Raw genomic sequence first — 57,671 nt, forward strand, 5'->3', positions numbered from 1 at the left:
GGACCACCTAATATGCCAGAGGAAGCAAGAGCTTGGTATGAGGAGAAAATGAAAGAGCTAAGTGAAAACGAAAAATGGCAAAGTGAATACCTTGATAAATATTCAATTAAACAGGGTTTTATGAACGGTTCTGAGTTTGAGAGTTACTTAACAGAATTAAATAGTACCTACGAAGAACACTTACGTACCTTAGGTATTATCGAATAGCGTTTTGGAAGGTTTTCTTGTCTTATCAAGAAAGCCTTCTCATTTTAAAAAACTTCCATTAAAAAAGGTGGAATACTTATGAGGAATGCCGAAATTATCTTTAGTTTGTTTTTACTTGCTGTTTCCACGGTTATGTTCATAATAGGTTTAACTTATCCTTATGATACTGATTTTGGTCCAGGCCCTGGTTTTGCCCCTGTTTGGGTTTCTGGTTTAATGATTATTTGTACAAGTGCATTGTGTATATCAACGTTTATTAAATATAGAAAAGAAAATAAAAAAGAAGACTTCTTCAGTTCAAAGATAGGTGTTAAAAATTTATTATTCTTTTTGGGATTATTAATACTTACGATTCTTTTAATTGACCTCATTGGAATGTTAGTAGCTCTAGGTATTTTTTGTATGGTTGTTTTTAGATTTATCGACAAATACTCTTGGAAGCAAAGTATTCTTGTCTCATTAGGAACTACCATTGTTATATTTCTTTTATTTAAATATTGGCTAAAGATTCCAATCCCATCCTCGGGAATTATTTTCTAATGGAGGTGAAACGATAGTGGATTTATTTAGTAATATAGGCCTAGGTCTCGATTTAGTTTTAAATTGGCAAGTATTATTATTAATTTTTGGAGGTAGTATTATTGGAACACTTGCTGGAACTTTACCAGGTATAGGTCCATCAGCAGGGATAGCATTATTACTACCAGTAGCTTTAGGTTTACCAGCGGGGCCAGCGTTAGTCTTTTTAAGTAGTATATATTTAGGGACTATGTATGGAGGAAGAATTACATCTATTTTAATTAATGTACCAGGGGATTCACCGGCTATTGTAACAGCATGGGATGGTTATCCTATGATGAAGAAAGGCCAAGGTGGGATTGCCATGGGGATATCAGCTATTAGTTCATTTATTGGTGGTCTAATAGCATTAATAGTTTTAGCCGTGGCAGCTCCTTTAGTTTCTCAATGGGCATTAAGCTTTTCATCTCCTGAGTACTTTACGATGATGTTATTTGGATTTGCAACCATTGCTAGTTTATCAGATAAAAACTATATAAAATCAATCATTATGGTTTTATTTGGTTTATTAGTTGGTATGGTTGGAATGGATTTTATATCCGGCTTCGGTAGATATGATTTTGTTCCAGAATTATATGATGGGTTTGACTTTGTAGCCATTATTATTGGTCTGTATGGTATTGGAGAAGTTCTATTTAATGTAGAAACTTCATTTAAATTAAACATAAAAAAAGAAAATGTGAAATTAAATAGTATATTTCCTAAATGGAAAGATATTAAAAAAGTCACTGCATCAACGTTAAGAGGTACTGGGATTGGATCATTTATTGGAATGTTACCAGGTGCCGGTGGAACGATGGCAACTTTTTTATCCTATTCAACAGAAAAAAGTGTATCAAAGGAACCTGAAAAATTCGGTAAAGGTAAGATGGAAGGATTAGCGGGACCTGAAGCAGCGAATAACGCATCTGTTGGTGGTGCCTTAATGCCTATGTTAGCACTGGGTATACCAGGCGGAGGAGGTACCGCTGTACTATTAGGAGCTTTAATAGTTTTTGGTCTTCAGCCGGGGCCAAGAATATTTGAAACTTCTGCGGATGTCGTATGGATTATTATTGTCGGTTTATTTGTTGCTAATATTTTACTTTTATTTGCGAATGTTTTCTTAATTCCATTCTTTGTAAAAATAATGTACTATGGCCAAAATTATTTAGGTCCAATTATTGCATTTATATGCTTAGTAGGAGCTTTTAGCTTATCCTACCTTGTGTTTGATGTATGGGTTGCGATTGCATTTGGTATTTTGGGCTACATCTTAAAAAAATTGGATTATCCAACAGCTCCATTTATACTAGCTATAATACTTGGTCCAATGGCAGAGGACTCCTTTAGGCAGTCCATGATTATGTCTAGAGGGGATTATTCCATTTTCTTTACAAGACCTCTAGCATTAACGTTTTTTATTTTAGCAATTCTATTTTTGGTTTACCCAGTTATTAAAAGAAAATTTAAATCAAATAAATAAAATGTTAGTGGAGATAGGTGATTTAGGTGAGCGAACTGAAAATTACTCATAAAAGACTTTATGAGCAGGTTATTCAGAAAATAGAAAGTTTATTTGAATCAGGTGAAATAGTATTAGGTGAGAGAATACCATCAGAACGGGAACTTGTAGAGATGCTTGGCGTAAGTAGAGGTACACTGAGAGATGCGTTTAGAATACTAGAATCGCATGGTGTTATTGAAACGAAAGCTGGTGGAGGTAGGTACTTACGTAAAAATATTAGTAATTTGAGAAGAAGCGAATCTCTAATGGATGATTTAGAAAAGGCTGCAGTAATTGATTTATTAGAAGCCAGAGAAATCTTAGAATTAGGGATGATCGAACTAATATGTGAAAGAGCAGATGATGACGATATAGCAAAGTTAGAAGAAGTTATTTATAAAGCGAGTAATGAGCATAAAGAACAAGTAGAGGAATTCTCATTTAATTTAGCTTTAGCAGAATGTAGTAAAAATATTGTTATGATTAATTTCATGAAGTTAAATATGGACATTTTAAAACAAACTAAAGAAAGAAGCTTTGTAAGTGAAGAATCAATTATAGAAGCACAAAAGGAACACTTGTCTATATTAAAAGCTATTAAAGAGCGAGACGTAAAAAGAGCAAAAAAGGAAGTTATTAACCACTTAGAAAATGTTAAGAGACGTACTGGAGCTATAAAAGGCGGTGTTTAAGTTGACAAGTGAATTAGTCTACCCCGAAAAAATATCAGGTGAATTAATTGAAAAATTATCATCGTTAAATACGACACTTTTATGTGATGCCATGGATGGACATGGAGGAATGGATTACCTAATTAACCCCGTAACTCCTGAAATGAAGATTGTTGGAACAGCTGTTACTGTTAATATGAGGCCAACTGATAATTTGTTTTTGCATAAGGCTATTTATTCAGGTCGTCCTGGATATGTATTAGTGGCTGACGGGAAAGGTGATACGTCACATGCCTATATGGGTGAATTAATGGCAAGAGCGGCTAAAGCAGTTGGACTTGAAGGTGTTGTAATTGACGGGACAATAAGAGATCAACAAGGCTTAACTGAACTTAACTATCCAATATTTTCAAAAGGATTCGTTCCAAATGGTCCCTATAAAAACGGTCCGGGAAATTTAAATACTCCAATTACATGTGGAGGAGTAAATGTAAATCCGGGAGATTTAATTTTTGGAGATAGTGATGGAGTTGTAGTTGTTCCAAGGGACAAAATAGAAAGTGTTATTGAAAAGGCTGAAAAGAAATTATCATATGAAGATGAAAGAATACAAGTTATTTCAGAGTATGAAGAAAAAAGAATTAAGGGTGAAGAGCCTGGTAGTATTGAACCTAATTGGTTGGAAACTAGACTAAAGGAATATAGATGAAGGTGACAAAGATGGACACCAATATTAGAGTTAATCATGAAGATCTTAAGCAATATGTTACAGAGATATTTATTGGAGCAGGATTAAATTCTAGAAAAAGCCAAATGGTTGCAGAACATCTAACAAAAGCAAATCTAAGAGGAATAGATTCGCACGGCGTTACAAGGGTTAGAAATTATACTGACCGTTTACGGAGTGGAGTAGTTAATCATGATCAGGATGTAAAGATAGTCAAAGACTCCCCAGCAGCTGCATTAATTGATGGATGTAATCAATTAGGCATTCTAACGGCAACAGATGCCATGAATATAGCTATAAAGAAAGCAAAGGATAATGGGATTGCCATTGTCGGAGTAAAAAACTCAAACCATTGTGGGATGCTAGCAGATTATACCCAACGCGCAGCAGAAGAGGATTGTGTGTCGCTAGTTACAACTAATGCACCACCGAACATGGCTCCATGGGGTGGTAGAGAAAGATATTTTGGAACTAATCCAATTTCTTATGGTATACCTGGTTATCAAGGGAAAAATATTATTTTTGATATGGCCACAAGTGTAGTCGCTAGAGGGAAAATAAAGTTAGCTCTTAAAAATAATGAAGAAATTCCACTTGGATGGGCCATAACCAAGGAAGGTAAACCAACAACTAATCCTGAGGAGGCAATGGGAGGTGTAGTATTACCAGTAGGTGGGCCTAAAGGCTATGGACTTGCTTTTTATGTTGAAGTCCTTTCTGGCCTTTTAACAGGAGCTAGTTTTGGACCATATCTAGGTCGGCCAGAAGACTTATCAACAACACAAGACATCGGGCATTTTTTCTTTGTTATGCGTGCAGATGTATTTGAAGATATAGAAGTATTTAAAGAAAGAATGAGTCAATTATCCGAAGACATTAAAAAGGTACCACTTGCACAAGGTTTTGAAAAAATTTACTTGCCAGGAGAGATTGAAGCCAATCATTTAATAGAGAGAAAAGAAAATGGCATTCCGTTAAGTAAAGGGGTTTTAGAGGAATTACAATCTTTAGGGCAAGTTTATAATACTAAATGTAAATTAAGTAGGGTGTGATCATTTGAGTATAGATTATACAAAAAATTTAATTAGAAGATCAAGATTAATTATGCCCGCAAATAATGATAGATTTATAGAAAAAGCATTTTTAAGAAATGCAGATTGTATTGTTTTAGATTTGGAAGATAGCGTTCCTATAGATGAAAAACTGAATGCCCAGGGAAAAATAAAAGAAGCAATTCAGACAGTGAAACTGGGAGCTAGTGACGTCATTGTAAGAGTTAATAACGTCAGCTCAATGATTTTAGAAGATATTGATTCTGCCATTTGGCCAGGCTTAAACGGTATATACACTCCAAAAGTTGAAACGGGAGAGCAAGTACAAAATATATCAGCTTTCATTTCTAAATTGGAAGAAAAGCGTGATTTAGAAATGGGTAGTATTAAGATTGGTATTTCAATTGAAACAGCTAAAGGATTAAATAATTTAAATGGAATATTAGGATCTAGTGATCGAATTGATTCTTTAACTCTAGGTGTCGAAGATTTCTCATTAGATACTGGTATAGAAATTTCCGAAGACACTTACAATGCTATGTTAATTCCAAGAATGGAAATTTTGCTTGCAGCAAGAGATAAAAAAATTCTACCAATGGGATTAATGGGTAGCATTGCAAACTTCAGTGATAACCAAGGCATAGAGAAAAGTGCTCGTTTAGCATATAAACATGGTTTCTTGGGTGCAAGTTGTATACACCCAGCCAATGTAGAGGCTTTGAATAAAGGCTTTTCTCCGTCTGAAGCGGAAGTTAAGGAATCGAAAAATATAGTTAACGCTTTTGAGGAAGGTTTAAAAGATGGGAAAGCCTCAATCAATTATAATGGAAGGATGATAGATACTCCTCATTATGAAAAAGCTAAGTTAATATTAGATCGACATGAGAAAATAGAGGAGTATGAAAGAAAAAAGAAAGAAGCACGGGAATTGAATACACAAATGGGGTGAAAATATGACAAATAATAAACAACCTTTAGAAGGACTTAAAATATTAGACGCCTCTACAATGATTGCAGCTCCATGGGCATCAACTTATCTAGCTGATTTCGGGGCAACTGTCATAAAAGTTGAACATCCAACAAAAGGTGATCATGCAAGGAATTTTGGCTCAAAGAAAGAAGGAACTCCATTACTTTGGAAATCATTAAATAGAAACAAAAAAGGAGTAACACTTGATTTAGGCAAAAAAGAGGGACAAGACCTCTTTAAAAAATTAGTTAAAGAGGTAGATGTTGTAGTTGAAAATTTCAAACCAGGTGTGTTTAAAAAGTGGAATTTAGATTGGGAAATTCTATCAGAAATAAATCCATCTCTAATAATGCTAAGTACAACTGGCTACGGACAGACCGGACCTTACTCTGATAGAGGAGGCTTTGGGACTGTTGCAGAGGCTATGAGTGGTTTTGCATCAGTTAATGGTCCTAAAGATGGACCTCCAACTTTACCAGGTATACCGCTTGCTGATGGTGTTACCAGTGTTTTTAGTGCACTTGCTATTATGATTGCCATCTACGAACGAAATCAAAATCCTGAAAGTAAAGGTCAGTATATCGATATTTCCATTTATGAACCGTTAATGAGATTTTTAGAGCCACATATTTTAAAATATGATCAATTAGGTGAAATTGCTGAAAGAATGGGAAACGGAAGTTCAACAAGTGCTCCAAGAAACGCATATCAAACAAAAGAAGGTCACTGGGTGGCATTGTCTGGCGCAGCACAGGTCGTAGCGGAAAGAGTGTTTAAAGCAATTGGAAGAGAAGATTTAATAAATGATGATCGATTTAAAGATAATGAAAGTCGTTTAAGAAACTCGGAAGAATTAGATAACATTATAGGCGATTGGATTAAACAACGAGAATTAGAAGAAGTTGTTGATACCTTTAATGAATGTGGCGCTGTTATTGGACCTATGTATAATATTGAACAATTATTTCAAGATAAACACTTTAAACACCGGGAAACTTTTGTCAATGTTGAGGATGATGATTTAGGTGATATCAATATTCCGAACGTGTTTGCAAAATTTTCTAGAACGCCTGGTGAAATTAAAAGTACTGGTCCTCATAAGGGTGAACATAATGAAGAAATTTTTAAAGGCATGCTCCACTTATCAGATGCAGAATTTAATAGTTTGCTCAATAAAAAAATAATATAAGAGATGTTAACTATTTTCGAAAGGGAATCCTATGATTATTAAAAAACTGTTTTTTTATTTAATAGCATTTTCTACCGGATTTTTCTTAACTTATTTAGGAGTTCCTGCTGGTTGGCTTGTTGGAGCATTAGTAGTTGGAGTTATTTATAGCTTATTTATTGAGCGTTTAACTTTTAGTTCAGCCTATTTTAAATTTATTCTTGGTTTTATTGGTGTTAATATTGGTTTATTAATGAGCGAAGATTTATTACTCATTTTAAGCAAATATTTTTTACCTTTAACTATGAGCATTATTTTAATATTACTAGGTAGCTTAATCTTTAGTAAAATTCTTAGTCATTATACCTTTATTGACAAAAATACCGCTATTTTTTGCTGTATGCCCGGTGGAGCATCCGTGATGATGGCACTAAGTGAAGAATATGGGGCCGATCAAAGGATTGTTTCAGCATTTCATACAACAAGAATTATTTTATTTGTGCTATTAATCCCATTTTTGGCAGGTTTATTTGTAGACGGTAGTAAGTTAATAGCAGAATCCAATATTTTTGAAGGCTTAAATTTTGAGTATTTGTTTTTGGTTAAACTATGCGCATTGATTGGGATTGTATTGTTGTCTTTAGTATTAGCAAAATTACTACCAATTCCTGCTGCACCCTTTATTTTATCTATGATACTTGGTTTCTTGTTTAATCAATTTATTTGGGAAATTAACTCTATGCCATCATTTGTGTTAAGTTTTGGTCAAGTTTTACTAGGTGGCGTAATAGGGTTACGTTTTAACAAGAGTGTTTTATATAAACTAAAAGACATAGGTTTAGTTAGTTTGTTAATCATGTGTTTATATGTTTGTCTTGGACTAACAACCTCTGTGTTAATTTACATGACAACATCTTTAGATTTTGTAACAAGTATGTTAAGTACTGTACCAGCTGGTGCAGCCGAAATGGCATCAACTGCTGCGCTGTTAAGTTTACCTTCTTCAATTGTTGCATCATTTCAGTTAATACGCTTATTAATTCTTTGTATTGCTATACCTTTATTTGCTCCATTAATTTTTAAACATAAAGGGGAGGCTTAGAAGAGTCTTCTCTATTTGTCTATTTGATTAGAGTGCTTTATACTAATTATTAAGCATATTAAAGGAGGGCAACAGGATGCAACGCTTAATGTGTAAAGGTAAGATACATAGGGCAACCGTGACTGAAGCGGACTTAGATTATGTCGGCAGTATCACGATTGATTATAAGTTAATGAAGGAAGCGAATATTAAGCCACATGAGATGCTTCAGATTACGAACATAAGAAATGCGACGCTTTGGAAGACGTATGCGATTCCAGCGCCTGAGGGTTCAGGTAAAATTTGTTTGAATGGACCGCCGGCGCATTTATTCTCACCTGGGGATCTTGTTATTATTTTAAGTATGGGGCAATATACAGATGAAGAAATTGAAGACCTCAAGCCAAGAGTTGTTTTTGTTGATGAAAACAATGAGATTACGAGTGTAGAAGAACATAGCCTCCATTGGCCAGATGGGGTAGAAGTAGAGTAATAAGAAGCCTTGCACAACGGTATGTGCAAGGCTTTCATTATATTTTCTTTAATATAGTAAATAATCTTCGCGGACCTGTCTAAATTCATCTAGTTCATCCTGCCATGCGTCTTGAATGTCACCAACGGATTCGCCGTTTTCAATGGCTTCACGGACCCAACCGTTACCGATCAGGTTGTCAAAGAAGGAAATGCCAGCGCTGTTTTCTGCGCGGAACTGGAAGTCTTCAGGGTATAGATCATGAATCGCTTTTACGATGTGTAATCCTGTTTTCACAGGATTGAATGATTGTCTGTGTTCAACATGGATTTGAATGCCATGTGATAGATCTCCGGCGTGTTTTGAGAATGTTGGTGTAAAGGATGCGGCACGGAAATTGACGCCAGGTATGTTTTGGTCGTTTAAATGTGTCGCTAATTCATCGGCATTGATAAACGGTGCGCCGATCAATTCGAATGGTTTGGTTGTGCCTCGCCCTTCAGAGACGTTCGTTCCTTCGATTAAGGCTGCGCCTGGGTAAACGATTGCTGTATCTAAAGTTGGCATGTTTGGTGAAGGAAGAACGAATTCTAATCCGGTATCATCGTAATACATATTACGTTTCCAGCCGTTCATTTCTACAACGGTTAAGTCTGCGCCAATTTCAAATTCCTCATTAAACAGTTTGGCTAATTCCCCGACGGTCATCCCGTGGCGAAGCGGGATTTCATAGTTTCCGACAAATGATTTGTACTCTTCTTCTAATACTGGTCCTTGTACCTTTGTTCCGCTTTGTGGGTTCGGGCGGTCAAGTACAACAAATTCAATGTCGTTTTCGGCTGCTGCTTCCATCGCATAAGCCATCGTGTAAATGTACGTGTAGAAGCGTGTCCCAACATCTTGAATATCAAATAAAAGAATGTCTACGCCTTCTAACATATCGGGAGTTGGTTTACGTGTTTCGCCGTATAGGCTGTAAACAGGGAGTCCGGTTTTTTCATCGATGTAAAACTCGACGTACTCACCGGCTTGAGCACTTCCGCGTACGCCGTGCTCTGGGCCATATAACGCGGTCAAGTTGACATCTGGGTCGTTGTGAAGCGTATCGACAACGCTGTTAAGTTCATTGTCAACGCCAGTTGGGTTAGTGATTAAGCCAACATTTTTGCCTTCAATTAAATCCTTTTGATCGTTTAAAAGGACTTCCACACCAAGCTCGAATTTTTTCTGTTTTCCTTTTGCTTTGCCGTTTCCATTATCGGCCATCACGACCGATAGTGATGTTAAAACGAGCATGAGTGAGATAAGGGATATCACCCATTTTTTCATTTTAAATTCCTCCTCAACCTTTATATTAATGAGAGCCAGATTGTCCAAGTTACGCTCGTGAGTGTCCAAGTTACGCTTGCGATTGTCCGAGTTTCACTTGTGATTGTCCAAGTTATGCGTGTGATTGTCCGAGTTTCATCCATGATTGTCCGAGTTTCACACGCATGCTCAAGTTTCGCTCGGAAGACCTGGCTCATCATTATAGAAAATCGCCATTTGAATTTAAAAGAAGCTTTTATTAATAACTCAATCCATGTCCAAATTCGTATAAAATGTCATCATCAACAGTTGGTATCGTAACTGGTAGCTTACCAGTTGGATTGTTTTCGCCAAAAATCGTATTAGCGGTTGCCACAAAGCTTGCTTCTCTAAAGCCGTATTGCGCGATAAAGGCATCAATTTCTGGGTAGGCACTGATATCGTAAGGGTTGCGGATGCCTACACCGATGACAGGGCTGTCGGTTTCCTCCATAATCGTGTTAATCATCTGCATTTGCGGATTATCTGGAGAGCGACCGGAAACGTTATACGTGTAAGTTCCTGCAATGACTGCATCGGCGTTACTGATTTGTTCGAGCTGTTCATCTGTTAAGTTACCTGCTGATTGGATCACAGTTGTGTTATCGTGATGCGTCTTTATCGCATCTCCCAGACTTGAGATATAAGTGTTTCCGATAACGACAATGTCTTGGTTAGAGTCTAGATCTAGCGGTAGAGCATTCTCATTTTTCACTAACGTAATGGAAGCTTCAGCTGCTTCAGTTTCAACTTGTTTATGTGCTTCAGAGCCAACAACTTCTAAGGCACGATCGATTTTATCTTCAACTGGTTCAGGATTTTCATCCTTAATAATGCCGCGATTCAGTTTTAAGGTTAAAATTCGCTCCACAGATGCGTTGATGCGTTCTTCAGAAATGTCACCTTCACTAATAGCAGTTAGCAACCCGTCTCTAACCTCTTCTAAACCAACAGGCATTAGAACAATATCAGAGCCAGCTTTAACCGCGCGAATGACCGCATCTACTGGTCCGAAATGGTCGGTAATCGCGTTCATGTTTAACGCATCAGTCGTAATGACACCGTCGTAACCCATTTCTTCGCGCATCAGTTCCGTTAAAACTTTATGGGATAGTGTAGCGGGTAACGCAATTTCTTCACCGGTTTTCTTTGAGATGACTTTGGTGTCATCAATTTTTGGGAACGTCACGTGCGCGGTCATCACCATATCCAGTCCAGCATCCATGGCTTGTTGGAATGGATAAAGCTCAACTTCTTTTAAACGTTCTTTTTCATGGGGCACTTCTGGTAACCCAAGGTGTGAATCAACTGCCGTGTCTCCATGACCTGGAAAGTGTTTCGCGGTTGCGGCTACACCTGTTGATTGTAGGCCTTTAATATAGGAAATCCCCATATTGGCGACAAGTTCTGGATCTTCACCAAATGAACGAACACCAATGACCGGGTTGTCTGGATTATTGTTGACATCTACGACTGGTGCAAAGTTAGTGTTGATACCAAGCGCGGTTAGTTCTTCACCGATGGCTTGTCCAACTTGATAGGAAATATCCTCGGAACGAGCGGCTCCTAATGCCATGTTACCTGGAAAGTCGGTACCTGATTGAAGGCGTGTAACAATACCACCTTCTTGGTCAATCGTCATGAGAAGCCCGAATTTTTCAGTGGCGTCTTGATAATCCGAGACCAAACGTGTTGTTTGTCCAGTCGTCACAACGTTTTCACGGAATAAAATGACCCCACCAAGGTGGTAATCCTCGACGAGCTGTTCAATCTCAGGAAGCATCTCGGTAACATCCTCGCCATCCCATGTACGGAAATCCGGCATCAGCATTTGCCCGACTTTTTCTTCAATGGTCAAAGAATCAACCGAGTCTTCAACAATGCTATAGCGTTCACCTTTTTCTTTAATGAGGTTAACACTTGAAGCGGGTTTACCTTTTCCTTTACTTCTCGGTTCAACCTTGTAATCAATAGCAATGCGATCCTCGAATTGACCGTCAGTTACATAAATAAAGGTACGTCCGTTTTGTCCAGTCAACGTGACATGGCCTTGATCATCGACTGTCGCTACATTTTGGTTCGTAGAGGTCCATTCTAAGTTGGAGGAGGTTGTCATAAAGTGACCTTCCTCAAAAACTTTAAGTGCTTTAAGCTGAATGTCTTCTGTATTAGGTTCAAACTCTGGTACGTTTTGCAAAATGATTAAATCCTTCACCGTCTGTCCTGATGCGGAGGCTTTTTGCTCTGGTGACAGGAAGCTTAATTGGGATAAAACTAATATAAACGTCAGACATAACATGGTTGCTTTTCGAGTTTTCATACAAACACCACCTTAATAATTTCTTTCAACCCAGCCGTTACCTAATAGCTCCGGTTCTACTACTTCGCCATTAGGCTGTTCCATCGTCACGTTATCGATATACCAGCCTCGACCGTTGACTGCGCCGTCTGTTTGGTAACTAAAGCGAACGAGTTGAGTTCCAGCTGGGATTTCAACGATTTCGTTTTGCCAATCAATACTACTATTCGTAAACTGACTGATTCTCGCCCAATCCTCGCCGTTATCGGATACTTCGACGTAACCAAAATCATAGTCTGTTTCGATTCGGTGCCACGTATCAAACGAAAGGAGGGCATCTTCTGTCGTATTAACCTCTGCCGTTAAGTTGTGCTTAAGATTGTCACCATACCCTGAGAACCAGGCTGTTCCGTCTCCTGGAATTGAAACGGGAATCGAATCAGCTACTTGTCTTGCTAACGCTCTTCTTGCTGGGTTAGTAGAGACAGTATCTCGTGTTGGGTGTACCCGGTTCGTTAATAAAATTGCAATCGTATCATTGTTCTGATTGATGACGATTGATGTTCCGGTGTAACCGGTATGGCCTAATGTGGTTCCTTCCGAAAGCGCGTCCATAAACCAGCCTTGACCAAGCTCCCATCCGAGTCCGTGATCATCACCAGGGAATTGCGGGATTTGATTTTCGACTAGCTCTTTGACGGTTTCTTCTTTGAGGATGCGTTTACCCCCATAACGACCGTCATTTATAAACATGTGCGCGAATTTCGCTACGTCCGAAGCCGTCGAGAAAACACCGGCGTGACCCGCAACGCCATCAAGTGACCATGCATTTTCATCATGCACCTCGCCCCATACTAGACCACGATCAATATAAGGTTGATATTCCGTTGCAGCAATTCGGTGCTTGAGAGATTTGGGCGGATTGTACATTGTATCGTCCATTCCTAGTGGGTCCGTAATATGCTCTTTAACATATTCATCAAGTCTTTGCCCCGATAAACGTTCAACGAGGGTTCCTAGCGTAATCATATTTAAATCACTATACGTATACGAATCACCAGGTTCATTACTTAATGGGTGCTCGAGCACAATTTGGACGCGTTCTTCACGGCTATCTCCTTGTGTATACAATGGAATCCAAGCAGGAAACCCTGATGTATGCGTCATTAACTGGCGTATCGTGACATCTTCTTTATCATTTTCCGCAAACTCAGGCAAATGTTCAGAAACGGAATCATCGAGTTCAAAATAACCTTCTTCATATAACTTCATCGCAGCCGTGGTCGTAAAAATTTTACTAATGGAAGCCAGATCAAATATCGTATCTTCTTGCATTTTTATAGGCTGATCAGTTTCTGTAAACTGATCGTCTGTATACTGGTAGGTATAGCCATAAGCATCATGCTTCACAATATGACCCCTTCTAGCGACAAATGCGACAGCACCAGGCATGACCTGATCAGAAATCATCTCTTCCATGATCGGATCAATCTCATCTAATGCTTGCTGAACCATCCCGGCACCAGTAGTCGACCCTGGATGAAGCACAGGGGAAGTCGGGCCAGGTTCATCCCAAGTGAATGACGGATGAGCTTGATAATGCGTATTCTTATGATTTCGCTCTTCCATAGTCGGGGTAGGCTCCTCCTTATCGTCTGCTGACGATGCGTTCTGAGGTGACATGAATAACGTTACACCTAATAGTGTCACAAGCGTAATTGAGATCGTCTTATTGATCCTATTCATTGAAAACCTCCTTAATTATTCAATTTTTGCTGTATCTAGATGAACGTTCGTTATGAGGTTTGGTTAGAGGGTGTGAGTTAGTTAATGAAGCGTTTTCACATTCGGGGTAAAAAAATATTTCACCACCTTTGCCATTTTGGTGAAAAATAAATTCAGAATTAAATTAACATTCAAATAATTAACTGTCAAATACGGTAAAACCGCATAATGACAGACAATTGACCTAGTTTTTTCTTATGACTTAGGCTGAGTATTTAAAATTGTAGTTCCAAATGTCTAAATAATGTAGGAGAGGAGGATGAGTGGGGATAAGGTTTGTTGATCACTTAGGTCGAATGGGTTAATTTATGGACAGGGTGTTGAACAAACGTTTGATTGATAAAATTTCGACCTCAAAGCGAAATGATTGAAGCGTTAGGACGGTTCAACTACACTTTTAATCATGAGATATAAACTACGAAAAAGGTGATGAACTAAAATGTACGAAAAAACGATCAACTTATTAAAAAACCATACGTCAATTCGTAAATATAGGGATGAAACGATACCTAATGAGGTTTTATATGAAATGATTCAAGCGGCACAACATGCGGCGAGCTCAAGCTTTGTACAAGCATATTCGATCGTGAGAGTAACGGATCCCGAAAAAATAGAGAAGCTTGCTGAATTAAGCAAAAACCCACAGCAAATTACGTCAGCACCAGTTGTATTGCTGTTTTGTGTTGATTTCAAGCGGCTAGAATATGCGAGTCAAAAGCATGATGTAAAGCTGAAGGCAGACAATCTTGAAAGCTTTTTGGTCGGAACAGTGGATACAGCTTTACTCGCACAAAATTTTGTTATTGCAGCTGAATCTAAGGGATATGGAATTTGTTACATTGGCGGAGTACGTAATAATCCAGAGCAAATTAGCGACTTAGTATCATTACCTGATAAAGTGATGCCGTTATTTGGTATGACAGTCGGTGTGCCTGATGAAGAACAATATGTTAAACCACGCTTACCATTAGAAGCGGTCTTACATGAGAATGACTATGATGAAGAAAAATATACGGATTTGATTGATCAGTATGACGACCAAATGAGAAAGTACTATGCCACACGTAAAACCAACCAGAAGAATGTGACTTGGTCAGAGATGATGAGTAATATGTTACAAAACCCTAAACGTCCGTTTATGGAGGAGTTCGTGAAGGGGAAAGGGTTTTTGGCAGGTAAGAAATTATAAATTTTATCATACCTGCATAAGCGCAACTACGTCTCTGACTTCGCCTTAAAAGGCTCGTCAATCGACGGGTTTTCTTTACACTTTAAGAAAATTAAACCTTTTAAAGGATTAAATTATGTGAAAAACTAAGGCTTTCGCCGTTAGAACTTGGCGACAAGCCAAGTTTTTCTCAAAAGAATAATCCCTGTATCTTGAATGGTTACGATTCCAATTTCTGCTCATAATAAAACTAAAATCAATTGTTTGGAGGTTTTATTTTGGCTAAAAAGAAAAATCAAATGAATGAGGATAGTCGTAAAATTGCAGAAAAAGACTTTGAACCCTCTTACTATAATGAGGAGTCCCAGTTTGAAAAAGGATTAGCTGAGACACACGAGCAAGTTTCAGATGATTATTCTGAAGGGACGATTGATCGGAAAGAAGGGAAAGAAGATTAAAGTGGTGATTAAAAACTCGGTTCATTTAGAATCGAGTTTTTATTTTATTAGAATTTGGGTATCGCCCTAAATGAATGATTGAGTATACTTCAGTAAAACAAGCAGGATTAACCGGGCTAGATTAGCCAGATGCATGCGTATTTTTGTTAAATTCATACTTAATTCCTATTTATATATCTAGGCTATCTTTTCAAATATGTTAAAATATTTAAAAAGAAAAACAAGGATTGGTTTAAATGGGCGATTTTATTCTTACGGATGATTTGGCAGAGAATATTGTTTGGGAAGTGCAAAAACTCATTAACGAGGATGTTATTTTAACGAATGAAATTGGGATTATCGTAGCTTCAACGGATTCTACCCGCTTAAATGATTTTCATGAAGGTGCTAAGAATGCAATGGAATCCCAGCAGAATATGATCATGACGGAGGAATTGACACATGTGTTACAAGGGGTGAGAGAAGGGATAGTACTTCCTATTATTGTTCATGGGAATGCATTAGCAGTGCTTGGTATAACGGGGGATCCTAATGTTATTGAACCTTATGCGATGTTAGTTCGAAAAGTGACCGAGTTAGTTGTACAGGATTCGGTGAATAAGATGGATGAGGAGAGCCACGCACGAGAGCGTGAATTTTTTGTGTTTGACTGGTTGCATGCTAATGAGGTGAGTGATTATATCATTGACCGAAGTCAGTTCTATAACATTAATATTTATAATTATGAGCGTGTAGTTGTGTTTAAAGTTGAAAATTCGACGTTTCAATTTAGTTATCGGGATATTAAGATGTTAAAGGCAATGTGGGACCAGCATAAAGAAGGGTTATTCATTAGATGGGGGCAAAATCGTTTATTGTTACTGTTAGAGCAATATGAAAGAACGGAATTAGAAAATAAATTGAAGCGATTTCGTTTAGAGTTAAATGAACGGTTCAAAGTTGATGTTGCAATCGGAGTCGGACTACCTGCCCGTTATGAGACATTAAAGCAGTCGTTAGATCAGGCTGAACGAGCGTGCGAAGTGGCGACGCGTTATAATCGAGTGGTTTTCGATAATGATTTACGTTTTGAATTGTTACAACAGTCATTAGATGCAAACGTGAAACAAGAGTTTATAAAGCGGACGATTAATCCATTAAAAGGAGAGCATGAGTTGGTTGAGACAATTCATCAATGGTTTAAACATGATTTATCGATTCAGAAAACGTCTGATACGATGTTTATACATAAGAACACATTAAACTATAGATTAAAAAAGATAGAAGAGCTTACGGGATTAGATGTCAAGCAGATTCATCACCTAGTTTTATTATACACCGGATATCGGTTTTTGTGGGAAGATACAAAAAAGAGAGCGAAATAGCTCTCTTTTTTATTTGTTCGCACATTGATTTAGTAATATTCAGAATAATATAATTAATCTAAAGGTTTTGAAGGAAGGAGGCGGGGGTAATTTTAGACGAAATAATCATCAAAGAATTTGAAGACATTGTTGGTGTACATAATATTCAGGATTCCAATGCGACGCGATTAGCTTATTCATACGATGCAACTGCTAGTTTCCAGTCATTACCTGATTTAGTTGTCTCGCCACGAAATACAGAGGAAGTCGCTGGAATCGTGAAGCTTTGTCAAAAGCATGGCTTACCAATTGTTCCGAGAGGCTCGGGGACGAATCTCGCAGCAGGAACAACTCCAAGTCAGGGCGGTGTGGTTCTTATTTTCCGTAATATGAACGACATCGTTGAGCTAGATGAAGAGAACTTAGCTCTAACGGTACAACCAGGGGTCTTGACAGAAGAGATTCACCAGTATGTTGAAGAACAAGGTTTATTTTATCCACCTGACCCAAGCTCTGGGAAGATTTCTACAATTGGTGGCAATATCAGTGAAAACTCAGGCGGCTTAAGGGGTTTGAAATACGGTGTTACAAAGGATTACATTTTAGCTTTAGAAGTCGTGTTACCTAACGGTGACATCGTTCGAACCGGTGGTAAGCTTGCCAAGGATGTTGCTGGATATGATTTAAAAAGTTTACTCGTGGGTTCAGAAGGGACATTAGGAATTGTAACAGAGGCAACATTAAAATTAATTCCTAAGCCGTTTTATAAAGAAACGATGTTGGCAGTATATGAATCCTTAGAAGATGCAGCTGAAACCGTCTCGGCCATTTTAGCGAATCGGATTATTCCGGCAACGTTAGAGTTTATGGATCAGGGAACGATTCAAGTTGTTGAAGGATATAAACAGATTGGATTACCAACCGATTGTGAAGCGATTTTACTCATTGAGCAAGATGGCCCTAAAGAGATTGTAGAGCAAGATATAGAAAAGATGTATAGCATTTGTAAGGAGTATGGAGCATTGAGTTTATCGAAAGCGGTTACAGAACAGGAAGCAGAAGAACTGACACGTGCGAGAAAAGATGCGCTTTCGTGTTTAGCATATTTATCTCCTACAACAATTTTAGAGGATGCAACGGTTCCTCGAAGTAAAATCGCACCGATGGTTAGGGAGATTAAGAAGGTGGCTGATAAATATGATGTTCGCATTCATACGTTTGGCCACGCGGGTGATGGTAACCTTCATCCGACCTGTGCAACGGATGCTCGGGATAAGGAGGAAATGGCTCGAGTGGAAGAGGCTTTTGCAGAGATCTTCCAAATTGCCGTTGATATGGGAGGTACAATCACAGGAGAACATGGTGTTGGGGAAATGAAAGCGCCTTATCTCGAATGGAAAGTAGGCGAGTTAGGGATCGAAATTATGAAAGCGATTAAGCAAGCAATTGATCCAAATAACATCATGAATCCTGGCAAGGTGTTTGCAAAGTCTACAAAAAAACGTGTGGTGGTATCAAATGTCTAGTGCAGAGCTTCAAAGTCGAATTCAGCAAGGTTTTCAAGAGGAGATTGAAGAAACGAAACTGCTTGATTGTATGCGATGTGGCTTTTGTCTACCGGCTTGTCCGACTTATATTCATTCCAATTATGATGAAGCACAATCACCAAGAGGTCGGATTGCTTTAATGAAGGCTGTTCGAGATGGTGATCTTCCTTTTGATGATTCGGTCGAGGAATCGTTAGATCTATGCTTGGGATGTCGAGCATGTGAACCGGCTTGTCCGGCTGGTGTTGAATATGGGTCACTTCTTGAAAGTGCTAGAAATGTGATTCAAAAAGAAAAGAAACAGTCGGTTAAAGAGAAGGTTGTTCGACATGCAGCGTTTGATCATTTGTTTAAAGATCAGCAGAAAATGAATCGTACAGCAGGTATGGTGAAGTTTTATCAACGGTCAGGTTTGCAAACGCTTACAAGAAAAATGGGAATTCTATCATTTTTCCCATCTGTTATGAAGGATATGGAAAAAGTGTTGCCTCGAATTGAAAAAAATGAAGTTGAAAAGGGTGTGGTATATGAAGGGAAGAGACAGAACAAAAAAGTAGCGTTTTTTACAGGATGTTTAATGGAGCCGATGTTCTCTAAGACCAATGAAGCAACTGTAAACCTACTACAGGAACTAGGTTGTGATGTATGGGTTCCTGAACATCAAGTTTGTTGCGGTGCACTTCAAGGGCACAGTGGAGAATTGGATAAGGCTCGAGAGAATGCAAAGCAAAATATAGAGAGCTTTCTGGAGATGGATGTAGATTATATTGTGAACAATGCAGGCGGTTGTGGTGCTTTCCTATCTGAGTATGACCACTTGTTAAAAGATGAGCCTGAATTGTTAGAGAAGGCCAAAGCTTTTTCAGACAAAATTATCGACATTACGTCATTGATTTATGAACTAGGGCTTACTGAAAAAGGTTTAAGTTATATAGGGGACAAAGAAATAACTGTTACATACCAAGACTCCTGTCATCTAAGAAACGTCAATCTTGTCAAAGATGAACCGAGAGAAATCTTAAAGTCTATCGAGAATGTCCATTTTGTTGATCTAAAATCTGCTGATCAATGTTGCGGTTCTGCTGGAATCTATAATTTGGTCCAACCTGAAATGTCTATTCGAATATTAGATAACAAGATGGAAGATGTAGAGAGTACTCATGCCAGTATCATTATAACGACGAATCCAGGTTGTTTATTACAGATGAAGATGGGGATTGAACGGGCTGGATTATCAGACCAAATGGAAGCGCTTCATTTAGTTGATTTTATTCAAAAATATATTTTAGAGAATTAGGGGAGGATTTTTAAAATGAAAAAGAAGTTGTTGTTTTTAGTTTCAATTGGTTTAATCGTGTCACTATTAAGTGCTTGTTCTGAAGGTGGTTCAGCAGGATCTGCTGAAAACGAATCGTATGAATTACAAATGTCCGTTACGGTAACTGAAACATCGACATGGTATGAAGCAGCTGAGAAGTTAGCTCAAGATTTAGAAGATGAAACGGATGGAAGAATTACGATGGAAGTTTACCCTAATGAAGGTCTTTCAAATGGGGACTCTGGGCAAGCGGTTGAATTGTTATCTAGAGGTAATATTGATTTAACATTTAACTCAACGATCATCTATTCGATTTTAGATGACCGCTTTGGAGTTGCGAGTGCGCCATTCCTTTTTAGAGATCTAGAAGAAGTTGATAAAGTCTTTAACGGTGAAGGTGGCGAAGCAATTAATGAAGTGTTAAGAGATATTGGAGTTGAGCCACTTGGTTTTGGACAGAATGGTTTCCGTCAAGTAACAAATAGTGCTCATCCGATTAAATCACCAGGGGATATTGACGGATTAGATATTCGTATTCCTGGTATTACAATGTATACGGATTTATGGAGAGAGCTTGGGGCGAACCCATCAACCATGACATTCTCTGAAGTATTTACATCATTACAACAAGGTGCGATCGATGGTCAGGAGAACCCAATTGATGTTATTCATTCCTCTAAGTTAGAAGAAGTACAAGATTATATTACCATGTGGAACTACTCTTATGACCCACTTGTATTAGGGATTAATAAAGAATTATACGACTCCATGAGCGAAGAAGATCAAGAGTTAATTAGTCGTTTAGGAGCTGAAGCAGCAGACTATCAAGTCGAATTAGCACGTGAGAAGGAAGCAGAACAGATCGAAGAATTAAAAGATGCTGGTATGCAGTTCTACTATCCAACTGATGAAGAATTGGATGCTTTCCAAGAAGCTGTACAACCGATTTACGACGAGTATGAAGATATTTGGGGTTCTGATTTACTAGAAGCCTTCACACCTTAATTTAAAAGAGAGGGGATTAGACATGACTAAATGGTTAGATCATATCGAGGAAGTAATAGTCGCAGTAGTATTAGCGGTCATGTCCATTATCGCATTTACTAACGTATTAACTCGTAATTTCTTAGATTTATCACTTGCTTTTACAGAAGAAGTAACTGTTAATTTATTTGTATTTTTAACTTTTGTAGGAGCCTCAATTGGTGTGCGTAAACACGCGCACCTTGGCTTCTCTTTGTTATTTGATATCTCGCCTAAGTCTATAAAGAAATCAATCATTGTTTTCCTAGCGGTTATTGCGATTGTCTTTTTTGTGACAGTCGGTTATTACGGTTATGATACAGCGTTATATCAAATGGATATCAATAATAAAACGCCTGCCCTTGGTTGGCCACAATGGATTTATACGATGGCACTTCCCATTGGTGCTGGATTATGTCTATTAAGAACGATTCAGGTGTCTATTAAACAGTGGAAAGAACTAGTGAACGGGGAACAGGAGGTAGATGAATGATTACGCTTGTATTATTTGGTTTGTTTTTTCTATTAATCTTACTCAGTGTACCGATTGCTATTTCACTCGGAATTACCTCTATTGTTGCCCTCTATTTAATTGATGGAACGACAGGGTTAACGTTAATTGGAAGTATTATGTATACAAGTATTTCTAAATTTACATTATTAGCGATTCCATTTTTTATTTTAGCAGGTGTGATCATGGAACATTCCGGAATCTCACGTCGGCTGATTAATTTTGCTCAAGCTTTAGTGGGGCACTTTAAAAGTGGAATTGTATTTGTCACAGTATTTGTCGCCTTATTCTTTGCAGCCATTTCGGGTTCTGGTCCGGCTACAGTAGCTGCCATTGGTAGTATTCTAATACCTGCCTTAGTTCGAAATGGTTATACGAAGGAAACAGCTTCGTCACTTGTGGCTAGTTCGGGTTCTGTTGGGATAATTATTCCACCAAGTATTGCGTTTATCGTATTTGCCGTTGTGGCAGGTGATCAAATAGATGTCACGATTGGGCGTTTATTTATAGCTGGGATTGTTCCAGGGGTTCTATTAGCCTTGGCGTTAATTATCACAACACTAATCGTTCGTCGTCGAAATGATCAAAAATTAGTGACGAATGATCAACCTTTAAAACAAGAACGAGCTTCACTTTCAGAAATCGGTAAAGCGTTTTTATCCGCGTTTTGGGGACTACTCATACCGATTATAATTTTAGGTGGAATCTATAGTGGCTATTTCACACCGACTGAGGCGGCGGTAGTGGCAGTATTCTATGGGTTATTTGTAGGCATAGTGATATATCGTGAATTATCGATTAAAAAATTATACCGTGTGTTCGTAGAAGCATCGTTACAAACAGCGGTCATTATGTTTATTGTCAGTGCGGCCTCGTTATTTGCACATATCATTACGTCTGAGCGTATTGCTAGAGACATTGCCGATTCGATGCTGACGCTTACGGAAAATCCAATTATTATTCTATTAATGATTAACTTGCTTCTATTAGTTGCGGGTGCGTTTATTGATGCGATTTCAGCATTCTATATTTTTGTTCCGATTGTTCTTCCCGTCTTACTATTTATTGAGGTCGACCCAACTGTTATCGGGGTACTTATGACAGTCAACTTGGCCATTGGGTTATTTACGCCGCCAGTAGGTTTAAATTTATATGTTGCATCGGGTATATCGGGCGCATCATTAGCAAGTTTATCGAAATCAATCATACCGTATTTAATAGCATCTATTATTGTTTTATTTATGATCACATATATTCCTAGCATTTCTACATTTTTACCAAATCTATTAGGAATAGATTAAAGAGGAGGACATCTTAGTATGAAAAATCATTCAGCCATTATTACAGGTGCTGCAGGTGGAATTGGAGGAGCTTCGGCGGTTAAATTAGCTGAAAAAGGCACCAATGTAACCTTAGTCGATTTAAATTCTTGTGAACAAACAATAGAAAAAATCAAAGAAGTTAACCCAAACGTTGATATCTTAGAAAAACAAGGTGATATTCGCGATGCTGATTTTGTTCAAGGAGTCGTCGATGACACAGTAAAAACATTTGGCACGGTTCACATTCTAGTGAATAATGCCGGAACTTGTGGTCGTGTTGATTTAGAGGAAATGACTGAGGATATTTGGAATCGGGATTTAGATACGAATTTGAAAGCAGCTTATTTGTTTATGCAAGCAGTCGTTTATCCGCACATGCTAGAGAATAATTATGGTCGAATTATCAATATTAGTTCAGTTTCTGGGATTAATGGAGGAGTTATTTCAAGTCATCAAGGGTCTAAAAAAGGTCGGTCGGGTCCCGCATATTCTGCCTCTAAAGGAGCTTTAATCGCCCTTACAAAATGGGTCGCCAAAGAATTAGGTGAATTTGATATTACGTGTAACACAGTCGCACCAGGTGCAACAGAAACCGGAATTACAGCAGGTTTAAGTTATAACTTTGACCAGCAAGTCATTAAGCGAATGGGGCAACCAGACGATATCGCAGAAGCTGTTACATATTTTGCTTCACCAGCTGCTGGATATACGACAGCTCAAACACTAAGAATTGATGGAGGTGTTGATATTGGCTAATTTCGATCACATTGAAAGTGTTAAAGGAGAAAGCGGTCAAGTCGTAATGGGGCGACTAACAAAGGATGTGGACTTATTTGAAGGCATGATTGAGGTTTGTAAAGAGCATGGCATACAAACAGCAACGTTTCAATGCATTGGTTCACTGAAACAAGTTGGTATGGTTCAAATTAATCAAAATGCTGAGGGAGACATAGGATATACCGACACGATTCATATTGAGAAACCAGTTGAAATTTTATCTGGAACAGGTTTTATCGGTTTAGATGTAAATGGAGAGCTTGATGTTCATTTCCATGGGCTCATCGTAGATCCAGACGGAAATATTACAGGTGGTCACTTTCTAAAAGGTGAAAATCCGACGGCTGTTACCATGGAGTACGTGTTAAAGCCTGCTAGTGGTATTCACCTACAGCGTGAAATTGATGATCATTGGAAATTACCTGTATTCAAATTCTCACAGGGGAGGTCATAATCAATGGAAACATTAAGTTTGCAAGCAAAAAAGGTGATGAAGGCATATCCTGACAAACCAGCTGTAAAATTTAGAGACATAACAATTACGTATTCAGAACTTTATGATCGTGCGATGGCAATGGCGAGTTTTTTTAAAAGCCAAGGTCTTAAAAAAGGCGATCGTTTTGCTGTTTTAATGTCTAATCGTCACGAGCATGTGGAGTTAGATTTAGCAGCAGCTTTTGGTGGTTTTGTTAAAGTGCCGCTAAACTACCGACTCCACCCAAAAGAGCATGAATATATGATTAATGATGCCCAATTATCTGTTGTCATCGGTGAAAAAGAATTAATCGAACCTATTAATCTACCATTCTCTTCATTATTTATAGGAAATGATTATGATGCAGTTATACAAGAGCATTTAGGGCATGTCGTCGACGAAGAAGTAGAGGAAGACGATTTGTTTGCGATTATGTACACATCCGGTACGACGGGAAACCCTAAAGGGGTCATGCTCAGCCATCGTAATATGTTAGCCGGGGCGCTTTCACTTAGTCAGATTTGTGAAGTGACTAACCGTGATGTCATCGGACATGTAGCACCATTAACGCATGGAAGTAATTTCTTATCTCATGTGTCATGGTTACACGGCAATACACAAGTCGTCTATAACAAATTTAGCCCAGAAGAGTTTATAGATGATATTGAAAAAGATCAAGTTTCAGTCATTTTCCTAGTACCAACGATGGTCAACTTAATGATCCAGCATCCAGATTTTGATCCAGAGAAACTGAAATCGATTAAATCGATTAACATGGCAGGATCTCCAATTGCGGCTAGTAAACTACAGCTAGCATTAGAAAAATTAGGTACTAAATTTGTAGAAACTTATGGTCAGGTTGAGGCACCAATGTGTATCACGGTAATGCCGCGAGATGAAATCGGAAATCGGTTAGAATCAGCAGGTCGTACCGGCCCATTTGTAGATATGGAAATTATTGACTCAGATGGAAATGAATTACCTAGTGGTGAAGTGGGTGAAATTGTTTGTAAAGGTTCGCTGGTCATGCAAGGCTATTGGAATAATGAAGAAGCAACGAATAAAACGCTTCAGGAAGGTTGGTTATATACTGGTGACTTAGGTTGGGTTGATGAGCAAGACTACTTACACATCGTCGATCGAATTAAAGACGTAATCATCTCTGGTGGGGTAAACATTTACCCACGTGAGGTAGAAGAAGTACTGAACAAACATGAAGGGATTAAAGAAACTTGCGTCATTGGAATACCAGATAATAAATGGGGTGAATCGGTCGTCGCGTACGTGGTTCCAAATGGGACTACTAAGATTGAAGAGGAAGAGTTAATTGCTTTGTGTAAGGAGCATTTAGCTAGCTTTAAAAAGCCAAAAGATATTCGAGTTGTTGATCAGTTACCCAAAAGTTCTTACGGAAAAATTTTAAAACGTGAATTACGTAAGAAACATCTTGAGGAGGTCACAAAATGAGCATCTACGTTCACGGTATAGGGATGACAAAGTTCGGAAAATTAGAAGACAAAACAATGAAAGACTTACTTCTTGAAGCCTCTATTGAAGCATTAAAAGATGCGGGTAACCCTGAAGTTGATGCCGTCTTTGTTGGTAATTTTATGGGTGGTTCTGTTTATAACCAAGAAATACTCGGTGCCATTGTTGCGAATGATCTTGGTTTAGGATATGTTCCAACCGCTAAAATTGAAGGGGCTTGTGCTTCAGGTGGAATTGCCTTTCGTCAGGCAATCTTAGGCATTTTAAGCGGAGAATACGATACCGTATTAGTTGCGGGAGTTGAGAAAATGAAACATGTCTCAACCATTGAAGTAACTGAAGCCATTAATGCCGCAATGGATAATGATTCAAATGAAAAACACGCCGGGTTAACATTCCCAGGTTTTTTTGGCGTATTAGCGAATCGTTATTTCCATGAAACAGGAGCAACAAAGAAGCATTTAGCTCAGGTAGCTTTGAAAAATCGTGAAAATGCGATTAATAATCCATTGGCACAATTTACGAAGCCTGCGACGATTGAAGAGATCATGGAAGCGCGAATGATTACTGAACCACTCGGGTTATTTGATTGTTCGCCAACAACTGATGGAGCAGCAGCAGTTGTTGTTTCTAAAAATAAATCAGATATTGAAATTAAAAGTAGCGCCCAAGCATCTGGTCCAACACAAATGCAAAATGCTGAAAACTTATTATCGATTCCAGCTGTCGGTGAGTCTGGTCGCTTAGCTTATGAAAAAGCAGGATTAGGGCCTGAAGATATTGATGTTGTAGAAATACATGATTGTTTTTCTATGACCGAGATTATCTCTTCTGAAGAGTTAGGGTTCTTTAACCGAGGCGAAGGTTATTTAGCAGTGGAGCAAGGACGGACTAAACCTGATGGCGATAAACCAATTAATACAAGTGGTGGACTTCTGTCGAAAGGACACCCAATTGGAGCAACTGGCGTCTCGCAAATTTATCAAATTACCCATCAGTTAAGAGGAACAGCCGTTAACCAAGTTGAGGGTGCTAAGATTGGTTTAGCCCAAAACTTAGGTGGAACAGGTTCTTACTCAACAGTCCATATTTTAGAGAGGGTGTAACTTATGCAAGCATACCAATGTAGACATTGTGGTTATGAAAGTTTAACAACTAAATATTATTGCCCAAAATGTCGTCATACCGAATTCTCAAAGGTAAACATAAACGAGACAGGTGATATTTATAGTTATACGACTATTCATATAGCACCACCAAAATTTGCTGAACATGCCCCTTATCATGTTGTTTTGGTTCAGATGACTGATAGGTTAAGAGTAACTGGATATATGAATCAGGATGTAAATATTGGAGATCGTGTTAGATTTAAAGAGTTTAGTGAAGGAGCATATGTTTTCGAGAAAGTATAATTTTATGTATTAATAAAAAAGTTAGGTTATTCATTCTATTTAACCTAACTTTTTTATTTTTCTGATATAATATATAAAAAGCTCATTTTGGGGGATTCGGTTTGAGAAATAACAACAGGTTGTGGGTCATCGTTGGAGGCGTTTTTATATCGATTATTATTCTATTAATATTTTTAAAGGGTGATAGGGTATTAGAGCATCAAACCTATCAATTTAATATGGAGCCTAAACCATCGTTTCATTCACCGTCATTAATTTTATCTGCGAGTGATGTCATTAATACCGATCCGATTGTAGATCCCAAAACAGAGTATACTTATACGCAGATGGTTGAGGATCTGCTAGCTCTAGAGAAGAATTATCCGGGTTTGGTGACGACTGAAGTCATTGGAGAATCAGTCGATGGACGGGAGATATACGCTGCTCGCTTAGGCTATGGGGAGACAGAGATATTCATTAGTGCTGCGACTCATGCGCGTGAGTGGATTACGACGAATCTAGTAATGAATCAACTAGATACATATAGTCAGGCTTTTGTTGAGAATGACATGATAGATGGTTATAACGTTCGTAAGTTGCTGCAAAACGTATCCATTTATTATGTGCCGATGGTGAATCCTGATGGGGTAACATTAGTACAAAAAGGTACTGATGCTCTAAGTAATACAGAGTTTTTACTTGAACTAAATGATGGTGATTCCGATTTTTCTCATTGGAAAGCGAATGCAAGAGGGGTCGATTTAAATCGCAATTATGATACTGGTTGGGAACATGCACATAGTGATACCGGAGAGCCTCATTCGTTAAACTTTAAAGGTTATGAGCCGATGAGTGAACCTGAGGTAAAAGCAATCGTTAATTTTACTAAGGAACACGATTTTCAGCTGGCTTTATCCTATCACTCATCTGGTGAGGTGTTGTATTGGGGTGATAACCTCCCTAGCGAAGTTGAAGATGAGGCCGTTCGGGGTGCTGAGGCAATCAGTGAGAAGACGGGGTATTCAATACATTCGGGTTCGAGTGGCGGTATGTTTTCTGATTGGTTTGCACGGGAATTTAATGCGCCGGGCTTAACACCAGAGGTTGCGCCTTACGCAGGGCCAGCCCCAGTTTCGTTAGAACATTATGATCGGATTTGGGAACAGAATGACTCAGTTGGGTTGTTAGCAGCTGAGTTAATCATTAATAGAGCTTTAGAAAAATAATGAGGAGGCTAATCATGTCAAAGACACCAGACAATTTGGTTGCGACGTTTTCAATTGTTGGGTTTGATCCCAAAACAGGTGAGTTGGGGGTAGCGACTCAGTCTAAGTTTTTAGGTGTGGGTGCGGTCGTGCCATGGGCAGAGGCAAATGTTGGAGCTGTTGCGACACAGTCCATGGCGAATACGGCTTTTGGTCCAGATGGTTTGAAGTTACTAAAGGAAGGGAAGTCCGCTCAGGAAGCCTTAGATGAGTTGGTTAAAGATGATCCGGATGCGTCGATGCGTCAAGTTGGAGTTGTTGATTTTAATGGAGCGTCCGCTACTTTTACGGGTGAGGATTGTTATGATTGGGCTGGTGGTCAAGCAGGTGAAAATTACGCAGCTCAAGGAAATATCCTCGTTGGAGAAGATACGGTCACAGCACTGGCTGAGACATTTGAATCTTCGGAAGGTGAACCACTTGCTGAGAGGTTAATTGCATGTTTAAATGCGGCTCAAAAGGCTGGGGGCGATAAGCGAGGGATGCAATCTGCTGCCTTATTTATTGTTAAAGAAAAAGGTGGGTATGGCGGTTATAATGATCGTTATCTTGATTTACGAGTGGATGATCATGAGTCGCCGATTGAAGAGCTAGATCGTATTTACCATCTGCATCGTTTGTATTTTAATCGTCCAAAAGCAAAAAATATTGTAGAAATAGATGAAGAAAGGAAGAAGGCTTTAGTTAACACGTTTGTTGAGCTTGGGTATTTAAGTGATCTTGAACCAGGTGATGAAGCATTTTATCAGGCTTTACGAAGTTTTATCCATACTGAGAATTTTGAGGAACGTGAACAAGAGCAGGGTAAAATTGACTTAGAGTTATATGACTATATAGTAGAAAAGCAATAGGTCTTGAATCCTCGGTGAGACGGGGATTCTTTTTTTAATACAAAACCCACCACCCTTGTTCGAGTGGTGGATTTAATGTTATTTCCATTCAGCCTTGTAAGTGGTTGTCTCAGGTGTTCGATCCTGAGGTGGTATAATCTGATAGAATTTATATTTGTCTGCATTGATGCTTTCTTTGTTTTTAATTTGCTCAACTAGTTCATCTTTTTCCATTGGGAACCCTTTTTCAATGACAAATTCGGCAAAGGCTTCTCTTTTTTTAGGGTCTCGTACGGTATCAACTTCTGTAAAATAAGCTTCGTCGTAATTTGAGTGTTCGTTCTTTCCAGTGTATCTTGCAAAAGAATCGCCGTCTGAGTCATACAGTCTATTACCTCTCATCTCAAATTCACTTAAAAACGTTTCACCAACTTCTAAGCTAAAGTTCTCGTTAATCGAACGAGCGAGGAAGACGGCAAATTGTTCGCGTGTGATCGTCTGACTTGGTCCGAATTCCGATTCCGTCACTCCAACTGTTATACCAGCATGATATAGGTTTGTAACAGCATCTGTATACCACTTGCCAGATGGTACGTCGGAAAATGGAAGACTTTGATATTTACCGGGAAATTGATAGATACGTTGTAGCGTACTCGCCATTTCCGCACGAGTTAATGTAATATTAGGCCTAAATGTATTGTTTTCATAGCCTGAAAAGTAGTTTTCCTCAACGGCAGCAGCGATGTTGTCATAATATAAATAGTCTTCATCGATATCTGTAAATCCAAGGTCTGGACGGTTAGTTGTTGATACATCGTTAGCGCGGTTAAGTAGTAATACGGCTTGCCAGCGTGTTAATTCCTGATTTAGACCAAATTTCCCGTTACCAATTCCACTTAAAATATCACGTTCCGCTAAATATTGAATCGCTTTTTCGGCATAATGTCCGGCTGGAACGTCACTAAATTTGAAAGTTAAATAGCTTGAAGCAGCATAACCTGTGGTGCCATCATTTAATTCAACTGGGTACCATACGAAATGGTTTTTCTTTGATGCTACATCGTCATATTCAAATGGGCCACTAATTGTTGCGACATCTCCTGCTTTTAATGTTCCAACTTGAGCACTATCTGTCGTTGGGTTTGTTCTTATGTTGATGCTAGTCGTTGCGGTTACCGGTTGACCTTCTTCAAATTTATGCTTCGTTTTGGTTAATGGTTGGTCGAATTGGTAGTCTGTTGTCACAAAGTCGATGTTTTCATCACTGTCTGGATCGTAGTCAAACTCATCAGGTGTAAAGGAGAGTGGTTCAAGTTCTACTAAACTATAATCCTCTACGATGTTTAAAATTTTCTCTTGATAAGCGTCTGTGTTTCGTTCACCTGTTTCTTGAACAATCGGGCTATTGATAGGTTTAGTACCGTTATAGGCCATGATGGCAAAATACCAATGTTCAAGAAAATCACGATGATTATCGTTGATGGTCGGTAAATCGGTGCGTTCGTACATGTCATCTAAAATTTCAACACCAGTTTTAATATTGTACAGGATATCCGTTTTTAAACGGTCCTCATCATAGTCTTCTTGATCGGTGATTTGCATAATACCGATCCCGTTATCTTCAGTTATAATAACATCACCATTCTCATCAAAATGGCGCCAATCTCCGCTTTCACCCTCAGCAATGGCTTTGACGATCTCAGGCGGGACGTCATAGTTTAGAGCCGTTTCAGTAAGTAAACAGTTCATAGTCTGAAGGTCGGGGTTTTCACCTTCTTCTTGTGTGTAGTTACACGTCTTGGCAACGTCTTCAGTAGATGCGAATGTTGTTGTTGGTAGTAAGAGGCATGCCATTGTGACGACTAAAATATGTATTAGGTTTTTCATGTAATCCTCACTCTCCCTTGATTATATTGTTCTATTAAAATTATAACATCTTTTTATAATTTTAATAGATTCCAATCGTTATCATTCCGTTTATACTTATTAAAACGGAAAAAAAGGAACTACCTTGCTCACCACAGCAGGGTAGTTCCAAGAAAGACTCCTTATGATAATTACAGCTCCTGCCTTGTTGCGACGGGAAACTGTGATAAAAGAGATGGAATGTTCCAGCATTCCGTCTCTTTTTTAGTCTTAATAAATTTTACTCAGTTTATACTTTCATTATGTGTATTTTTGTCTATTATCGCTTTTAGTAATAAAATAACTCTAGGCTATCATAATGTCAAACAATTATGATGGCATGAAAAGATTTAGGTAAACTTACTTGATCTTTTGGAACCTAATGAAACCATCTGTACTTGAAACGACATGTGTCATTAGACTATCGACCTATGAATCTATTTTTTAATGAAATTGTTACTTACTTGTAATAGTTTAGTCCCGCTTTTTATGGTAGACTACTAGAAAAGGATTTACTGAGGAGTGACGGTTTTTTGAGAAAAATGGCGCCTTTACTAATTGTTTTTCTAACGTTGTCAATGTTTGCTCAGTCGCTTACGGTTATGGCAACAACGAAGGATCAATTAGTGGAAACAGCTAAGACTTATATCGGAACACCTTATCATTATGGCGGAACAACTCCAAATGGTTTTGATTGTTCGGGATATATCAATTACGTGTTTGAGCAACTTGATGTGAACTTGCCACGTACGACGAGCGGCTTGTATCAAGAAGGCACATCGGTTTCAAAATCTGACCTTGAAGTTGGCGATATAGTATTTTTTAATACGTTTGGTTCTGGTGTATCGCATGCAGGGATTTACATCGGGGATGGTGAATTCATTCATGCTTCAACATCCCGAGGCGTGACGACAGATTCGCTTAATTCCGATTATTGGTCGCCGCGTTATCTCGGAGCTAAACGTGTGACGGAAACAGAGCCAGAAATTGAGCAAGCTTCTTTAGAAACGTCTCGTGAATTAGAGCCAGGCGAATATCGTGATGTTAAAGAAAATCACTGGGCTTATGATGAAGTTTTAAACTTGAGTCAAGATGATGTGATTCATGGAACTGGTGATGACGAGTTTGGTGTAAATGGTGATTTAACTCGCGCTGAAGTTGCTTCTTTGCTTGTTCGGGCGAATGACCTTTCTGCAGAGGGGAAAAATAGTTCGTTCATTGATGTAGAGGGACATTGGTCAGCTAAAGAAGTAGCGGCCGCTGAACAGGCAGGTTTTCTTGATCATTTGACAGGAGAGCGTTTTAAGCCAGAAGAGAAGGTGACGCGTGAAGAGGTTGCTGTCATGGTAGCGAACGCATTTGATTTAGAGGCAAACGGTCAGAACGGCTTTACCGATGTAACGCAAGTACACGATGCTTATGATGAGATTACGGCTTTAAAAGAACATGGGATCATAAATGGCTATGATGATGGAACATTCCGCCCAAATCATACGATTACACGAGCAGAATTCGCAATTGTGTTGTATAAATTAATGAATTAATAAGGAAAGACTCGCAAAGCTGCGAGTCTTTTTTTATGGGCAAAAAATAATGATTATTGGGTAATCATCGCTGCACATTGGGCAAAAACCCATGGTTAATGGGTAAACAGAGCAGCTCAATGGGCGAAAAACCGTGATCAATGGGTAAACAGAGCAGTTCAATGGGCGAAAAACCGTGATCAATGGGTAAACAGAGCAGCTCAATGGGCGAAAAAACATAATCATTGGGCATTATCAAGTCTTTCTTACTACTAGGAAGTAAAAATCTCGGTTGCCATAAAACAACCGAGATTTTATCATTTATAATTTAAATCGTTTAATTAAATCATTGAGCTCTTCCGCAGACTGTGCGAGTGATTCGGCACTGCCTGTAATTTCTTGCATGGATGCGCTTTGTTCTTCAACAGTTGATGCGCTTTCTTCAATACCGGCTGATGATTCTTCAGTAGAGCTTGCGATTTCACTGATTGATTCATTCATTAATTCACTGTTGTTGGAAACTTCTTTTAAATGACTTGAAATCGTTTGGATGCCTTGGGTCATTTCTGAGATTGATTGGTTAATGGCATCGAATTGGTCGCGACTGTCACGGATTTGTTCGTTCCCTTGTTCAACTTGTTTGTAGCCTTCTTCAAGTGATTGTGTTACGGCTTTGGTTTCATTTTGAACCCCTTGAATAATACCAGTAATTTCAGAAATAGACTTCTCGACTTGTTCAGCAAGCTTACGAACTTCGTCTGCTACAACGGCAAAGCCTTTACCTGATTCACCTGCACGCGCGGCCTCAATGGCAGCATTAAGTGCAAGAAGGTTTGTCTGTTCGGCAATGTCTTTAATGACGACTATGAGTTTAGAAATTTCTTCAGATTTTTGGTTAAGTCCATTAACTTGTTCTACAGTATTGGTTACGAGAGTTGTAATGGCACTCATTTGGTCTACCGACTGCCCGATTTTTGTGCGTCCATCGGTAGAAAGTTGATGGACTTTATCGGATTGACTGCTTAATTTAACGCCTTCATCATTAGATTCGATAATTTGTTGATCTAGTTGTTTAATCATTTTTGAAATTTCGTTAGCTGAACTAGCTTGTTGTTCTGAACTAGCTGAAAGTTCTTCCATTGTTGATGCGACCTGTTCAGCGCCTGTGCTAATTTCGTTAGATGATTGGGTGAGCTCTTCACTTTGACTGCTAACCGTTTCGGAAACAGTTTGTACACGTTGAACCATCTCACGTAAGTAGTTTTTCATTTCGTTAAAGGCTGTAGCAAGCTGTCCAATTTCGTCTTTGCCATTGTAGTTGATATCTTCAACAGCAAGGTCACCTTCAGCCATTCTTTCACTGGTCGTGATGACTTGTTTTAAGTTGCGTTGTACGATGCGATTAACAAAATATACAACAATGACGCCAAGAACAATCGATACGACTAGTGATGCAATGAGTGTCGTAATCGTGGTGATTAGGGCCGTGTTTGCTTCGTTAATGGATGCTTGTCTTTGTTCATTAATTAACGCGCGCAATTGTTCTAGTAAACTATCGATTTCAGCTCTAATCGAGTTGGTCTGTGCGCTTAGTTTTAGTGCCTCTACTTTTTGGTTCGATTCTATAGCGGTTACCATATCATTTAAGAAAATGTCATTGTATTCTTGATCCTTTTCAATGATTTGATTAAAAAGTTCCCTTTGTTCAGATGTTTGTAATTCTGGTTCAAGCTCGGTTTTTAATCTGTCAAATGAATCTCTTCGTTGTTCAAACTGTGGAATGTTACTTTCATCTTCTGTTAATAGAAATTGTGGAATCCTCACATCCTTGGAACGGAACTCGACGATGAGCTGTGTGACATCTATTGCATCATCGCCACTTTGTTCCATCGTTTTAATATCATTTGAAAGTGTTAGTAATAAGGTTGCTGAAATGATGGTTGAAATCAAAAATAAGACGATAACAATTCCTAATGCGCTTCCATACTTCCAGCCAATGTTCATGTTTTTTAAGTTTATTAGTTTGAGATTTTTGAGACGCTTTAGCAAGTAAAACCACTCCTAAAAGTTATGTATTTTTTAAATTGTCGGAATTTGTAGAGACAAAGTACATTTTAGTCCAATTTGATTAGAAAATCAAGATAGGAGGTAGGCAAAATTAACTAGAAGACAAGCATGGTATGAAAGCGTACTATCTTAAATTATTATTCCCCTACTTTTTTCTCATTATTTGTAATTTGTGACAAAATTCGATGATTAAATGATAGAATGATAGAGAAAACTATTTTTGTGTGAATGGGGGAGCAGCAAGATGCAGAGAAAGTCGGCTAGGGTGTTTAGAACACTAGTGGTTTTGGCTTTGTTGAGTCTAGCATTTCCGCAATATGGTTATGCAGACTCTGAGAACTTCGAGGTCACACCTGGTGTTGAGTATGAGGAGTATAAGGATTCAACCCAGGCGATTCAGGTGATGGAGGTCGATTTAACACAGCCTCATTTGGATCTTGGACTAGGGATGGATGAGAATTACCCGAACACTGAACCTATTTCGGAGATTGCGAAGGACATAAGTGAGGAAGGAAATAGAGTTGTCGGAGGGGTAAACGGTAGTTTCTTCTATATGGATTTTAAATATCCAACGTATTTAATGTCGATTGATGGAAACCTATTTAATTTAGGAACAGTTGCTGGTAGTAGCGGTTATATGCAAGATACGAAAGCGTTTGGTATGACAAATGATGGCCGTGGTTTAATCGGTGATATCAATTTAGATATTGAATTTACGGCAAACGACAGAACGTTTACAATGGATAAATTTAACCAGGATCGTGGACACCATGAAAAAGTATTGTACACGCCTTCTAATTATCATTACACGCCTGATACAAACGAATGGGGCGTTGAAATTTACGTACATAATGTAGACAAACCAATTGATTCAATGGAAATGTCACTTGGCGATACGATTACAGGTGAGGTTAAAGAAATTCGTCCATATAATTCGGGGTCACCGACCAATATTCCAAGTGATGGGTATGTGATTTCGGTTCATGGTGAATCTGATATTGCCGACGGACTCTCGGTTGGTGATGAAGTAGAATTAACCGTTGATGTTGAAAATGAATGGAAGGATACGGAATATATTATTGCTTCTGGACCGATGTTAGTTAATGATGGTCAGGTTGCGCGTGATATGATTCCTAGTAATTCTGTTGCTAGAACGAAGGCACCGCGTACGGCTGTTGGGATCAATGAAGATGGATCAAAGGTTTACCTGATTACGGTCGACGGGCGTCAAGTCGGTTATAGCGAGGGTATGAGTTTAATAGATTTTGCTAATTACCTTGAAGGATTGGGCATCGAACACGCGCTAAACCTTGATGGCGGTGGCTCTACAACGATGGTCGCTAGAGAATATGGCGATGTTTATCCATCCGTGATGAATAGTCCATCTGGTGGTTATGAGCGATCAGTTATTAACGGATTATTTGCGATTGTGAATCAGGAATCGGGTGTTCCAGAAAAAATTAATTTTGAAAGAGATGAAGAGGGTAAAGTAGTCGTTGGTGCAAGCTTTGATGTCGACGTCAATTATGTATTAGATGAATTTTATCATCCTCTTGAATACACACTTAACGATATCCAATTCTCAGTTGACGGGGATGTTGGTCGATTCACAGGCGATCAGTTTATCGCTGAGACTCCAGGCGTAGGGAAAATTCATGCCAGCATGGGGCCGGCTGATGCCTCGCTTCCAGTTGAAGTTATTCAAGCGCCAGATGAGGTGCGTATCGCTCCACAAGATTTAAGTATCGCCTTAAATCGAAGCCAGACATTTGAAGTAGATGCTAGAATGTCAGATGGATCACCGGTCATATGGGATCCTGAAATGGTGAATTGGTCTACTATTAATGAAATTGGAACGATTGATGAGAACGGTGAATTTACAGCTAGTTCGGACTCTGTAGCTGGACAGATTGTTGCATCCATTAACGGTAAAGATTATGAAACAAACGTTGCCATTGGTGGACCTGACAAAGTGGTTGAATCATTTGAAGACAATCTAAACTGGGTTTCATCTAGTATTGGAAATGCTCAGCTTGAAATCGAACAAGTATCAGAGAAAGCGGCTGTAGGTGGACAGGCATTAAGCTTGTCTTATCAGTTTGAAGACGATGCGACTAAAGTATCTGCCGTCTATGATGGGGATCAAATTTACGACAGACCTGAACATATTGGTATGTGGGTCCATGGTGATATAGATGACCATAACCTTGGCTTACAAATAACGGACAGCCATGGCACGAAACATCAACTTGACCTTATACCTGTTGAAGCGGATTGGGATGGTTGGCAATATGTTGCCGCATCGGTTCCAGAATCCATCCAATCACCATTTAAAATTGACCAGATTATGCTAGAAAAAGCTGATGGTCCTAGTGAAGGTCAATTATTCATAGATAAGATGGTTCTCTCATTTGATGAAAATAATCAGACACTTGAGGATCTAGAAAACTATGAAACGGTGAGTGCGACAAAAGAATGGAAAGTAACATTTGATAAATCAATCGATCCTGAATCGGTTAACGAGAACTCAATCTTTGTAGAAGATGTTCATGGTGACAAGCATGAGGTCACTTATGAATTGAATGAACAGCAAACGGTGATTACCGTTAGTCCAACTGAGGCGTATACATCGGATGAATTTTACCGATTAGTGATCAATGAAAACGTCCAAGGTGAGAATGGATTTAATAAATTAGGACAAACCGATCAATTATTTAAAGTTGAATAGAAAAGAAAAAGATCTACCTAGCGCAGGTAGATCTTTTTTTGCATTATGTATAAAGATAGATGATGGTAATTGTACTGATGACAGTTACTAAAGAAGTGATGGCTATTTTAAATATGTTTTTATTGCTCTTCGGCTTGATAGGTTTGAGTAACATTTCCTTTTCTTCATTCGTTACCAAAGGGCTAACGCTATCCTTCAATCGTATCACCTCAACTTCTCTCCCAAGACTATTTTCTTATTTATTAATGCTATCATATCAAAATATTCACGATTTGACAAAATTCTTCAAAATTTTATATTCTTAATTTCAATCATTCATTTCATTCTAGTTACTGATATTATTATAAAAAATGTTAAATATAAGCTATTGGTCATGTTCCATCTTGTCGAAATCTGATTTATAATAGAGTTAATAGATTAATTGATACATAAGGAGCGAGTATATTGAGGAAAAAGCATCTATGGATTGTTGGTTTAGTGTTAGCTATGGCTTTAGGTATCGGTAGCGTTGTTTTAGCAGATGCAAAGGATACGTTTACGGATGTTGATGAATCGACGTCACACTACACTCATATTAATGCATTGTATGAACAAGGAATCATTAGCGGTTTTCCGGATGGAACATTTAAACCGGATGATGGGTTACGCCGTGCAGACGTCGCTGTTATGGTTCATTTTGCTTTAGGTGAACCAGATGGTGATGTGAGTGCGATGACATTCACGGATGTTCCGTCATATGCCCAGGAAGCGGTTGCGGCTTTAAGCGAAGAAGGCGTTATTCACGGTTATTCTGAAAAGACATTTGGCTCAAATGATATTGCAACACGTGCTCAGGTGGCTAAATTTTTAGTGACAGCATTTGGCTTAGAAATGAATGTAGCAGATCAAGGTTATACTGATATTGAAGATGATGCAATGCTAAGCGATTATGTTAATGCATTAGGCGCATCTGGTATATCAGATGGTTATCCAAATGGAGAATTTGGCGTGAATGACAAGGTGAGACGTAAAGATTTCGCAGCATTTTTAGATCGTGCTATGAATTATGATGAAAGTCCAAACCCAGAAGTTATCGGTATTGAATAGAGGATATTAAAAACTCTCGCGATTGTGTCGCGAGAGTTTTTTTGCCTTTAGAGGTGGAAAAGCTCGCCGAGGTAGTTTAGTAGTCTTCAATGGGCACTCGGATTGGTTCATTGGGGAATTAGAGGTATTCAATGGGGACTCAGACTGGTTTAATGGGGAATTAGAGGCACTCAATGGGGACTCAGACTGGTTTAATGGGGAATTATCCCGGTTTAATGGGCAATTATTAACGTTGATTGGGGAATCGGAGTAGGCTGTTGGGGATTCAGCCTAGTCCTTCGGGGATTCAAGGTTCATCTTTAATCCAACTGTTTCGTTAAAGTATGAAATACAGCCCAACAAGGAGTAAATAGAAGATCGCATATAAAACAATCGCGTATTTCCAATTCATTCGTAGGCCGACTCGTACAGAGTTGGAATTGGTTAGGCTGCCAACCATTAAGTTCGTTGCAGAAAATGGTGAGATGAGAATGGTCATCATCCAGCCAATTAATAAACCAATACTTAAAATTAAGTGATCTTCCGCAAATATAGGCGATGTGCTCAAGGTAATGGCTAAGGTCGTATTAGTTATAATCGGATGTATACCTACAAAAGATAGAGCATTAACCAGGATTGTTAAAATCGGAATGAGTAGCAACACGTGGGTAATGCCGCTACCCTCAAGGAAATAAATAATCCAATCGTTCGCCCCTGCATTTAAAATAGCGACACCGAATGTACCAGCGGCAATAAAAAGGGAGAGCTCGTTACCCATTTTCGGTAGACGTTCCTGTGAATATTTCAAAAGATTTTTTCCTAATTGCTTAGGTGACTGGTAAAACAAGGACCAAATCACTGATACGATAATCGCCATGATGGGGATAATGGTCAAAACGGATAGATCAACGCTATGCTCAATCGTCATCGTTAATCCAGTCATGGCTACAATAATGAGAACGAGTTCAATGAGTTTACGCCTAGCTTTTTTAATGGATGTCTCATCGTTATGTTGTACTGTCTCAATCGGTTCACTCAAGGTTCCGATAGTTAAAAAGCCAAGGAGTAACCCGATGATCGCAAAGGCAAAGCCTATTGGGAAGAGATCAATCCAGGTAATATCAAAATAAGATAACATCAGGGCAATTGAAATAAAATAGGGTGACCATAAAAAGGACATGGCAAACCCGCGAATTAAGGCTTTGAGTCTTGTATCTTCATAGGATTCAAAAGAAGTTGTGCCGGTTAAGTGGTACATAATTGGGATTGTCCCAAGGTTCATGACCGCACCGACCCCCATTATAGACATCTTCAAATAGATATAGAGCTGTCGTGACGACTTAACATAGTGATTAAAAATCGTGTCTAAATAATCGAGATATTTCCCTGTACGAATCGGAATTGCAATTAATGGGACGAAAATAAAGATGGCAAGTAGTCCAACATTTGAATTCAAGCTATTGAACATTGCCGTCAATCCTTCTCCGTTTATAGACATTAAGGCCGATATGACTAACAGTGAGCTAATTAAAATCATAGGTGTTTTGCTTAAGTAAGGGATGAAAGATACGATTGTCACAGCCGCAAACATACTGACGATGATGGGTAATGCGGGATGGTCGACAAATTGTGAGAAAAGATAGGTCAATCCCATTAGTAGTGCTGCGACTGGTCTGATGATTTTAGGCTTCATGTTGTTACTCCTTCTAAAGTTTCATCTGTGTTTATTATAAAGACTAACGTTAGTCGTGTCATTTTGTTAATACGAAAAAACTCGCATCAAAGTCGAGTTAATAATACATTTCCTGAATATAGGCTGGTAGTGGGTTATCGGCAATGAGCGTGTTGTGAACTTCAATTTTCTTACGTTTGGGAAATCGTACAAGCCCTTCTTTTGCAAGCTCGTTTAATGTGGTCGACACAGCTTCACGACTTGATCCAATCATATTCGCAAGTTCTTGCTGGGAGATAGGGAGGTTAATGGCATGGAAGTCAACATTTTCGTTAGGTTGATGATATCTGTTATAGAGTGATTGTAATAAATAAATGATTCGTTCTCTAACGGTACCCGTAGCTAACTGTTTCATAAGGTTTTCTCGTTCTTCTAGACGTTCACTTAATACTTTAAGACAGTTTTGTAAAAGAATAGGATGACGACTAGCTAGCTCAAGAAAATCATTTTCATTGATGGTACAAAAATGTGTGTCTTCAATAGCCTCTACAAAAACGTCATCACAGCTTAATGAGAAGCCTTCCATTTTTCCAAATGTGCTTCCAGCTCCAAGTAAGCTGTAAGTGAATTGTTTGCCATCAGTGTCGATGGCATATAATCGTACGCTACCTGTTTTAATGAAGCAGAGTTCATTTTGGTGTGTTTCAGGAGATCGGATCAAGTCGTTACGCTTATAGTAAGTATGCTTAATCTTTTCGAGGGCTTCAAGGCTGACGGGCGTTGGAATTGATTCCAAAAAACCAATTTTCGATAAATACCATAGTTTACTATACTCCATATTTCTCCCCCAAAAAAAAATATTTCAAAATGTTATTTAAATAACAGATTTATTTAATCGTTTCAATTATTATAACAATTGAAGGAAAATAAAACCATATTACATTTAGCTTGTATTGAAGAAAAGGCAAACCTCTTGAAAAAGGGGGACGCAAAGCCGGTGGTCTAAGGGGTTTCCTATGATAGCACAGCTACCTCATTAACAATGGGGGAGGAAAGGATTACATGTCACGTGAACAGGAAAGGTTGGATCGAGATTGGTTGGAGTTGATCAAACAGGCTAATAAGATGGGACTATCTAGAAAAGAGGTAAGGCATTATTTGCATCAGAAAAGAAATAAAACGCTCACTTCAAAATAGAAGTATTGTATTTTATTAACAACGTCATAAGAATTTAATATGATACATTAAACATATTTTATTTGTTGTGGGGGTTATTGGATTGACTAGCATCCCTGTCATTATAGATACAGATCCTGGGATTGATGATTTAGTCATGTTAACGGTGGCATTAACACATGATGAGTTAGATATTCGTTTAATCACGACGGTAGCAGGTAACCAAACGCAAAACAAAGTTTTAGATAATACCCTTCGTTTTCTGAGTTATGTGGGTCGAACCGATATTGAAGTGGCGCGTGGAGCAGAGCAACCTTTTTTTAAGGAGCTTAAGACAGCAGCACAATTTCATGGAGAGTTTGGGACTGGTCATGTTATATTCCCTGAGCCAAATATTACAGCAAGCCAGAGAAATGCAGTTGAGGCTATTCGTGATGTGTTAATGCAGGCTGATGAGCCGATTAATATCGTTACCACTGGGCCGTTGACTAATATTGGGGCATTTTTATTGGCGTACCCTGATCTAAAACAAAAAATTAGAAAGATTACCATTATGGGAGGTGCAGCCCTAGGTGGAAATGTAGCTCCAAAGGCAGAGTTTAATGTTTATACAGATCCGGATGCGGCCCTAGTCGTATTTGATTCTGGAGTACCTATCGTCATGTGTGGATTAGATGTCACACGTGAGGCCTATTTAACTGAAGAGGATTTAACACGTATCCGCCAAATTGGGACCGATTTGTCTAAGAAGATGTATCAAATGTTAAAGTTTTACCAACAAGCAGCTGATATAACGCCTTTTCATGAACCATTTTTTGATATGGTTGTACGGTTGCACGATTTATGTGCGATCGCTTATGTTGTGAATCCCAAGATCTTTCAAGGTGCATTTTATTATGTCACGGTTGAAAGAAAACCGGGGCTTACGGAAGGGACTACGGTTGTGGATTATATCGATAGTTTAGATAAGGAGCCTAATGCATTTGTATTATATTCTGTTAATCGAGAGGAGTTAGTCGATATGCTCATAAGGGCGATATATAAAGTGGGCTAAGTAATCAGACTTACTTAGCGGGTTTAAGTCGCTGGAAAACTCACTAAAAGTGGGTTCTCTTTTTTGTATAAGCAATCTTTAGGCTCAAGAAATGGTCTAGGGTATTTATTTGCCTGATGGTCTAATTTCTAGTACAATGTCAAATTGTGTGTGTTTTTAGTTGTTGAGAGAAAGGAGTATTCCGTGAGTTTTTCCAAATTACTAGAGATGGATACGGGCAGTCAAGCTGATCGTCAGGAACAATTGGAAAGCATGGAGTTTCAAATATTTCGAATGCGCGAAAACATGAAAGAAATATCAAAAAAATATGAGATTGTCGGCATAGATCAAACGAAACATGACCATTGGGTGATTGTGTTTAAAGATGAAGGTAAAGAAACAGCCCAATTAATGATCAATGATTGTGAAGCGGCATTTCGTGGTGCATGGGATTCATGTCTGCAGCTTCAATATAAAAATGAAAACACGATTCACATTGATGATATTAAAGGGACTGAGGAACAAGGCTATGGTTCCATATTAATGAATCATTTAAAAAATTTGGCTTATGAAAAAAATTATCAGTACGTTACGGGTGATTTAGTGAAGCGTGATTGGGATCATCTGAATCGTTTAGAGCATTTTTACCGCAAGCATCATTTTGATGTTGATATAGATTATGACAATCGCGTTGGTGAAATTGTGTGGAATGGAGACTCCTTTTAATGGGAGTCTTTTTTCAATACTTTTTAATTCGATTACTTAATGTAACCTAGTGATTTTGTTATAATAATTGAATGTGAATGACAACGAGATGAAAAGAGATGAAAGGCATGAGTGCAGCAGGAGTTAACAGTAGTTTTGATCATCGTGACCCAAGGTTTTGGCGGCTGTCAATTGGGTTAATGTTAGCGTCAGTATTTGTATTTTCAAATTTATATATTGTTCAGCCGATGTTACCTATTTTAGTTAATGAATTTAATGTTTCTCCGACTGAATCAAGTTTAGTTTTTTCCGTAACCACTTTTTCATTACTATTTAGTTTACTATGGTTTGGCTTTCTATCAGACCGAATTGGACGATTAGGTATTTTAAACTGGTCGATGGCCTTATCGGTTGTTCCGTTATTCATCATTCCGAATGTGGAATCGTTTTATTTGTTGGTCTTTTTAAGGTTTCTAACGGGGATTTCGATTGCCGGGTTACCGGCCGTCGCTGTAGCTTATATAACGGAGGAAGTTTCACCGAGAAGTAGGGGATTAGCGGTTACCTTATATATTTCAAGTAATGGCCTAGGTGCTATGGCTGGACGGATTTTTGGCGGTTATTGGTCTGAGAATTTTACTTGGCACTCGAGCTTTTATTTATTAGGTACCCTCGGAATCATTATCGCGTTATTATGTGTCTTTTTATTACCGCGGTCGAAAAATTTTGTGGCTTCGGATCAATCCTTTAAGCATGATTTAAAAGGTATGTTTGTCCATTTAAAAAATGTGAAGCTCATTTATGCTTTTATTTTTGGGATGATGTTGCAAATCGGCTTTTCAGGTATATGGGTTTATACGCCGTTTTACTTAGAGGGACCACCGTTTTATTTGTCGATTCAAATTATATCTTTATTTTATTTAGCTTATATGATGGGGATTATCGGATCACCGATTGCGGGTAAATTAGCAGATCATTTTGGCTATGTCCGTGTTATGTTTTCTGGATTAGCGATCATGCTTCTTGGCGCGATGATGACGGCAATATCAAGTGTCGTTGCGATTGGCATTGGATTAAGTGTGCTATGTTTAGGATTTTTTATGGCGCATTCTCTTACCTCATCGTGGGTTGGCATGACAGCCAAGCATCATAAAAGTGGCGCCTCAAGTATTTACTTATTTAGTTATTATATCGGTTCAACGATTGGTGGAACAGGCATTGGACTTATTTGGACAGGTATTGGATGGACAGGCGTTGTCATGGTCTGTGTCTGTTTACCGTTAATATCAGGTGTTTTATTTTATAAAGCGGTTCATTAATAAAAAAATTGATAAAATTAATGCCCACTCGCTTCAGGCAAGTGGGCATTTTTTATTCTTTCAATTCTTTTTTCGCTAAATACCAGTCAATGATTTCGATGTCTTCATCGTCTGAACCTGATCGTTCATCAGCTGCTTGTTGTGTTCCTGGTGGTGGAACAAGTACTTTATCACCAGGTGTCCAGTTGGCTGGCGTTGATACTTGATGATTCGATGTTGCTTGTAGGGCTTTAACGACGCGTACGATTTCATCCATGTTACGACCTGTTGTTAAAGGATAGTAAATAATCGTTTGGACGACTTGGTTATCGTCGATGACAAATACAGCACGGTTTGCTTGAGTACCTTCATCTTCCGGATGGATCATACCGTATTTGATTGCAACTTCTTTACTAAGGTCGGCAATGACTGGGAATTCAATTTTCGTATTGAAGTTTTCTTCCATATTACGGATCCAAGCAATATGTGATTGTGTACTGTCAATACTTAAACCAAGTAATTCCGTGTTTAATTCGCGAAGTTCTGGGTAAATGTCTTGAAACGCGACTAACTCAGTTGTGCAAACTGGTGTGAAGTCTGCAGGGTGTGAAAAAAGAACTAACCATTTTCCTTTATAGTCTTCTAGCTTTATTGGCCCCTGTGTTGTGTTGACTTCAAAATTTGGTGCTTTATCGCCAATACGAGGCAGGCTGATTGGTTGATTGTTTTCTTCTGTCATTAAGAATCTCCTCCTTAACTTATAATTCCTATAAGTTTACTGTGTTTTTATTATATTCTTATCATAACAAATATGAACTAATTATTGAAAATGATTTGCATTAATTTTTTGATAAATTTTTAAGTCATAAAAAATAACAGACATTCGCATATTAAGAATAGGAAGCGTTAATATGGGAGGTTTTGACTTATGGCTGAAGAAAAGAGTCAACAGAGGGGCGGTCGTCCTGAGATGATTGATGACGGTGTGATTGTTAAACGTAAAGATGATGATTGGATTGTTTACCTTATTAATCATGAGGATGATTATGAGACATTCGATACAGAAAAACAGGCATTAAAGCGTGCTGATGAAATATCAGATGAGTATCAATCGTATGTTCAAGTGATTGATGGGGACGGGAATATTTCAGAAAATATGCGCTATGATGATGTGGACTAGAAAAGCAGTGGCGAGGGCCACTGCTTTCATTATCCTCCAAAGAAGAAGTCGACGATGTTTCCTGCTTTAGATGCATTTTTATTGTAAAACTCGGAGTAGCCGCAGTTTTTACAATAAATAACGGTAAATTTGTTATGTTGTACGTCAAACATTTTTGAGAGGCCAGATCCTGTCATTGCGACGTCTTTTTGTCCGACATCGTTTTGTCCGCATTTGATGCAACCATCTGCCATTTGGAAATCCCCCTTTTTCATATATTATAACTAAAAGGAGCGTGGGATGAAATGGGCTGCATGCTTCTACACCATAATTGTTTAAGTTTGATGTGGGATTGTTCAAGTTTAGTTCATAATTGTTTGAGTTCGGTATGTGATTGTTCAAGTTTAGTTCATAATTGTTTAAGTTTGACATGTAATTGTTCAAGTTTACTGTTTAAGTATGACAAAATCATAAGAATCAAGCTTTAATTGAGTCTCAATTGATGCGTTACAAATGGGATATCTCAATGGTGAGTTTTAACAATGTGATTTTTTCCGAGCTTGCTAATCCATCGCTAACATCTGTTGATATTAATATATTTCAGCTTGGTTATGAAGCGGCTCAATTTTTATTTGATCAAATCGAAAATCCTAACCTACTACCAAGACGCATTACGATTCCGCATAACTTAGTCGTACGGAATTCATGTGGAAGCGTTTGATGCCGGATGAACGTCTGCCTAAGGGGATGCGTTTTTGATTGGGTAATTTGCATGAGCGTCTGAGTGTCCAAGTTCGGCGTGCGAGTGTCCGAGTTGAGCTTCCGAGTGCCCAAGTTTGGCATGTGAGTGTCCAAGTTGAGTGTCTAATTGTCCAAGTTTTTCCACGTTATCATTATTTTCTATCTATCAATCATTAAATGTCATGTTATAATGTATGAAAGTTTTTAATATTAAGAGAGGGGAGACATCATGATGCAGTTTGATAGTTTATACTACCCTTATGCGTCGCGCCGTAATGCTGTGTATGGACGGAAAGGGATGGTGGCAACATCTCAGCCACTAGCGGCAGAGGCAGGACGAGAAATGTTACATAAAGGTGGAAACGCGATTGATGCGGCGATTTCGACCGCTGCTGCCCTTACCGTTGTCGAACCGACTTCAAATGGAATCGGGTCGGATGCGTTTGCGATTGTATGGGTAGATGGAGACATACACGGACTTAATGCGAGTGGTTATGCACCGAAAAATCTTACCATAGATCAATTAAAGGCCAAAGGGTTTGACGAAATGCCGACCTTCGGCAAGGAGCCTGTTACGGTGCCGGGGACACCTGCTGCATGGGCAAAGCTTTCAGAACGTTTCGGTAAACTACCTTTTGAGGAATTGTTTGAACCCGCTATACGATATGCGGAGGAAGGTTTTCCAGTGAGTCCGACTTTAGGCTATCATTGGCAGTCAGCCTATAAAACGTTCAAGAGAGTATTCAAGGATGATATTTTTGAAAACTGGTTTAAGACCTTTGCTCCAAATGGACAGGCACCGCAAATTGGTGACTTGTGGGCATCACCAGATCATGCCCGCAGTTTGCGAGAAATCGCGGAAACTAAAGCCGAATCATTTTATTCTGGGAAACTAGCTGATGAGATAGCTTCGTTTTTTGACAAGCATGATGGCTATTTGACAAAAGAGGATCTAGCCAACTACGAACCGAAGTGGGTCGATCCGATAAAAGTAAATTACCGTGGCTACGATGTTTGGGAGATTCCGCCGAATGGACAGGGCATTATAGCTTTAATGGCGCTTAATATATTAAAAGGCTATGAGTTTAATGAAAAAGACTCTGTCGATACCTTTCATAAGCAAATTGAAGCGACGAAGCTTGCGTTTACAGATGGTCTTGAGTATATTACGCAACAGGATAAGATGGATGTATCTGTTGAATCCTTATTATCTGAAACGTATGCAGATGAGCGGCGTCAGTTAATTGGCGATGAAGCGGTTGATCCATCGCCAGGTGAGCCTCAACGAGGTGGGACTGTTTACCTATCAACTGCTGATGAAGACGGTAATATGGTGTCGTTTATTCAAAGTAATTACATGGGCTTTGGTTCTGGTGTTGCTATTCCAGGTACGGGTATTGCGATGCAAAACCGCGGGCATACATTCTCGCTTGATCCAAACCATGCCAATGCGCTTGAACCAGGTAAGCAAACCTATCACACGATTATTCCTGGATTTTTATCGAAGGATGGACAGGCTGTTGGTCCGTTTGGCGTCATGGGTGGTTATATGCAGCCACAAGGGCACGTTCAAGTGATGATGAATATGATCGATTTTGCCCTAAACCCACAAGCGGCACTGGATGCGCCAAGATGGCAATGGATGAAGGATAAAGTGGTTCAAGTCGAGCCGACATTCCCAGATCACATCGCTCAGGCGTTGCAGCGTAAAGGTCATGTAATCGAGAGGAGCCTTTACCCAAATCCATTCGGACGCGGACAAATTATTTGGCGAGACCTAGAAACGGGTGTTTTATGTGGTGGAACCGAGCCACGCACCGATGGACATATCGCTGTTTTATAGAATTTGATGATTACCAGTCACGAAGCGGTGGCTGGTTTTATTAAATCAATTAGATGTTGAGGTAAAGTTGCTAGATTACCACTTTAGATAGATTTATGCTAATTTTTCTAAGAAGTTGTAAGAATAGGATGTGAGCAGATGAATCAAATCGATGTATTTACATTAGGTGAAACAATGGTTTTATTCCAACCGGATCAAATGAGTCCATTAGATTCCGTCCACTATTTCCCTAAGAAAATTGGTGGAGCGGAATCTAATGTGGCTATTGGTTTGTCTAGATTAGGACATTCAGTTGGCTGGTTCAGCAAACTAGGGGAAGACCCATTTGGTAGCTACATTTATAAAACAATTCGCGGTGAAGGTGTTGATGTATCAACATGTCGCTTCACTTCAAAAGCACCGACTGGTTTGTTATTTAAAGAACAGCTTTCACCTGAAGATATGAACGTCTATTATTATCGAAACGGATCAGCGGCCAGTATGATGGCGCCATCTGAATTAGATGAAACATATCTTTCTAGAGCCAAAATTCTACATGTAACGGGCATTACCCCGGCATTAAGTGAAACATGTTTTGAAACTGTTATGAAGGCGATTGAAATTGCTGAACAACATGATATGACAATTGTTTTTGATCCTAACTTGCGCTTGAAACTGTGGTCAGAAGAACGAGCTAAGGATGTTTTAAATGAAATCGCTTCGCATGCTCATATTATGCTGCCTGGTTTAGATGAAGCACAGTTTATGACTGGAAAAGAGTCCGTAGAAGAAGTTGCCGAGTCATTAAGTGATGGTGATAAAACCGTTATCGTTAAATTGGGTCCAAAAGGTGCTTACATACATTCTGGAAATGAAGCCTATTATGTAGATGGTTTTCCTGTGGAACGTGTTGTCGACCCTGTAGGAGCAGGTGATGGATTTGCAGCAGGTGTAATGAGTGGTCTTTTACGTGAAGAATCACTTGAAACGGTAGTCAGGCGGGCCAATGCCATTGGGGCAATGGTTGTTGGAATGAAAGGGGATATCGAAGGTCTTCCAAGAATGGAAGAAGTAAATAAGTATATGGCACCAAGTCAAGACCAACGTGATGTTAAGCGATAAATTTTTCAAAAGGGTGTGAATTAATGAGTCAATTTAATGTCGTGGTTACGGACTATAATTATCATACGTTTGAACCGGAAAAGGAAGTTTTAAAGCAAATGGGGATTGAACTGAGACTGGAGCAATGCCGAACGGAAGAGGATGTCATGAACAAGTGCCAGGATGCGGATGCTCTATTAAATCAGTATGCACCAATATCACGTAGGGTGATCGAGAGTTTAGACAATTTAAAAGTCATCAGTCGTTATGGTGTAGGTTTTAATACAATTGATTTGGATGCGGCTACTGAAAATGGCGTCGTTGTCGGCAATGTAACGGACTATTGTTTAGATGAGGTGTCCGATCATGCCATGGCTTTACTTTTATCGAGTGTAAGAAAAATTACACAATTAAATCAAGCCGTTAAAAGTGGTAACTGGGACTATAAGGTGGCTGTCCCTATTTATCGTTTAAGAGGGCGGACATTAGGATTGGTCGGCTTCGGAAATATTCCACAAACCTTAACGAAAAAGGCCCAAGCTTTCGGTCTTAATGTTATCGCATATGACCCGTTTGTCCCTCAAAGTGTAGCTGAGGAAATGGCTATTAGCTTAGTCAGTATAGATGAGCTATACGAGCAGTCAGATTATGTTTCGGTCCATTTACCATTAAATGATCAGACAGAGAAACTGATAAGTTATGCTGCATTTACAAAAATGAAGAAAGACGCCTTTATCATCAATACGTCTCGTGGCCCTGTTATTGATAAACAAGCCCTTATTCAAGCATTACAAAAGGGTGAAATAGCAGGAGCGGGTCTGGATGTTCTAGAAGTGGAACCGATTGAATCTGGAAATCCATTATTAAACATGGATCAAGTCATTTTGAATCCACATTCAGCCTTTTATTCAGTTGAATCTGAAGTTGATCTGAAACGAAAAGCCGCACAAAATATAGTCGATGTATTATCGGGGAAACTTCCGAATTATATAGTTAATAAAGCCGTTAAGGAGAAGGTAAAACTAAAATAGAAGAAAGAAAAGGGCTATCCAAAATGATTTGGATAGTTTTTATTATTTGATAAGGTTTATCAAGCACCAATGTGGGGTGTTGGGGATTCAGAGTCTTTTAATGGGGAATAATGAAGCTCGATTGGGCATTCAGCTATTGCCATTGGGCACTCAGAACGTGATATAGGGGAAAAAACTGTCTTAATAGGGTAATTATAGAGTTAGATAGGGCACTCAGGTGATGTGATTGAGCACTCAGCTCAGTTTATTGGGGAATCAGCCCAGCTTGTCCTAAAGAATCTCTCTTTTATATTTATCCTTCAATCTTAGGCGTGATATAATGTGTGTCAATGAGGTGAACTTCATGAATTTGTCATTGCAGAAAGATATTTTTGTAAGTTTTTTTCGGTCAAGCATGTTAGGTTATGGTGGTGGGCCGTCGACGATCCCACTGGTACATAAAGAAGTGGTTGATACATATGAATGGATGACCGAGGAGGAGTTTGGAGATTTATTAGCAGTTACCAATACTCTACCTGGTCCAATGTTAACTAAAATGGCAGGGTATATCGGGTTTCGTATCGGGGGCTTTGCCGGTATGATGTCTGCCTTAATAGCATCGGTTTTACCGACTGTGCTAATCATGATCTTTTTGATTGGATTTTTAATTAAATTCCGTGACTCGTCGATTGTGCAAGGGATGACTCAGGCTATTACACCAGTGGTCGGCGTGTTACTTTTGTTGTTGACGGTTTCCTTTGTAAAAAAATCACGGAACGACCTTGGGTGGATTAATGCTGGGATTCTAGGGGTTATCAGCATTATTTTCTATGCTATATTAGATTGGCACCCAGCGATTTTGATCGCTATATTCATTTTGTTTGCTTTATTTAAAAAAGCACCAAAGAAAAGCGACGGTGAAGAGTCATGAAGGAATTATGGGAGTTATTTCTCGCCTTTTTTATTCCGGGTATCGTAGGTTATGGTGGTGGACCGGCGTCTATTCCATTAGTAGAACATGAGGTTGTAAAAAACTATGGTTTTATGACGACATCTGAATTTGGTGAAGTGCTTGCTTTAGCAAATGCACTTCCTGGTCCAATTGCGACCAAAATGGCGGGTTACATTGGATTTGAAGTTGCGGGCTTGCTTGGTTCGATTGTGGCATTACTCGCGACAGTTGTACCATCATTAGTGGCCTTAATTTTACTCTTAAGTTTATTGAATAAATTCAAGGATTCGCCTAAAGTTAAACGGATGACGGCTTACGTTAGACCGACCATTGCAGTTTTATTAGGTGTTTTAACGTTTCAGTTTTTTGATACATCATATGAATCGGCAGGAATCGTTCAAACAGTTTTTCTTGCGATTATTAGTTTCATTTTGCTTGAGCGTTTTAATATTCATCCAGCGTTTGTCGTTGCGGGTGCATTAATTTATGGCGCCATTTTTTTATCATAATTCTAAATGACTACGACAAAATGTCTAAAATTTCTGGCAAATGAACCGATAAATAAAATATAACCTTATGAGAGACATCTGAGGTGACAGATGTCTTTATTTATTAGGCTGTTTTTATTAAATATTGCTTATTATGTCTACAGCGATGATAAAGAGCAATAAAGTATGCGGAAACAGCGATTTATTAAAAAGAGAGGTGGGGGTTCTTTGAATCTATTTAAATCGATTAAGGCAAAATTAATAATCATGATGCTCTTATTATTAATTATTCCGTTAGTCATCGTAGGGTTTATCAGCCATAGCAACACGGCTATTATGGAACGCTCTATTATTCCGAAAGCAGAGTTAGAACAGGCAGACAGTGACATCGCTGATACGTTCCAAGAGTATGAGGGGTTATTAACTGAAATTACGGAAATGCAGGAGCTTCAGTATCAGTCTGCATCTATTCCTGAAGGGTCTGGTTCTGAATATGCACATTTACCAAGCATCAATGATCCTGACAAAATCGAGTATTATAGCGAGTTTTTTAGTGAGCAATTAGAAGGATATGATTACGTACTTAATTCCTATATGGCGACAATTGATGGCGCGGTGTATTTTTCCGATATTCCACCGAGTGATGTCGATTTATCCAATTTTGATTCGCGTGAAAGAGATTGGTATATTCAAGCGAGTGAAAATGAAGGGGAAGTCATCTGGACAGAGCCTTATCTAGATGCGATAACAGGCGGTTCGACGATTACGTTAGCTCGTACCGTAACGAATGATCAAGGTGAGGTAATTGGCGTCTATGGTATTGACTTTGAGATGAGTGCTTTAGCAACAGCTCTAAGAAATGAATCGCTATTAACGACGATTATCGTATCAACCATTGCTGCGGTCATTGGTATTATAGCTGTTCTTCTGTTTGTTAGAAGGATTACGAATAAGCTTACGACCGTTCAGGATGGATTATCGAGTGTAGCCGAGGGTGACCTTTCTCATCCAGTTGAAGTGAAAAGTAACGATGAGCTTGGCGATCTTGCAGATAGTTATAATCAAATGATTGATAATATGCGTGGCTTAATTTCAAGCGTTATCGATACATCTGAACAGGTTGCGGCATCTTCTGAACAGTTAAGTGCGAATGCAGATGAGACCACGCGTGCATCCGAACAAATCTCAGGTTCGATTCAGGAAGTCTCCAATGGTAATGAGCAACAGGTCGAAAATGTTACACGGTCAACAAATTTTGTTGAAGATATTTCAAATAACATCCGTGAAATTTCTAACCGAACTGAACGCGTCACGTCATCATCTGTTGAAACATCTGAAAAAGCAGGACATGGTGAGCGTGTTATTACGCAAGCAGTTGATCAAATGGAAAGCATTAGCTCTAATGTCACGAATATTGGTGATGTCATTAAAAAATTAGATGAACGATCTAATGAGATTGAACAAATTTTACAAATGATTAATGACATTTCAGAACAGACAAATCTATTAGCTTTAAATGCAGCCATTGAAGCTGCGCGAGCAGGAGAGCATGGTAAAGGGTTCGCGGTCGTGGCAGACGAGGTACGAAAATTGGCTGAGCAATCATCAGAATCAACCAATCAAATTTCTACGATTATTTATGAAATTCGTGATCAAACGAAATATGCGGTTGAATCGGTTGAACAAGGTGTGCTGTCGGTTGATGAAGGACGTGAGCTTGTCAATCGAGCAGGTCAATCATTCAATGATATATCTGAAGCGGTAACTCAGGTTTCGAGCCGAATGAAAGAAGTGAATGAATCAATTACAGAAATTGAAGAGCGGAACGAATCATTAGTTTCATCGATGGATGAATTAAATAATTATACTGATAATACGTCGACTCTAGCGCAAGAGGTTGCTAGTGCAACTGAAGAACAGACAGCATCAGTCGAAGAGGTGACATCAGCAAGTTCTGCGTTGGCACAAATGGCACAAGAATTACAAGAGACAGCTGCTAAATTTAAATTATAAGTTTGATAAAACGGGTCCCACTATTGGGATTCGTTTTTTTAGTATATGAAACATCACCGTTAATAGTCATTGTCGAATGAACTAGACTATAATTCTACAATATTTCCGAGGAAATATTTAAATTTCACAACATCTCGACAACGGTTTAATCTTTTGTCTAATCCCATGTTTCGTTATAATAGGTAAAAAAGGAGGTCTACATATGATAAATGGCTTACAAGATCGTGTTAAATTAAATAACGGAATTGAAATGCCGGGCTTTGGGCTTGGTGTCTATAAGGCAGAAGAGGGAAGAGAAGTGGTTGATGCTGTCCGAACCGCTGTTGATCATGGCTATCGTTTAGTGGATACAGCTTCATTTTATAAAAATGAACAAGGTGTGGGTGAAGGTATACGAGAGGCTAGTGTTGATCGTAACGATATTTTTGTTACAACAAAAGTGTGGAATGATGAACAAGGCTATGATGAAACGTTAAGAGCATTTGAAAGAAGTTTAGACCAATTAGGCTTTGATTTTCTCGATTTATATTTAATTCACTGGCCCGTTAAAGATCAGTTTAGGGATACGTGGAAGGCGATGGAGCGCTTGTATGATGAAGGTGTTATTAAAGCGATTGGTGTGAGTAATTTTCACGTTCACCATTTACAAAATCTAATGGCAAGTGCCAATGTCAAGCCTGTAATCAACCAAATCGAGTATCACCCTCACCTAACTCAAGAGAAGGTTAAACAGTTTTGTGAAAGTGAGCATATTCGATTGGAAGCGTGGTCCCCGATGAAGAAGGGGCGTATTTTTGACGACCCAACTATCACAGAAATTGCTGATAGGTATGGAAAAACACCAGCACAAGTCATTCTACGCTGGGATGTTCAAAATCATGTGATTACGATTCCTAAATCAGTGACCCCAGAACGGATTAAACAAAATGCAGACATTTTTGATTTCGAATTAACGCAGGATGAAATGAATCAAATCAACGCGATGAACCAAAATGACCGCACAGGCATGAACCCAGATGAGTTTGATGAAAAATAGGAAAAATCCTAATCGGCTAGAAAGAGTCGGTTAGGATTTTTTAAATTAAATATTGTAAAACGCTTTCATTTTTTATATAATGTAACTAAACCGGTTTAGTAAAACGATTTAGTAATAGATAAACGAAAGGTCATTAAGCTATGTCACACAAAATGAGAACGATTACAATTAAGGATGTTGCAGAGTTAGCCAATGTATCCAAAAGTACCGTTTCGCAGTATTTAAATAAACGCTACGACTATATGGGTGAGGCAACGAAACAACGAATTAAAGAAGCGATAGAAGAGTTAGGTTATCAGCCTAATATCGTGGCTCGAAGCTTAAAGCAAAAATCGTCAACAACTATCGGTGTGATTGTCGCTAATATTTTGCATGAGTTTTCGACGCAAATTATTCGGGCGATTGAGGATCAATGCCATGAATTAGATTTTCATATTATCGTCTGTAATGCAGATGATAATCCTTACAAGGAGAAAAATTACATCGACATGCTACGCGCGAAACAAGTTGATGGGTTGATCGTATTCCCGACAAGCGACAATGTAGAATTGTATCAAGAGCTTTTGAGACAGGGAATGCCAATTGTTTTTATCGACCGTTTAGTTTCAAATGTCGACGTTAATACAATCATGTTAGCGAATGAAGATGCGTCTAAATTTGCAGTTGATGAATTTGTTAAAAAGCAGCATGAGCGAATTGGCATTGTCACAACCTCAACCGTGAATAATGTATCACCAAGAGTTGAACGTGTTAATGGCTACCTTAAAGCACTTGAGACGCATGGGATTCCAGTTCGATCAGAATATATCATTTCAGCAGAACTCGACAAGGTTCAAGATGAACTCGATCAAATGATGAAACTTAAGGACCCACCCAAGGCAATCCTAGCGGGAAATGATCTGACATTAATTGAAATCCTAAAATACGTTAAGGAACATAACATTTCAATTCCTGATGATTTAAGCTTGATTGGTGTTGACGATGTGTCGTTTGCTGAAATCTACAATCCAAGTATTACGACCGTAGCACAGCCGACCTTCCGAATGGGAAAGCAAGCAGCAGAGGTTTTAATTAACCAGATTAAAAACGGTGGTGACGAGGAGCGTCAAGTCTTTCGTTTCGGGCCAAAATTGATTCCGAGACAGTCTTCTTAAAGAGGTGACACAGGGTGAAAGATATCATAACGAAAATTGCCGGTGAAATCAGCGATGTATTAAATGATGTTAACGATGAGGAAGTAACCCAGTTAGCAGAGGCAATTCAATCATCGAACCGAGTTTTTGTTGCTGGTACTGGTCGAAGTGGTTTAGTTGCAAGAATGTTTGCCATGCGATTAATGCACAGTGGCTACACAGTTTATGTCGTCGGCGAAACGATTACGCCTAGCATTGAGGAAGAAGATCTTTTAATTGTAATATCTGGTTCAGGTGGGACCGCATCACTTGTTCAAAAGGTTGAAAAAGCCCGTGAAGTGGGTGTCAATGTTGCACTTGTGACGACGAATAGCGATTCACCGATTGGAAAACTCAGCGATTATAACATCGTGATTCCAGCCGCAACGAAAAAGCAATTAACGAATCGAGATACCATTCAGCCTTTAGGTAGTCAATTTGACCAGGCAGCTCATTTGTTGCTCGATAGCATCATTGTTTATTTATTGGAACAAACGACAAGTGAACAAGCTTTCCTCAATAAAAAGCATGCAAACTTAGAGTAAAGCTTAACTTAAATAGCTTCTCAATTATAGATTAAATTTTTAAAAAAGGAGAGAAAAGACATGAAGAAGTTTTTATCATTGGCATTGGCAGTTGTCGCCTTTTTAGCCGCATGTGGTGGCGGTGAAGAGGAGACTAACAACGAGGGTTCAGGCGATAATGGTGAAGGTGGAAGCGATTCAATTAAAATCGTGGCAGCCCATAACCAAACTTCTCCTGAAAACCCTTATCAAGATGGACTACTAAAATTTAAAGAAGTAGCAGAGGAAGAATCGAATGGCAACATTGAAGTAGAAGTACACGCAGGAACGCTTGGTACAGAAGAATCAGAGTTAGTTGAAAAACTAAAACTAGGTGCTGCTGACGTTGTTCTTGTATCACCAGGTTTTATGACACAAACGGGTATTGACGAAGTTAACTTATTTGCCTTCCCTTATTTATTCGAAAGCTATGACCATTGGGAAAAAGTCGTACAAGGTGAAGTTGGGGAAGAAATGGCCCAAATCATTAATGAGAAATCTAACAATGATTTCAAATTAGTTGGTTATTGGACAGCTGGTGTAAGACACTATTATGGTAAAAAACCAATTGAGTCAATGGACGATTTAGAAGGCATGACGATCCGTACACAGACGTCAGGTGTGGTATCGGACTACTGGAAACAAACAGGAGCAATCCCGACATCACTTGCATGGGGTGAGCTTTACCAAGGCCTTCAACAGGATGTAGTGGATTCTGCTGAAAACGCATACCCTTATTTTGTTCAGCAAAACCACCACCAAACAGACAACGGTAAATATATTACTGAAACAGGACATGACTACACGACTCGTTTTCTATTAGTAAATGGAAATGAGTTTGACAACTATACAGAGGAACAGCAAGAAATTATTCTAAAAGCAGCCGAAGCTTCTGTGCAGGCTGAATGGGAATCATTATATGCACAAGAGGAAGAGTATAAACAAATAGCAATCGATGATGGCGCTGAAATTAACGAAATTGATCGTCAGCCATTCATTGAATTAGCTAAACCTTTACAAGATCAAGCAGCGGAAGAACTTGGCGTGACAGACCTATTAGAAAAAATTCGCCAAGCTGCAGAATAATTTGTATGTAAGGAAAGGACCCAATTGGGGTCCTTTCCTATGTTCCTTTTAGATAAAGGAGGATCGACATGAACCGATTTGTTAGGCTTCTAGAGAAAACACAAATATTTGTTGGGGTTGCTTTTTTATGTGTCTTTATTGTCACAATTTTGATTCAAATCACAACAAGACACTTAGAGATTGCTGTCATCTGGACAGAAGAGGTAGCTACCCATTCATTTATATGGTCTGTGTTTATGGGTGCGGCCGTTATGGTCAATCGACGAGAACACTTCAGTTTTGATTATTTAACAAAAAAATTAAAAGGCCGAAAACAGGCTACTTTAAATATCATTATCGATATAACTTTGATAGCTTTTAACGTTTTAATTTTCAATTATGGTATAAAGGTCGTTGAACAATTTTGGAATTATAATTGGGTTTCTATGCCTGATTTGAAAATGGGGTACGTATGGATAGCGATTCCAATAATGGCAGGAACGATGATTATTTATTCACTATCACATTTGGTTAAACATGTTCAGGTCTTACGTAGTGGGGAGGTGCAGTAATAATGGGATTTATTTTAGTTGGTCTTTTCATCCTCTTAATGTTTA

The 57,671-nt window shown here is 38.8% G+C and carries 54 protein-coding genes, 1 pseudogene and 1 riboswitch (2 of these 56 running past the window's edge); of the genes and pseudogenes, 46 read left to right on the top strand and 9 right to left on the bottom strand.

The genetic code is table 11. The annotated features are described in order from the left end of the window. The 10 genes from BLP77_RS09275 to panD all read left to right on the top strand — a co-directional run. Nucleotides 1-207: the 3' portion of a Bug family tripartite tricarboxylate transporter substrate binding protein gene (locus tag BLP77_RS09275; protein ID WP_093856845.1), read on the top strand. It extends 792 nt beyond the left edge of the window; the window shows 207 of its 999 coding nt (coding positions 793-999); the start codon falls outside the window, past its left edge; the stop codon is at nt 205-207. Nucleotides 208-285: 78 nt separating this feature from the next. Beyond that, complete coding sequence (locus BLP77_RS09280) at nt 286-747, top strand: tripartite tricarboxylate transporter TctB family protein (protein ID WP_093856846.1); 462 nt, start codon at nt 286-288, stop codon at nt 745-747. A gap of 16 nt (nt 748-763) precedes the next feature. Beyond that, a complete protein-coding gene (locus BLP77_RS09285; RefSeq protein ID WP_218118855.1) occupies nt 764-2,251 on the top strand; it encodes a tripartite tricarboxylate transporter permease in 1,488 nt (495 codons plus the stop codon). Nucleotides 2,252-2,277: 26 nt separating this feature from the next. Further along, on the top strand, nt 2,278-2,964 hold the full coding sequence (locus BLP77_RS09290; protein WP_093856847.1) for a FadR/GntR family transcriptional regulator: 687 nt from the start codon (nt 2,278-2,280) through the stop codon (nt 2,962-2,964). 1 nt (nt 2,965) lies between these two features. Then, on the top strand, nt 2,966-3,652 hold the full coding sequence (locus BLP77_RS09295; RefSeq protein WP_245686846.1) for an RraA family protein: 687 nt from the start codon (nt 2,966-2,968) through the stop codon (nt 3,650-3,652). 11 nt (nt 3,653-3,663) lie between these two features. Next, the gene (locus BLP77_RS09300) at nt 3,664-4,722 is read left to right on the top strand and encodes an Ldh family oxidoreductase (RefSeq protein ID WP_176753029.1); all 1,059 of its coding nucleotides are present in this window, start codon (nt 3,664-3,666) and stop codon (nt 4,720-4,722) included. A 4-nt stretch (nt 4,723-4,726) separates the two neighbouring features. Next, nucleotides 4,727-5,671, top strand: a complete 945-nt coding sequence (locus BLP77_RS09305) for an HpcH/HpaI aldolase/citrate lyase family protein (RefSeq protein ID WP_093856849.1) — start codon at nt 4,727-4,729, stop codon at nt 5,669-5,671. Between the two features lie 4 nt (nt 5,672-5,675). Then, complete coding sequence (locus BLP77_RS09310) at nt 5,676-6,881, top strand: CaiB/BaiF CoA transferase family protein (RefSeq protein ID WP_093856850.1); 1,206 nt, start codon at nt 5,676-5,678, stop codon at nt 6,879-6,881. Nucleotides 6,882-6,912: 31 nt separating this feature from the next. Further along, nucleotides 6,913-7,962: an AbrB family transcriptional regulator gene (locus BLP77_RS09315; RefSeq protein ID WP_093856851.1), complete on the top strand. Its 1,050-nt coding sequence runs from the start codon at nt 6,913-6,915 to the stop codon at nt 7,960-7,962. Nucleotides 7,963-8,038: 76 nt separating this feature from the next. Beyond that, nucleotides 8,039-8,434 carry an aspartate 1-decarboxylase gene (gene panD / locus BLP77_RS09320; RefSeq protein ID WP_093856852.1) on the top strand — a complete coding sequence of 132 codons (396 nt, stop codon included), beginning with the start codon at nt 8,039-8,041 and terminating at the stop codon, nt 8,432-8,434. A gap of 48 nt (nt 8,435-8,482) precedes the next feature. Here the strand turns inward: panD and BLP77_RS09325 are convergent, their stop codons facing one another. The 3 genes from BLP77_RS09325 to BLP77_RS09335 all read right to left on the bottom strand — a co-directional run bounded on the left by BLP77_RS09325 (nt 8,483) and on the right by BLP77_RS09335 (nt 13,805). Beyond that, entirely contained in the window at nt 8,483-9,742 is a 1,260-nt protein-coding gene (locus BLP77_RS09325) for an exo-beta-N-acetylmuramidase NamZ family protein (protein WP_093856853.1), read from the bottom strand. 238 nt (nt 9,743-9,980) lie between these two features. Next, entirely contained in the window at nt 9,981-12,080 is a 2,100-nt protein-coding gene (locus BLP77_RS09330) for a glycoside hydrolase family 3 protein (protein WP_093856854.1), read from the bottom strand. A 12-nt stretch (nt 12,081-12,092) separates the two neighbouring features. Further along, nucleotides 12,093-13,805, bottom strand: a complete 1,713-nt coding sequence (locus BLP77_RS09335; RefSeq protein ID WP_093856855.1) for a serine hydrolase domain-containing protein — start codon at nt 13,803-13,805, stop codon at nt 12,093-12,095. 478 nt (nt 13,806-14,283) lie between these two features. On the opposite strand from BLP77_RS09335, the gene nfsA reads away from it, so the two are divergent. The 15 genes and pseudogenes from nfsA (at nt 14,284) to BLP77_RS09410 (ending at nt 28,781) form a co-directional block, all read left to right on the top strand. Beyond that, a complete protein-coding gene (gene nfsA, locus BLP77_RS09340; protein WP_093856856.1) occupies nt 14,284-15,033 on the top strand; it encodes an oxygen-insensitive NADPH nitroreductase in 750 nt (249 codons plus the stop codon). 287 nt (nt 15,034-15,320) lie between these two features. Further along, nucleotides 15,321-15,470 (top strand): annotated as a pseudogene (locus BLP77_RS09345) (DUF4025 domain-containing protein); the annotation flags it as partial. 236 nt (nt 15,471-15,706) lie between these two features. After that, nucleotides 15,707-16,834, top strand: coding sequence for a CdaR family transcriptional regulator (locus tag BLP77_RS09350; RefSeq protein ID WP_093856857.1), 1,128 nt, complete (start codon nt 15,707-15,709; stop codon nt 16,832-16,834). An 89-nt stretch (nt 16,835-16,923) separates the two neighbouring features. Then, a complete protein-coding gene (locus BLP77_RS09355) occupies nt 16,924-18,339 on the top strand; it encodes an FAD-binding oxidoreductase (protein WP_093856858.1) in 1,416 nt (471 codons plus the stop codon). Next, complete coding sequence (locus BLP77_RS09360) at nt 18,332-19,657, top strand: (Fe-S)-binding protein (protein ID WP_093856859.1); 1,326 nt, start codon at nt 18,332-18,334, stop codon at nt 19,655-19,657. Before BLP77_RS09355 ends, BLP77_RS09360 begins: the two co-directional genes overlap by 8 nt. A 15-nt stretch (nt 19,658-19,672) precedes the next feature. Further along, nucleotides 19,673-20,683: a DctP family TRAP transporter solute-binding subunit gene (locus BLP77_RS09365; protein ID WP_093856860.1), complete on the top strand. Its 1,011-nt coding sequence runs from the start codon at nt 19,673-19,675 to the stop codon at nt 20,681-20,683. A gap of 22 nt (nt 20,684-20,705) precedes the next feature. Then, nucleotides 20,706-21,194: a TRAP transporter small permease gene (locus tag BLP77_RS09370; protein ID WP_093856861.1), complete on the top strand. Its 489-nt coding sequence runs from the start codon at nt 20,706-20,708 to the stop codon at nt 21,192-21,194. Then, nucleotides 21,191-22,513: a TRAP transporter large permease gene (locus BLP77_RS09375; RefSeq protein WP_093856862.1), complete on the top strand. Its 1,323-nt coding sequence runs from the start codon at nt 21,191-21,193 to the stop codon at nt 22,511-22,513. Before BLP77_RS09370 ends, BLP77_RS09375 begins: the two co-directional genes overlap by 4 nt. 18 nt (nt 22,514-22,531) lie before the next feature. Further along, nucleotides 22,532-23,290, top strand: coding sequence for an SDR family NAD(P)-dependent oxidoreductase (locus BLP77_RS09380; RefSeq protein ID WP_093856863.1), 759 nt, complete (start codon nt 22,532-22,534; stop codon nt 23,288-23,290). Next, nucleotides 23,283-23,765: a PPC domain-containing DNA-binding protein gene (locus BLP77_RS09385; protein WP_093856864.1), complete on the top strand. Its 483-nt coding sequence runs from the start codon at nt 23,283-23,285 to the stop codon at nt 23,763-23,765. The genes BLP77_RS09380 and BLP77_RS09385 overlap by 8 nt, the downstream gene beginning before the upstream one ends. Nucleotides 23,766-23,768: 3 nt before the next feature. Continuing rightward, nucleotides 23,769-25,253: a class I adenylate-forming enzyme family protein gene (locus BLP77_RS09390; protein WP_093856865.1), complete on the top strand. Its 1,485-nt coding sequence runs from the start codon at nt 23,769-23,771 to the stop codon at nt 25,251-25,253. After that, entirely contained in the window at nt 25,250-26,380 is a 1,131-nt protein-coding gene (locus BLP77_RS09395; RefSeq protein ID WP_093856866.1) for a thiolase C-terminal domain-containing protein, read from the top strand. The genes BLP77_RS09390 and BLP77_RS09395 overlap by 4 nt, the downstream gene beginning before the upstream one ends. A gap of 3 nt (nt 26,381-26,383) precedes the next feature. After that, the gene (locus BLP77_RS09400; protein ID WP_093856867.1) at nt 26,384-26,686 is read left to right on the top strand and encodes a Zn-ribbon domain-containing OB-fold protein; all 303 of its coding nucleotides are present in this window, start codon (nt 26,384-26,386) and stop codon (nt 26,684-26,686) included. 101 nt (nt 26,687-26,787) lie between these two features. Next, entirely contained in the window at nt 26,788-27,891 is a 1,104-nt protein-coding gene (locus BLP77_RS09405) for a M14 family zinc carboxypeptidase (protein ID WP_093856868.1), read from the top strand. Nucleotides 27,892-27,905: 14 nt separating this feature from the next. Further along, nucleotides 27,906-28,781: a DUF1028 domain-containing protein gene (locus BLP77_RS09410; protein WP_093856869.1), complete on the top strand. Its 876-nt coding sequence runs from the start codon at nt 27,906-27,908 to the stop codon at nt 28,779-28,781. Between the two features lie 78 nt (nt 28,782-28,859). Here the strand turns inward: BLP77_RS09410 and BLP77_RS09415 are convergent, their stop codons facing one another. Further along, on the bottom strand, nt 28,860-30,647 hold the full coding sequence (locus BLP77_RS09415; protein ID WP_093856870.1) for an S-layer homology domain-containing protein: 1,788 nt from the start codon (nt 30,645-30,647) through the stop codon (nt 28,860-28,862). A gap of 560 nt (nt 30,648-31,207) precedes the next feature. Here BLP77_RS09415 and BLP77_RS09420 point away from each other — a divergent pair. Further along, nucleotides 31,208-32,209 (top strand): C40 family peptidase, encoded by a 1,002-nt coding sequence (locus tag BLP77_RS09420; RefSeq protein ID WP_245686850.1) that lies wholly within the window; start codon nt 31,208-31,210, stop codon nt 32,207-32,209. A gap of 300 nt (nt 32,210-32,509) precedes the next feature. Here the strand turns inward: BLP77_RS09420 and BLP77_RS09425 are convergent, their stop codons facing one another. Then, complete coding sequence (locus BLP77_RS09425) at nt 32,510-34,237, bottom strand: methyl-accepting chemotaxis protein (protein ID WP_093856872.1); 1,728 nt, start codon at nt 34,235-34,237, stop codon at nt 32,510-32,512. Between the two features lie 262 nt (nt 34,238-34,499). Between BLP77_RS09425 and BLP77_RS09430 the strand changes: the two genes are divergently transcribed. Next, the gene (locus BLP77_RS09430; protein ID WP_093856873.1) at nt 34,500-36,983 is read left to right on the top strand and encodes a phosphodiester glycosidase family protein; all 2,484 of its coding nucleotides are present in this window, start codon (nt 34,500-34,502) and stop codon (nt 36,981-36,983) included. Nucleotides 36,984-37,427: 444 nt separating this feature from the next. After that, nucleotides 37,428-38,069: an S-layer homology domain-containing protein gene (locus tag BLP77_RS09435; protein WP_093856874.1), complete on the top strand. Its 642-nt coding sequence runs from the start codon at nt 37,428-37,430 to the stop codon at nt 38,067-38,069. 316 nt (nt 38,070-38,385) lie between these two features. On the opposite strand, the gene BLP77_RS09445 is transcribed toward BLP77_RS09435, so the two are convergent. After that, nucleotides 38,386-39,741: a hypothetical protein gene (locus tag BLP77_RS09445; protein WP_093856876.1), complete on the bottom strand. Its 1,356-nt coding sequence runs from the start codon at nt 39,739-39,741 to the stop codon at nt 38,386-38,388. A gap of 97 nt (nt 39,742-39,838) precedes the next feature. Continuing rightward, a complete protein-coding gene (locus tag BLP77_RS09450; protein ID WP_093856877.1) occupies nt 39,839-40,558 on the bottom strand; it encodes a Crp/Fnr family transcriptional regulator in 720 nt (239 codons plus the stop codon). Between the two features lie 115 nt (nt 40,559-40,673). Then, nucleotides 40,674-40,756: riboswitch (cyclic di-GMP riboswitch) on the top strand. Nucleotides 40,757-40,782: 26 nt separating this feature from the next. Between BLP77_RS09450 and BLP77_RS15645 the strand changes: the two genes are divergently transcribed. The 4 genes from BLP77_RS15645 to BLP77_RS09465 all read left to right on the top strand — a co-directional run bounded on the left by BLP77_RS15645 (nt 40,783) and on the right by BLP77_RS09465 (nt 43,953). Then, nucleotides 40,783-40,917 (top strand): anti-repressor SinI family protein, encoded by a 135-nt coding sequence (locus tag BLP77_RS15645; RefSeq protein WP_143001423.1) that lies wholly within the window; start codon nt 40,783-40,785, stop codon nt 40,915-40,917. A gap of 82 nt (nt 40,918-40,999) precedes the next feature. Then, nucleotides 41,000-41,950: a nucleoside hydrolase gene (locus BLP77_RS09455; RefSeq protein WP_093856878.1), complete on the top strand. Its 951-nt coding sequence runs from the start codon at nt 41,000-41,002 to the stop codon at nt 41,948-41,950. 183 nt (nt 41,951-42,133) lie between these two features. After that, entirely contained in the window at nt 42,134-42,655 is a 522-nt protein-coding gene (locus BLP77_RS09460) for a hypothetical protein (RefSeq protein WP_307723642.1), read from the top strand. 107 nt (nt 42,656-42,762) lie between these two features. Further along, nucleotides 42,763-43,953, top strand: coding sequence for an MFS transporter (locus BLP77_RS09465; protein WP_176753030.1), 1,191 nt, complete (start codon nt 42,763-42,765; stop codon nt 43,951-43,953). A 52-nt stretch (nt 43,954-44,005) separates the two neighbouring features. Here BLP77_RS09465 and BLP77_RS09470 read toward each other — a convergent pair whose 3' ends face one another. Beyond that, nucleotides 44,006-44,671, bottom strand: a complete 666-nt coding sequence (locus BLP77_RS09470; protein WP_093856880.1) for a peroxiredoxin — start codon at nt 44,669-44,671, stop codon at nt 44,006-44,008. A 189-nt stretch (nt 44,672-44,860) separates the two neighbouring features. On the opposite strand from BLP77_RS09470, the gene BLP77_RS09475 reads away from it, so the two are divergent. Then, nucleotides 44,861-45,112, top strand: a complete 252-nt coding sequence (locus BLP77_RS09475) for a DUF2188 domain-containing protein (protein ID WP_093856881.1) — start codon at nt 44,861-44,863, stop codon at nt 45,110-45,112. Between the two features lie 29 nt (nt 45,113-45,141). Here BLP77_RS09475 and BLP77_RS09480 read toward each other — a convergent pair whose 3' ends face one another. Beyond that, entirely contained in the window at nt 45,142-45,345 is a 204-nt protein-coding gene (locus BLP77_RS09480; protein ID WP_093856882.1) for a zinc ribbon domain-containing protein, read from the bottom strand. A gap of 248 nt (nt 45,346-45,593) precedes the next feature. On the opposite strand from BLP77_RS09480, the gene BLP77_RS09485 reads away from it, so the two are divergent. The 13 genes from BLP77_RS09485 to BLP77_RS09545 all read left to right on the top strand — a co-directional run. Next, nucleotides 45,594-45,812 (top strand): substrate-binding domain-containing protein, encoded by a 219-nt coding sequence (locus tag BLP77_RS09485; protein ID WP_093856883.1) that lies wholly within the window; start codon nt 45,594-45,596, stop codon nt 45,810-45,812. 249 nt (nt 45,813-46,061) lie between these two features. Next, nucleotides 46,062-47,675: a gamma-glutamyltransferase family protein gene (locus tag BLP77_RS09490; protein ID WP_093856884.1), complete on the top strand. Its 1,614-nt coding sequence runs from the start codon at nt 46,062-46,064 to the stop codon at nt 47,673-47,675. Nucleotides 47,676-47,813: 138 nt separating this feature from the next. Further along, a complete protein-coding gene (locus BLP77_RS09495) occupies nt 47,814-48,776 on the top strand; it encodes a sugar kinase (RefSeq protein WP_093856885.1) in 963 nt (320 codons plus the stop codon). A 23-nt stretch (nt 48,777-48,799) separates the two neighbouring features. Continuing rightward, nucleotides 48,800-49,786, top strand: a complete 987-nt coding sequence (locus BLP77_RS09500; protein ID WP_093856886.1) for a C-terminal binding protein — start codon at nt 48,800-48,802, stop codon at nt 49,784-49,786. Nucleotides 49,787-50,129: 343 nt separating this feature from the next. Continuing rightward, on the top strand, nt 50,130-50,696 hold the full coding sequence (locus tag BLP77_RS09505) for a chromate transporter (protein WP_093856887.1): 567 nt from the start codon (nt 50,130-50,132) through the stop codon (nt 50,694-50,696). Beyond that, nucleotides 50,693-51,226: a chromate transporter gene (locus BLP77_RS09510; protein WP_093856888.1), complete on the top strand. Its 534-nt coding sequence runs from the start codon at nt 50,693-50,695 to the stop codon at nt 51,224-51,226. Before BLP77_RS09505 ends, BLP77_RS09510 begins: the two co-directional genes overlap by 4 nt. A gap of 207 nt (nt 51,227-51,433) precedes the next feature. Next, entirely contained in the window at nt 51,434-53,218 is a 1,785-nt protein-coding gene (locus BLP77_RS09515; RefSeq protein ID WP_176753031.1) for a methyl-accepting chemotaxis protein, read from the top strand. A gap of 202 nt (nt 53,219-53,420) precedes the next feature. After that, complete coding sequence (locus BLP77_RS09520; protein ID WP_093856890.1) at nt 53,421-54,254, top strand: aldo/keto reductase; 834 nt, start codon at nt 53,421-53,423, stop codon at nt 54,252-54,254. Between the two features lie 152 nt (nt 54,255-54,406). Then, the gene (locus BLP77_RS09525) at nt 54,407-55,408 is read left to right on the top strand and encodes a LacI family DNA-binding transcriptional regulator (protein ID WP_093856941.1); all 1,002 of its coding nucleotides are present in this window, start codon (nt 54,407-54,409) and stop codon (nt 55,406-55,408) included. Nucleotides 55,409-55,422: 14 nt separating this feature from the next. Further along, nucleotides 55,423-55,971, top strand: a complete 549-nt coding sequence (gene hxlB / locus BLP77_RS09530) for a 6-phospho-3-hexuloisomerase (RefSeq protein WP_093856891.1) — start codon at nt 55,423-55,425, stop codon at nt 55,969-55,971. Between the two features lie 60 nt (nt 55,972-56,031). Then, on the top strand, nt 56,032-57,075 hold the full coding sequence (locus BLP77_RS09535) for a TRAP transporter substrate-binding protein (protein ID WP_093856892.1): 1,044 nt from the start codon (nt 56,032-56,034) through the stop codon (nt 57,073-57,075). 68 nt (nt 57,076-57,143) lie between these two features. Further along, nucleotides 57,144-57,626, top strand: coding sequence for a TRAP transporter small permease (locus BLP77_RS09540; RefSeq protein WP_093856893.1), 483 nt, complete (start codon nt 57,144-57,146; stop codon nt 57,624-57,626). Nucleotides 57,627-57,628: 2 nt separating this feature from the next. Next, nucleotides 57,629-57,671 carry the 5' end (the start) of a TRAP transporter large permease gene (locus BLP77_RS09545; protein WP_093856894.1) on the top strand. 1,244 nt of this gene lie beyond the right edge of the window, so the window shows 43 of its 1,287 coding nt (coding positions 1-43); its start codon is at nt 57,629-57,631; the stop codon falls past the right edge of the window.

The organism is Tenuibacillus multivorans (assembly GCF_900103915.1).
Classification (GTDB): Bacteria; Bacillota; Bacilli; order Bacillales; family Alkalibacillaceae; genus Tenuibacillus; species Tenuibacillus multivorans.

What these genes read in the sequence shown, in the direction of transcription:
- BLP77_RS09280 (WP_093856846.1), top strand. Translation starts at nt 286, where the DNA reads ATGAGGAATGCCGAAATTATCTTTAGTTTGTTTTTACTTGCTGTTTCC.
- BLP77_RS09300 (WP_176753029.1), top strand. Translation starts at nt 3,664, where the DNA reads ATGGACACCAATATTAGAGTTAATCATGAAGATCTTAAGCAATATGTT.
- BLP77_RS09310 (WP_093856850.1), top strand. Translation starts at nt 5,676, where the DNA reads ATGACAAATAATAAACAACCTTTAGAAGGACTTAAAATATTAGACGCC.
- BLP77_RS09315 (WP_093856851.1), top strand. Translation starts at nt 6,913, where the DNA reads ATGATTATTAAAAAACTGTTTTTTTATTTAATAGCATTTTCTACCGGA.
- panD (WP_093856852.1), top strand. Translation starts at nt 8,039, where the DNA reads ATGCAACGCTTAATGTGTAAAGGTAAGATACATAGGGCAACCGTGACT.
- BLP77_RS09325 (WP_093856853.1), bottom strand. Translation starts at nt 9,742, where the DNA reads ATGAAAAAATGGGTGATATCCCTTATCTCACTCATGCTCGTTTTAACA.
- BLP77_RS09330 (WP_093856854.1), bottom strand. Translation starts at nt 12,080, where the DNA reads ATGAAAACTCGAAAAGCAACCATGTTATGTCTGACGTTTATATTAGTT.
- BLP77_RS09335 (WP_093856855.1), bottom strand. Translation starts at nt 13,805, where the DNA reads ATGAATAGGATCAATAAGACGATCTCAATTACGCTTGTGACACTATTA.
- nfsA (WP_093856856.1), top strand. Translation starts at nt 14,284, where the DNA reads ATGTACGAAAAAACGATCAACTTATTAAAAAACCATACGTCAATTCGT.
- BLP77_RS09350 (WP_093856857.1), top strand. Translation starts at nt 15,707, where the DNA reads ATGGGCGATTTTATTCTTACGGATGATTTGGCAGAGAATATTGTTTGG.
- BLP77_RS09360 (WP_093856859.1), top strand. Translation starts at nt 18,332, where the DNA reads ATGTCTAGTGCAGAGCTTCAAAGTCGAATTCAGCAAGGTTTTCAAGAG.
- BLP77_RS09365 (WP_093856860.1), top strand. Translation starts at nt 19,673, where the DNA reads ATGAAAAAGAAGTTGTTGTTTTTAGTTTCAATTGGTTTAATCGTGTCA.
- BLP77_RS09370 (WP_093856861.1), top strand. Translation starts at nt 20,706, where the DNA reads ATGACTAAATGGTTAGATCATATCGAGGAAGTAATAGTCGCAGTAGTA.
- BLP77_RS09375 (WP_093856862.1), top strand. Translation starts at nt 21,191, where the DNA reads ATGATTACGCTTGTATTATTTGGTTTGTTTTTTCTATTAATCTTACTC.
- BLP77_RS09380 (WP_093856863.1), top strand. Translation starts at nt 22,532, where the DNA reads ATGAAAAATCATTCAGCCATTATTACAGGTGCTGCAGGTGGAATTGGA.
- BLP77_RS09390 (WP_093856865.1), top strand. Translation starts at nt 23,769, where the DNA reads ATGGAAACATTAAGTTTGCAAGCAAAAAAGGTGATGAAGGCATATCCT.
- BLP77_RS09395 (WP_093856866.1), top strand. Translation starts at nt 25,250, where the DNA reads ATGAGCATCTACGTTCACGGTATAGGGATGACAAAGTTCGGAAAATTA.
- BLP77_RS09400 (WP_093856867.1), top strand. Translation starts at nt 26,384, where the DNA reads ATGCAAGCATACCAATGTAGACATTGTGGTTATGAAAGTTTAACAACT.
- BLP77_RS09410 (WP_093856869.1), top strand. Translation starts at nt 27,906, where the DNA reads ATGTCAAAGACACCAGACAATTTGGTTGCGACGTTTTCAATTGTTGGG.
- BLP77_RS09415 (WP_093856870.1), bottom strand. Translation starts at nt 30,647, where the DNA reads ATGAAAAACCTAATACATATTTTAGTCGTCACAATGGCATGCCTCTTA.
- BLP77_RS09420 (WP_245686850.1), top strand. Translation starts at nt 31,208, where the DNA reads ATGGCGCCTTTACTAATTGTTTTTCTAACGTTGTCAATGTTTGCTCAG.
- BLP77_RS09430 (WP_093856873.1), top strand. Translation starts at nt 34,500, where the DNA reads ATGCAGAGAAAGTCGGCTAGGGTGTTTAGAACACTAGTGGTTTTGGCT.
- BLP77_RS09445 (WP_093856876.1), bottom strand. Translation starts at nt 39,741, where the DNA reads ATGAAGCCTAAAATCATCAGACCAGTCGCAGCACTACTAATGGGATTG.
- BLP77_RS09450 (WP_093856877.1), bottom strand. Translation starts at nt 40,558, where the DNA reads ATGGAGTATAGTAAACTATGGTATTTATCGAAAATTGGTTTTTTGGAA.
- BLP77_RS15645 (WP_143001423.1), top strand. Translation starts at nt 40,783, where the DNA reads ATGTCACGTGAACAGGAAAGGTTGGATCGAGATTGGTTGGAGTTGATC.
- BLP77_RS09465 (WP_176753030.1), top strand. Translation starts at nt 42,763, where the DNA reads ATGAGTGCAGCAGGAGTTAACAGTAGTTTTGATCATCGTGACCCAAGG.
- BLP77_RS09470 (WP_093856880.1), bottom strand. Translation starts at nt 44,671, where the DNA reads ATGACAGAAGAAAACAATCAACCAATCAGCCTGCCTCGTATTGGCGAT.
- BLP77_RS09475 (WP_093856881.1), top strand. Translation starts at nt 44,861, where the DNA reads ATGGCTGAAGAAAAGAGTCAACAGAGGGGCGGTCGTCCTGAGATGATT.
- BLP77_RS09480 (WP_093856882.1), bottom strand. Translation starts at nt 45,345, where the DNA reads ATGGCAGATGGTTGCATCAAATGCGGACAAAACGATGTCGGACAAAAA.
- BLP77_RS09485 (WP_093856883.1), top strand. Translation starts at nt 45,594, where the DNA reads ATGCGTTACAAATGGGATATCTCAATGGTGAGTTTTAACAATGTGATT.
- BLP77_RS09490 (WP_093856884.1), top strand. Translation starts at nt 46,062, where the DNA reads ATGATGCAGTTTGATAGTTTATACTACCCTTATGCGTCGCGCCGTAAT.
- BLP77_RS09495 (WP_093856885.1), top strand. Translation starts at nt 47,814, where the DNA reads ATGAATCAAATCGATGTATTTACATTAGGTGAAACAATGGTTTTATTC.
- BLP77_RS09500 (WP_093856886.1), top strand. Translation starts at nt 48,800, where the DNA reads ATGAGTCAATTTAATGTCGTGGTTACGGACTATAATTATCATACGTTT.
- BLP77_RS09505 (WP_093856887.1), top strand. Translation starts at nt 50,130, where the DNA reads ATGAATTTGTCATTGCAGAAAGATATTTTTGTAAGTTTTTTTCGGTCA.
- BLP77_RS09510 (WP_093856888.1), top strand. Translation starts at nt 50,693, where the DNA reads ATGAAGGAATTATGGGAGTTATTTCTCGCCTTTTTTATTCCGGGTATC.
- BLP77_RS09520 (WP_093856890.1), top strand. Translation starts at nt 53,421, where the DNA reads ATGATAAATGGCTTACAAGATCGTGTTAAATTAAATAACGGAATTGAA.
- BLP77_RS09525 (WP_093856941.1), top strand. Translation starts at nt 54,407, where the DNA reads ATGAGAACGATTACAATTAAGGATGTTGCAGAGTTAGCCAATGTATCC.
- BLP77_RS09535 (WP_093856892.1), top strand. Translation starts at nt 56,032, where the DNA reads ATGAAGAAGTTTTTATCATTGGCATTGGCAGTTGTCGCCTTTTTAGCC.
- BLP77_RS09540 (WP_093856893.1), top strand. Translation starts at nt 57,144, where the DNA reads ATGAACCGATTTGTTAGGCTTCTAGAGAAAACACAAATATTTGTTGGG.